Genomic DNA, 56,107 nt, shown 5'->3' on the forward strand with positions numbered 1-56,107 from the left:
GATACATGCAAACGGGTTCGCACCCGACGAACCTGCGAGACGCACCGTGGAGGTCGATGCGTTCTGCTCGTGGTCCGCGTGCAGGATGAGAATGCGGTCGAGCGCGCGCACCAGTACATCGTTGACCTTGTACTCTTCGGCGGGCGTGGAGAACATCATCTGCATGAAATTCGCGCTGTACGAGAGGTCGTTGCGCGGATACACGAACGGCTGGCCGACCGAGTACTTGTACGCCATCGCCACGAGCGTCGGCAGCTTGGCGATCATGCGGATCGCCGACACCTCGCGATGAGTCGGCTCGTTGATGTCGAGCGAATCGTGATAGAACGCGGACAGCGCGCCGACCGCCGCCACCAGAATCGCCATCGGATGTGCGTCACGTCGGAACCCCCGGAAAAAGAAGTGCATCTGCTCGTGGACCATCGTGTGATTCGTGACGGTCGCAACGAATTCGTCCTTCTGCGCCTGGGTGGGCAACTCGCCCTTGAGCAGCAGGTAGCAGGCTTCGAGGAAGTCGGCGTTTTGCGCGAGGTTGTCGATCGGGTAGCCGCGGTAGAGCAGTTCGCCCTTGTCCCCGTCGATATACGTGATCGCCGAGTTGCACGCGGCCGTCGACATGAAGCCGGGGTCGTAGGTGAACATGCCGGTCTGGCCGTACAGCTTGCGGATGTCGATCACGTCCGGGCCTTGCGTGCCCTGGTAGACCGGCAACTCGACACCCTCGGCACGGCCGGGGATCGTGAGCGTAGCGTGTGTCTTCGAATCAATCATGTCTTGTCCTTAATGGCTGTCACATCGCACATGCCACAGCGTGGGGCCCTCGAACAGCGGGCGGCAGCGCCGCGACCACGTGCCGCATTCTACGGCGCACTGCAGCAATGATTGACGTCCTGAATAGCAACAATGCCTCTTCGGTTACGCAACACTCATCGCTTTCAGCCACCTTCCATGTGCTTGATGCAACAATATTTTGCTCTTGCAGCGCAACATATCGCCCCCAGTTCTGCGATACTGCGTCGCATGCAGCGACTTCCCCTGACGTTCTGGTTGCATGTCGCTCTGCCGGGCCGCCACCCATAGGCGGGCCCGTTTTTCTAGCCACACGCGCTCGAAGCAAAATGTAAGGAAAAGCGGATGAATATCTCGATCGACACCCTGTTCGCGGAAGAAGAACTTGCCGAAGGCGCCGTCGTTACGGCGCTGAACCATCAGGACATCGTGGTCGCGCTGTCCGCGGCCCTCGCCAGCGAACGCGTTGCCGTGCTGCACATGCTCTACCCGCGCACCGACGCCCGCACGCACCGCAGCCTCGACCATCTGGTCGACAAGCTGCACGGCCATGGCCTGCACCAGGTCGCGCGCCTCGTTTCGCAGGAAGCCCACTATCTGGTCTTCAAGGACCCCGTGAAGGCATGGAAGGCTTTCCACGAGATCCGCAACGACTCGCTCGCCATCGGCGTGCACCTCTACTACGCCGGTCTCGTGGGCGAAGCCGCCGAGCACAAGCTGGACGCCCACGCGCACGAGCGCGACTAAGCCGGCGCGCGCCCGACGCGCACCGCACGAGGAAGGCAGCCGGCCGGGCTGTCTTCCTGGCCCAGAGTCCCCCGCCGCATTGCCAGCATCGCCATCGCAGCCGTTGCGCGCATGGGTGTAGCATCATGCGATTTATTTCGCACTCCCATGTTTTATCGGCCAAACGAAAACGGCTGCCTGCGGCAGCCGTCGCGGGGCGCAACGGGCATCGGCGTCAGCGTCCGTGCCCGCTCGCGAACTGGTCGATGAGCCCGTTGAATTCAGCCGGCCGCGCGAGGTTCATGCCATGCGAGGCGCCGTTCACGGTGGCCCGCCGTGCGTCCGGCATCCACGTCTCGAGCGCCGCCACGGCGCGCTGGAACACCTGCGGACTCAACTGCCCATCGATCAAGAGCACCGGGCAGCTCACCTCCTGCGCGTCTTCGCGCGTGTAGGCCGCCAGCGGATCGAGAAACTGCGGCCCCAGCGTATGCGCGTTGTCCGTCGCCATGCGGCGGAACGAATGCGTGCTCTTTGCCCAGAAGCCGAGCCGGCTCACCGAATCGACGAACAGCTCCAGCCCCGCATCCACCTCGCCCGCGTCGATCAGCTGCACCGCGCGGGCGCGCAGCGCGTTGACGGTTTCGGGCAACTGGGCCAGCGTCTGTCCCGGCATTTGCACCGGGCCGCCCGGGTCCGCCAGCGTGAGCGACTGCAACAGGTGCGGATAGCGCCGCGCAAAATGAAACGCCACGTTGCCGCCGCGCGAATGCCCGATCACATGCGCCGGGCCGGCGCCGAACGCCTCGATGAACTGGCCGATTTCGTCGGCGTGGCGGCTCCAGCTAAAGGGATGCGCAGCGGCCGCATCCGGCGCGGGCCAGTAATGCGTGAGGCTCACGGAAACGCAGCGATAGTGCGGCGAGAGGCCCGCAATCTGCGGCTGCCAATAGCGGTAGTCGCACAGCGAACCGTGCACGAACAGCAGCAGATCGCCTTCGCCACGTTCGACAAAGGGCATGCGCGCACCGCCGGGCAGTTCGACGAACGGCCCCGGTGCGGGAAAAACGGCTTGATTCACGGCGAAAAGACAATGAAAACGACGACGCGCCGGCAAAGCCGCGCGCAAGACGTGCTGGAAAAAGGCGCCATTGTCCCACGATCGCCCGAAGCGCGCCCAACGCTTCTTTTAATCGGACGAAAAGCACTTACTCGAACGCGTGCGCGTCCCGATACGCAGCCGCGGCGCCGGCGCCGCGCACCGCGCAGGTGAGCGGCTCGTCGGCCACGCGCACCGCCACGCCCAGCTCCGCGGCGAGGCACTGGTCGAGGCGGCCGAGTAGCGCGCCGCCGCCCGTCAGCACGATGCCGGTGTTGGCGATGTCGGTCACGAGTTCGGGCGGCGCGGTTTCGAACACGTGGCGCACCACGTCGATCACCTGGCGCAGCGGCGCGGCCAGCGCGTCCGCAATGTCCTCGCTCGACAGTTCGATGGTGCGCGGCAGACCGTCTTCCACGCTGCGTCCGGTCGCGCGCATGATTTCGACCGGCTCGCCGTGCAAGGCGCTGCCGATGGTCTTCTTGACGTGCTCGGCGGTCTGGTCGCCCAGCACGACGCCGTAGAGCGCGCGCACATGATTGACGATGGCGCGGTCGAATTCGTCGCCGCCCACGCGCACGGAGCCGCTGCACGTCACGCCGCCGAGCGCGATCACGCCCACTTCGGTCGTGCCGCCGCCGATATCGACCACCATCGACCCCGTCGCCGAGGAAACCGGCAGCCCCGCGCCCACCGCCGACGCAAACGACTCGTCGATCAGGCTCACGCGCGCCGCCCCTGCCGCCAGCGCGGTTTCACGAATCGCGCGGCGCTCGACGTGATTGGCCAGCGCCGGCACGCACACCGTGAACGACGCGCGCCGGCCGAAGCGAGGCTGCGTGCGCGCCATCGCCACGAAGCGGCGCATCATGTGCTCCGCGGCGGGGAAATCGGCGATCACGCCGTGGCTCAAGGGTCGGATGGTTTCGAGATTCGTGGGCGTGCGGCCAAGCAGTGCCCTGGCCTCGCGGCCGACCGCGGCCACCGTGGCCTCGCCGGGCTTCGTGCTGCGCTCGAAGCACACCACCGAAGGCTGGTTCAGGACGATGCCTTCGTCCGCGGTGAAAATAAGCGTATTGGCAGTGCCGAGATCGACCGCCACGTCGTGGCGGGACAGCCTCTTTAAAAAGGAGGAATGCGGCTTGGCTCGGGCCATGTCTGTGTTTTTCTGCGGTAAGGGACGGCCCTGCCGTCGGCGCGCCCCGTAAGGACCCGGCAGTGCGTCGCGCTAGCCGCACCCCGGGCGGATCGGGCCGGCTCGGCCCATTGGCCGTGCCTCTACCCTGCTTCAGCCATGTTAACGGCCGAAACCGCCGCAGACTTTAGCCGCGCCAAAAATAACCGTGCAGCTTAAACGCCGCATATTCAAGAAATAAGTCGGACGCGGGTCCCGCAGGCGCAATGGATCGGCAGTTCAGGGGCAAAGGGCGCGAACAAGCGCGTCGCGGCCCAGCAACACGCCTTGCGGCGTGATCGTGTGCCCCACGCCGGGCAGCACATAGGCACCGACGGCATAGCCCGCATCGCTGAAGGCAATGGCCGCGCGCTCCAGTTCCTGCACCGGAATCACTTCGTCGTCCTCGCCATGCACCAGCGTGAGCGCCGTGCGGCTCTTCGCGACCACGGGGGTCACGAGCCGCCCCGCGTAGGCGACCACCGCCGCCGCGCCTTCGGGCCGCGTCGCGACGTGATACAGCGACATGATCGAACCTTGCGAAAAGCCAACAAGCGCCAGCGCGTCGTAACCGAGACCCCAGTGCGCGAGCTCGGCGTCGAGACGCCGGCGCAGCACGGCCGCCGCGGGCGCCACGCGCGCCTCGCGATTGCTCTCGCTGATATCGCGCAAGCTGAACCACTGGCGGCCGCCGAATCCGCCGTCGAACGGCTCGCTGCCGTCGAGCGACGCAAAGGCGACACCGGGCAACGCGTCGCGCCACGTGTCGCCGAGCGGCAGCAAGTCGCGCGCGTTGCTGCCCACGCCGTGCAGCAGAACGACCACGGCACGCGCGGCGCCGCTTGCCGGCGCGAGCCGCCAGCCCCCTTCGAACGATTCCCAGCTCATCCGTTTGCCTCCCCGTGTGGTCCCGCTCGTGGACCCGCTTGCAGCTCCACGCGCCGATCCGTCCAGCCCCGCGGTCGCGGGCGCGCCGGCCCGCTTCCATGAAAGCGCAAGCATACGCCGAGCCAGCCGGTTTCGTGCAGCGCGAAAAACCTCCGGCTGCTGCCTGCGTGGGCTCGGCGGGTCGTGCGGAGCGCAAATCCCTTCGCCGTTCGGGGATGCTGGGCGCCCCCGGGCAGACCCGGACAGATTGCGGTTATGCTTGCCGCAATCCCGGCTATGCCGCGCGCCAAGAACCAGGCTGCAGCCAAACGGCAGCCAGAAAACAGCCAGGCAGCACGACCCGAACTCGCGGAGAACCAGCTTGAACCAGCCCGCCCCACCGCCCCCGCTCGAAGGCGGAAAGTTGATCCTCGCCACCATCGCCGTCGCGCTGGCGACCTTCATGAACGTGTTGGACACCTCGATCGCCAACGTGGCGATCCCGACCATTTCCGGCGACCTCGGCACCTCGGTCGATCAGGGCACCTGGGTCATCACCGTGTTCGCGGCGGCGAATGCCGTGTCGATCCCGCTCACTGGCTGGCTCACGCAGCGCTTCGGCCAGATCCGGCTCTTCGTCGCCTCGATTTTCTCGTTCGTGCTGGCCTCCTGGCTGTGTGGCATCGCACCGAACCTGCCCTTCCTGCTTGCCGCGCGCGTGCTGCAAGGCGCAGTCGCGGGCCCCCTCATTCCGCTCTCGCAGGCCATCCTGCTCGGCTCCTGGCCGAGAGACAAATCGGCCACCGCGCTCGCGTTCTGGGCCATGACGACGACGGTCGGCCCCATCGCCGGCCCGGCGCTGGGCGGCTGGATCACCGACAGCTACAGCTGGGCGTGGATCTTCTACATCAACATCCCCGTCGGTATTTTCGCGGGCAGCGTGACCTGGATGATCTACCGCAACCGCGAATCGCCCACGCGCAAGCCGCCCATCGACGTCGTGGGCCTCGGGCTCCTGATCGCGTGGGTCGCATCGCTGCAGATCCTGCTCGACAAGGGCAAAGACCTCGACTGGTTCAATTCGCCCGTAATCGTCGCGCTCGGCATCACCGCGCTCGTCAGCTTCTCGTTCTTCCTCGTCTGGGAACTGACCGAAGAGCACCCCATCGTCGATCTGCGGCTATTCGCGCAGCGCAACTTCCTCGGCGGCACGGTGGCCATTTCGGTCGCCTACGGCGTGTTTTTCGGCAATCTCGTGCTGCTGCCGCAGTGGATGCAGGAGTACCTGAATTACCGCTCCGTCGATGCGGGTCTCGTCACCGCGCCGCTCGGCGTGTTCGCCGTGATCCTCGCGCCCGTGGTGGGCCGCATCCTGCCGCGCTCGGACGCGCGCGTCATCGCGACCATTGCGTTCGTGCTCTTCGCGGGTGTCTTCTTCATGCGCTCGCGCTACGTGATCGAGATCGACACCTTCCACCTCGTGCTGCCGACGCTGCTGCAGGGCATCCCGATGGCGCTCTTCTTCGTGCCGCTCACGGCCATCATTCTGGCCGGGCAGCCGCCCGCCCGCATACCGGCGGCGGCGGGCCTCTCGAACTTCGTGCGGGTGTTCTGCGGCGCGGTGGGCACCTCGATCGCGACGAACGCCTGGAACAACCGCACGATCCTGCATCACGCGCGGCTCACCGAGCAGGCCTCCGTCGACAACCCGGTGTTCCGGCAGTCGATCGAGAACACGCAGACGCTCCTGCACCTGAGCGAGCCGTCCGCCCACGCGCTGTTCGATTTCCAGCTCACCACCCAGGCCGCCATGATGGGGCTGAACGACATCTTCTATATCTCGGCGATCATCTTCCTCGCGATCATTCCGCTCATCTGGATCACGAAATCGACCCAGGGCGGGGGCGGCGGTGGCGCAGCGGGGGCGCACTGATGGCGCAGTGACTGAACGCGAGCGGTGGGTGAGCTAAAGGAAAACTGCAGGGGCGCCGTGGCACCGGTGCCGTTTCAGTGCAAACAGAATGGCCCTGAATCGCTACAATCGCCGGGTCCGGCGGCCCATACGGGCCGCCCATCGCTTCTTCGCCTTGCCCCGCCCATGGATTACACGCCGATTCTCGACGCCATCGCCCACGACCTGAAGCCGTACATCGGCACGGGCCGCGTAGCCGACTACATTCCCGAACTCGCCAAAGTCCGCGCCGACCACTTCGGCATGGCCATCGTCACGGTGGATGGCCGCGTGTACCGCACCGGCGACGCCGACCTGCGCTTCTCGATCCAAAGCATCTCCAAGCTCTTCGCCTGCACGCTCGCGTTCCAGTTGCTCGGCGACGCGCTCTGGGAACGCGTGGGCCGCGAACCCTCCGGCACCCCGTTCAATTCGCTCGTGCAACTGGAGTTCGAGGAAGGCAAGCCGCGCAATCCGTTCATCAACGCGGGCGCGCTGGTGGTCACCGACGTGCTGTGCCGCCGCTTCGTGCGCGCGGAAACGGCGCTCGTCGATTTTCTGCGGCGCATCTCGGGCGTGCGCGAGATCGACTACGACCTGCGCGTGGCGCAATCGGAGCTCGGCCACGCCGAGCGCAACCGGGCCATGGCGCATTTCATCGCGAGCTTCGGCAATCTGGAAATGCCCGCCGATGTCGTCATCGACGCGTATTGCCGCCAGTGCGCGATTTCGATGAGTTGCGTGGAGCTGGCGCGCGCCGCGCTCTTTCTTGCCAATGGAGGCGTTTCGGGTGCGACCGGAGAGCACGTGCTCGACGCGAGCTCGGCCAAGCGCCTTTCGGCGCTCATGCTGACCTGCGGCACCTACGACGCCGCGGGGGACTTCGTCTATCGCGTGGGGCTGCCCGCCAAGAGCGGCGTGGGCGGCGGCATCGTGGCGGTGCTGCCCGGCGAGTTCGCGGTGTGCGTGTGGTCGCCCGGACTCGATGCGAACGGCAACTCGCTGGTGGGCACGCTGGCACTGGAGTGGCTCACGACACGCACGGAGCGGTCGATTTTTTGATGCCGCCGATGCGGGTACCTATGCCCGATGCGGAGTTTTTTTGCTTGCCTGACTCCGCTGACCGATCCCGCCCAGACTGACTTCGAAGCTCACTTCGAAAGCGCCTCACTCCTCCCACGCAGTCCCTCGACGCCCCGGCCGAAATGAGATTCGGCCGCTGGCGTATATCCAGCCTTTCTTGCGGCAAAGCCCGCCGAACCGCGCGGCCGCCCCCTCAAAGCGGCCGCGCAGCCCTCCCCAGAACGCAGCGGGCTCCGGCCCCCTGTCGCGCAAACGCACCCACTCCCCTTTCCGCCCCCAAAAATTCCCTTTGACAAACGCTCTTACGATATATATCTTACGACATGTTTTATGACACTAAAGAAGGAGGCGAAATGCGCCACCACCATCATCATCACCGCCATTCCGGCGGCCGCCATGGCTACGACCACGGCCACGATTTCCCGCAGCGCGTCTCCCCGCTGCACGCTCTCTGGCGCGCCATGGGCCGCCATCGCCAGCACGGCGAAGGCCCCGGCGGCTGGGGCGACCGCGCGGGCGGGCCCTTCGGCGGAGGTTTCGGCGGCTTTGGCGACGGCGACGGTTTCGGCCGCGGCCGCAAGTTCACATCCGAAGACCTGCAGCTCATGCTGCTCGTGCTGCTGGCCGAGCGTCCGAGCCACGGCTACGAGCTCATCAAGGCGCTCGACGCGCGCTCGAACGGCTTCTACAGCCCGAGCCCCGGCATGGTCTATCCGGCCCTGACCTATCTGGAAGAGCTCGGCTACGTGAACGTCACGCTCGAAGGAAATCGCAAGCAATACGAACTATCGCAAGAAGGCCGCACCTATCTCGACGCGAATCGCGAACGCGCCGATCTCATCCTCGCGAAGCTCACGCATTTCGGACGCAAGATGGATGTGATGCGCCGCGCCTTTGCAGGCCAGGAACCCGCCGACGAGACCGAAGGCGGCTGGGTGCGCGAGCTGCTCGAAGCACGCCGCGCGCTCAAGCATGCACTCGTTCGCCGCGCGGATGCCTCGCCCGAGGAGCAGCGCCGTATCGCCGCCATCCTCGTGCGCGCAACGCAAGAAATCGAACAGGGCGGCAACAACCCGCCGGCCGGCGCCTGATCCGGCGCGCCGCCAGCCCAACCCGCCCGTCTTCATCGGAGAGTCATTCATGCAGAACCCGTCAACCCTCGAAGTCGTCCGCGTGCGCCATCCGCTGAAGTTCCGGCTGTTGCGCGTCGCCCGCGTCGTCCCGCTTTCGCCCGCGCTCGTGCGCATCACGCTCGCGGGCGACCTGAGCGATTTCGTTTCGGCGTCGTTCGACGATCACATCAAAGTGTTCTTCCCGCGCGACGGCGCAGACCACCCCGTCATGCCCACGCCCGGCCCCGATGGCCCTGTGTTGCCGGAAGGCGCGACGCGCGCCGAGATGCGCGATTACACGCCGTGCCGTTTCGACACCGATGCGGGCGAGCTCGATCTCGAGTTCGCGCTGCACGAAGCCGGTCCCGCCACCGCCTGGGCGGCCAACGCAAAGCCGGGGGATTATCTCGGCATCGGCGGCCCGCGCGGGTCGCTGATGATCCCCTCCGGCTTCGACTGGCACCTGCTGATCGGCGACGAAACCGCGCTGCCGGCCATCCAGCGGCGCCTGACCGAGTTGCCGCCCGGTACGCGCGTGGCCGTGGTCGTGGAAGTCGCGAATCGTGCCGCCCGTATCGCACTGCCAACCGAAACCGATCTTTACGCCATCTGGTGCTATCGCGACGAAGCGCAGTCGGAGAACCCGCTGCTCGAAGCCGTGGACGAGGTCTGGCTGCCGCCCGGCAACGGCTACGTGTGGGCCGCCGGCGAAGCCTCCGCGATCCGCGCGGTGCGCACGCACCTCGTGAACGATCGCGGCGTGGACAAGAAGCGCATTCGCGCCTCCGCCTACTGGCGGCGCGGCGCGCAGGCCGCCCACGAAACGATCGACGATTGATTCATACTTGATCCGCGGATGATTCTCGCTTGATCCGCTCATTGCATCACGATGAATCCATTCGCATTTAACCCATGCAACGCGCGGCCTTCAGGCCGCGCCTGCTTTCATGGAGCGAAACCGTTCCAATGACAACCACGCTCAATCCCTTGCGCGAACGCACCCTGCTCTGGCTGCTCGCGCTCACCCAGTTCACCGTCATCATGGATTTCATGGTGATGATGCCGCTCGGCCCGCAGATCATGCACGCGTTCAGCATCACGCCCGCGCAGTTCGCCACGGCCGTTTCAGCCTATTCGCTGTGCTCGGGGCTCTCGGGTCTCTTCGCGGCCACCTATATCGACCGTTTCGACCGGCGCCGCCTGCTGCAGTTCGCGTATGCGCTCTTCGCGTTGTCCAACCTCGCGTGCGCACTGGCCGGCAACTTTCATATGCTGCTTGCGGCGCGCGCGTTCGCGGGCCTCACGGGCGGCGTGCTCGGCTCGATCGTGATGGCGATTGTCAGCGACGTGATTCCCGTCACGCGCCGCGGCGCGGCAACGGGCGTCATCATGACGGCGTTCTCGATGGCCGCGATCGCCGGCGTGCCGGCGGGTGTCCTGCTCGGCGCGCACTTCGGCTGGAGCGCACCGTTCATGCTGCTGGTGGCGCTTTCTGCTGCCATCTGGTGTGCCGGCACGCGCGTCGTGCCGTCGCTCACGGAGCATGTTGGCGACCGTACGCCGCTTGCGCAGATCCTGCCGCGGCTCTGGCGTCTGCTGACACTGCCGCGTCACCTCAAGGCATTCGCGCTCACGTTCACGATGATGGCGGGGCACATGTTCGTGATCCCGTTCATCTCGCCCGTGCTCGTGGCGAATCACGGCGTCGCGCCTCGCCAGCTCTCGTGGCTCTACATGGCAGGCGGCGCCGCCACCTTCCTGACTTCGCGCGTAGTGGGACGGCTCTCGGACCGCTACGGCAAGCGCCAGATGTTCCGCGTCATCGCCATCCTCTCGCTCGTGCCGGTGCTCTTCGTCACGCACCTGCCGGCGTTCCCGTTCGCGGGTCTCGTCGCGTTCTTCGCGTTCTTCATGGTCGTGATGTCCGGACGCATGGTGCCCATGCAGGCGCTCCTCACCACGATTCCCGAACCCGAGCGGCGCGGCGCGTTCCTGAGCGCCAATAGCGCGGTGCAGGCGCTCGGCATGGGGATAGGCGCCTGGGCCGGCGGCCTGCTGCTCGCGAACGGCCCCAACGGCACGATCACGGGTTACGGCGATAACGGCTGGGTGGCTGCCGCCTTCACGCTCGTCACCGTGGCCTGGGTCGCGCACGTGAAGGGAACCGGCCACGACACGCCGGCGCGGCCCGCAGCTGCGCCGGCCGTCGCCCAGCCCCGCTAGCAGCGCTTCATCCTGAGGACGCGCGACACCTGGGCCGCCGTGAAGCCGCTGTTGCGCGCATACGGCGCGCACGCGAGCGGCGCGACGAGCGACTCTTCCACGGTAAAGAGGCCGACGAAGCGAAACGCGTCGGTCTCCATCTTGATGAAAACCGGGATCGCGTCGTGCTGCCCTGAAAGCGTCCGGCCTGCCGCTCTCGCCGAAGCGCTGCCGTCGCAGATGATGATGTCCGGCGCCTGAGGATTGAGGTCGCCTCTCAGGCAGGCCGCCACGACTTTCCCGTTCTTCGTGGGCAGAAAGGCCTGTTTGCTGCCGCCGCAGGCCGTGTGAATGAATTCGCGGGTGTAATTCTTGTTGAGTTCAAACATGGTGTTGCTCCGGGTGAAGATCATTTTTAGTCTGCATGACTAATCAATTGAATTTCGAATCCGGGAATGCACGAGATTCGAAGGAAGAATGCGGACAGACCGCACGCGGGCGCACACGCTACCCGGGTGGCTGCGCAATGCAGCATCCCTGCAGGGTGATGGGTGCACGGGAAGAAGAATGACGCGCGCCGCCCGCCTGCTGGCAAGACGGTGGCTCGAATGAAGCGAGACGCAGGCGTCCTGCCGCTCAGGCAGCGAAACGACTTGGAGGACGGGGACTTCGGATGGTCATGATGGCAGCGCTAGTTTCGGCTACCCCAATATTCTATTGGGGCGCCGCACGTTAGCAAGTAAAAAGGTCGTAAAGCCTGGCCTTATGCCGGTGCGGCGAGTCCGCCCTGCAGTTCCACGTGCAATACGACGAGCCAGCGCCGTGGGCAATCGCGACGCACGCGCACCAGCGCACCACGGCGAATCGCGCCTGGGCTCACGAAGCCCCACTCGCGGGCGTCCTGCCAGGCGTGTTTCGCATCGGAACGGACCCAGACGCTCAGGACTGCGCACAACCCAAAGCTGAACAACGTCGTGATACCCAGCGCGACATCCGGGTGATTCTGATGGGCGAGAAAGGCAAAGGCGCATGTGAAAATCGGGTTCACGAATACGAGCAAAAGCGCAATGCGGACTAGCGCCCGTCGTCGCGGAGTGCCTTGAACAGCGCGAAACATAGGTTTCCTATCGTCTTCCACGCACACGGTGGGTCGCGCGCGAAGTGGCAAAACATGGCCAGCCCGCCAGCGTGGGCCGGCTGAAGACGGCGCTATCGCAATCGCAGCCCGCACAGCGGACGGTATCGATCAGGCTGAAGCCCTGCGCGTGGTAGAAGTCGAACAGAGACCGCTCCGTAACGGGCGTTGCGAGCGCCAGTTGCAGATAGCCATGCGCCGCGGCCCAGCGATTGCCGAACGACAGCAGCGCGCGCCCTATGCCGCGCCGCTGCAGCGACGGTTCCACGCCATACCGGCACAACGTCGCGACGTCCGGGCGCCTGAAGTGCGGGCAAGCCGAAGCCGGGTCCGGTCCCTGCAAGGCAATCGTTCCGGCAAGCCGGCCGCCGCACACGGCGACAAAGCACGTCTCCTCCACCGCATAGTGATGCCGCGCGTAAGCGTTGCCTGCACGGTCCTCCGCACATTCACGCTGCGTCTCATGCGAAGCGGCCGCCCGCCGCAGCAGTTTCGTGACGAGCGCCATGGAGTCGCATTCGTGGTCGAACGGCCGGATCACAAGCCGGCCAGTCTCCGGCTGTTCCCGCACGATCCATTCATTGCTTTCTGTCGCTACACGGGCATAGGGCATGGGGTCTCCCGATTCAACCGGTTTACCACGACAAAACAATCAGCGGCGCGAGCGACGCCACATAGGCAGCCAGCGCCACCACGGCCCACCCGGAAGCAATTCCAATACCGGCAACGAGCGTTGCCGCAACGACGAGTACCTGCATACGCAGCATGCGATGGCGCCTGCGATCGACTTTCGACCCGATGTCATGCGGCTTGCGCAGATCGGATCGACGGGTAAAGCACGCAAAAGTAGACATGACACGACCTCGATACGACGTTTGAGCGACAGCGTCCCAACGGTTCATCGATCATATCGGGGGCCGTCCAAAAATTTCGTAAAGAACGCGCAGCGAGCCATAAACGGCCGCGCAATGAGAAAGGCTATATCGCCGCGGGCCGTTTTTTTGCACCGCATTTACGCCGTTCGGAATACGCTAGTCTCACCTCGACTCATTTCGAAAAAAAATGCGTAGCATGAACACAGCACAAATCGTCGCCCTTCGCGACGTTATTCCGGATCCCGGCAGTCCGCTGCGTGCGGATGCGTTTGCGAAACGCCCCTCCCCCGGCTCCCGCGCCACCCTCGATATCGCCCTCACCGGGCTCACGCCCGAAATCCCCCGCGCCCATCTCGCCACGCTTCTGCGCTCGCCGCTCGGCGTCTATGTCGTCCATACCGAAGTCTTGCGCGAAAGCGTGCATGTGCGTTTGAACATTGCCCCCGAAGACCTCGCCTTCACGCTGCACATGCTGCTCTCGATCGTGCCCGAAGCCACCATCGGCGCCGTTCATACTCACGAATGCGAAGAGGCACACTGAATGGTTTCAGGCATCTGGCTTCCCATCGTCACGCCGTTCCGTTCGGGCAAAGTCGATGTGACGGCGCTGCAGGCGCTCACGGAACACTATATGGAAAGCGGCATCGCGGGCATCGTGGCGCTCGGCACCACCGGCGAAGCCGCGCTGCTTTCCGATGTCGAACGCGCGAGCGTGCTGCAGGCGATTACCGATGTCGTCGCGGGACGCCTCCCCGTGCTCGCCGGCGTGGGTGGCATGAATACGCGCGAGTTCGTGCACGAGATGCAACGGCTCGAACATTGGGATGTGGCGGGCTTTCTCGTCTCGGTGCCGGCGTATCTGTGCCCGAACCAGGAAGGTGTCGAATGGCATTTCAGGCAGATCGCCAGGGCCACGCGGCGCCCCGTCGTGCTCTACGACGTGCCGCACCGAACCGGCGTGCCGATCGAAACCGACACGGTGCGCCGGCTGGCCGAACTCGATAACGTAGTGGCCATCAAGGCCTGCGTGAGCCAGCGCTTCGACGCGCTCGGCAACATCGCCATCGATCTGCTGTGCGGCACCGACGAGGCGTTTCTCGATTGCCTCGCCGCGGGCGGTCACGGCGGCATTCTGGCAAGCGCGCATGTCTGCGCGGATCTGCTGGTCGAAGTGCAGACGCTCATGCAGGCGGGCAAGGCCGCCACCGCCTGCTGCATCTTCGCGGAACTGCGCCCGGTGCTGAAGCTGCTCTTCGCGGCGCCAAACCCATCTGTCATCAAGGCAATGCTCGCGCTTGACGGCCATATGACGGAAGAAGCGCGCATGCCGATCACGCCGATTCGCGGCGAACTGCGCAATCAGCTGGCGCAGGCGCGCGAAGTGCTGGAGGCGTTGCGTTCGGCCATGCCGATGGCCGTAAGCTGAGAAACTAGCGCGACGGCACCCGCTTTTCGAGCATGGCGTGAAATGCCCGCTTGATGCGCTCCACCGCTTCCGTCTTGTACGGAAACTGCTCGTTGTTGCCGTGGACCAGCATGCTCGCGTTGACCTCGAACACGACGAGGGTGCCGTCGTCGCCCAGCGCGCAGTCGATGCCGAAATAGTCGAGCCCGATCGTGTCGCGTACCGCCCGCAGCGCCTCGCGCTGCGCGGTGCCGAACACGCGCCAGGGGTCGTCGAGAAACGCCTGCTCTTCGGCCTGCATCCAGGGATGATCGGCCATGCCCGTCGTGGTGTGATGCACCTTCCATCGATGATCGACGGCGAGGTGGTACGGCAGGATTTCGTCGTCCACATAGAAGAAACGGTACTTGCGGAAGTAGCCGTCGTTCGAGCGATAGTCCACGTAGGGCGTGAGGTAGTAGTGCCGGGCCACATGCTTCGCGAGGAACGCCTGGAGTTGCGGCAGATCGTCGATCTTCTCGAACGCTTCGCCGCCGTGCGTACCGGCCGGTCTCACGAGCACCGGGAATGGCGGCGGCGGGGCCGCCTGCGCGGTCATCGCGTGCAGGTCGCAGGCCGGATGAAGCCGTGTCTGCGGCACGCGGCAGCCCGGCACGCCGGCGAGGCGCCGCGCCACGGCCTCGCGGCTCGTGTGCGCGATCCGCTCCGGCGGATTGACGGCCACGCGCCCCAACGCCCCGATGAACGACGCCGCGAACCCGAGCGAGGCCTGCCCGCGATCGACGTCGGAAACGAGATTGACCACCACGTCGGCATAGCCGCGCAACCGCTCGAAATCGTAGTCCATGTCCGGCAGCACGGTCACTACGTTGCTCTCGAAGGGCGCGTTCGCCACCAGGTATTCGATGGGCGTATTACCCGCGCCGGGCGCGAATACGAACAGCACGCGAAAATCGGGCGGCGTCACAGCGGCGGGAATCAGGATGAGCGGCTTGAGCGCCAGCGCGCGGCGGTAGCTCGCATCCGCGGCCTGGTCGAGACCGAGCGCCTGCTGAAGATTGGCGACGAGGTGAACGATGGCGGCATCGTCCGGTTCGTGTTCGAGCACGCGCTCGAAATGCGCGAGCGCGCGCACCGGGCGGCCCGCACACGCTTCGGCGAGGCCCAGTTGCCGATATACCGCGGCGGCATCGCCTTCGCCGTTTTCCCGTTTGAGCAGCGGCGTGAGCCATGAAATGGCTTCGTCGAAGCGATCGCGGCGGATCAGCACCTGCGCGAGCCCGAAGCGCGCGGTCCAGTGCGTGGGATCGTTCCCGATGACTTCGCGGTAGTGGCTCTCGGCAAGATCGAGACGTCCTTCGCGATGGTGCGAAGAGGCCAGGTCAAACAAACGATCGACAGACATGATGGCAGGGCCCTGCAGCAGTACGGATGCGCGTGAACCATAGCAGAGCCAGCCGCCGTCCAGATCGCGACCTTAATCCGGCTGCTTACGGGGTATTACCAGAAGGCCCCGACGTAATACCGCGTAACAGGAACGCCAGCCAGAAGCCCCCGCGCGAAGCAAACGCGCACCATTCGCCAAAGCCGGGCGCGAGTTCACGCGCCCGACACAACGCCGGTTCTTCATACGTGTTCGAGCGCGACATTCGCGCTCGCCTCTTTCGCGTTGCGGAGAGATGCAACGCGCACATTCTTCATATTTAATTTGGTCTACGAATGAATTTGCGTGCACCACGGGCGCGGCGCATGCGCCAGCCAACATCTTGCCCCCAGCCCTTCAGAATCCCTGCGCCGCCCCGTTATGCTGAATCGATAAGTCGTTCGCCATTCCCCTCCTCAGTATCTACCCCCATGAGGCTTGGTCGCAAGATTCCTCTCGCCTTCGGCGCCGCACGCACGTTAATGTCCGCGGGGGCTTTCTACGACATTCATATGCTGAATCACGCCGTCGATACGTATTGCACCTCCGTGCAGGACGCCGCCGCGAACGAGCGCATGGCATCGGCCACGCTCGCTGCGTTCAAGCCGCAGGTACAGGAGTGGAAAGACACCCTGCTGCGCGGCAAGGATCCGCAAAAGCTCGATCGCTACTAGAGTGCGTTCCAGACGCGCGAGCATACGGTCGATGAACTGACCGCCTCGCTCGAACAAATGCGGCGCGAAACGCGGGGGAATTCCCGCCGCGTGGGGTCGCCACGGAAAGCCCCCCAAAAAAATCGGATTTTCGAAAAAAAGTTGGGAGTCGAACAATATGGTCAACTTCAACTGCAACCGCAACGAACCCTTGACGAAGGCATTCAGCGCAAAGGGGTTGATGGTGCAATTGCCTTTCACGTATGCGCTGCCACTTGCGCCCACGGGTCCGGGGTGTAGGTCGCGGGTAGGGCTAGACGTGGGGGTGTCTGCCAGGTAAGGGGTGGGTCATGCGCCCCACGGTCAGCACCAAAAGTAAAAGCCTCGATGCGCTCTCGCAGTCGGGCTTTCTTCACACGCACTTCTTCAACGTATTGAAACGCCAAGTCATATGTCCCATGAAGTCAAGGAATCCGTAGGTTTCGACTCTTCAGACTCCTGACTTCGTTCAATGGCTTCAGTATCCCAACGACCAACGCGAATCGCTTCGTGCAGCATTCCGAGCGTCAACGCGGGTTCGTCAGGATTCGGCTTTACAGGGGGTAGCCTGAACACGAAGCGAACTAACATGATGACAAGTATGGGAACGGCGAGCAGAACAGCGATCGCATTACCTTCGTCGTAAAAATATCGCGGCATTGGGAAATCCTCTGCGTTCGCGACTTCGAACCGGTCGAAGAAGTTTTCCATGAATTCAAACGCGTCGTCTCCATCAATGCCCAAGTCGTCAAGGACGCGGGTTGATCGTGTCAAGGCTGGTTCCTTGCCGAACCACGGCAAACCAATTTCTTCACGGGTAAATGCAACGAGCGCATCCCATTGTGAATCATTTTCCAAACAAGCCCTCCGGTTTAATCCTTGCGTTATAACGGTTCATCGTTCGATGCGTGAGCAATATGAGGTAGATAAAGCTGGTCATGGTAAAGCACACTGCATATTGAAATCAATACGTGCAGATATTCTGCTATTCAAATTGACTATCTCGATAATTTTTGCGGATAGAAACATTGTGGTAACGACGAAAGTTTTACATTCTGGTCAATTCCGTGCCGAATCGTGTGTGACCGACAGCAACGGAGACGTTGATTTTTTCGTCGGAAGACTATACGACGCACATACCGGCGAAGTTCTTGCACGGGTGGATTTCGATTCAGTGGACGGAGGGATGCCGTGGTTCATGCCTGACGATAGCGCAGTTGATTTCGAAGGCGCACAAATTGGCAAGACTGGTGGGTTGAGCATTCCACCGTCGATGATTGACCGGTTGCGCGCAAAGATTCCATGAATCCGGTCATATTCAGACGGAGAAAATTACCATGTTTGAGCGAGTGCGCCGCGCGGTGTTCATTGTCGCCATCATCGTCGCGGCCTTCATTGTCATTCGATACGTCTTCGATGCACGGGCATGCTCAAAAGCTAATAACTGCTATTCCGTGACTTCGCATAGCGGGCGATATCGCCCCGAAGTGTGCGAAACGGATGCTGACGGGAACCTTGTTTCGTTTGTTGGAAGACTGTATGACGCGCATAGCGGCAAGCTATTAGCCCGGACCGATTTTGATTCGATGGATAGCAGTTTGCCGGAGTTCATGCCCAACGAAAGCGCCGTTATTTTCCGAAGCGGCGGCGATGATGACTCAGGTGTGGTTGACATTCCGCCGAACTGGCGCGACCGCTCGCGCGCAGAAATTCCTTGAAACATTGCTTCACATTTATTCAAGGGCCGTCTAGTTTCAGTTCGTGGCAAGTCGGGGGGCGGCTGGTGTCGCGCTAACCAGTGCGGAACGTGCGAGTCTCGCTATCTCCGCAAGGGTTTCTTCGGACGTGAACGGTGAGGTGTCCCATGTGTCGGAGAGCGAATGAATAAGCGCCAGCACGTCAGCCATGCGTTCAGCGTCTGCTTCGAGCCGGTGAACCTTTGCGGTGTTGTGAATGGCGAACTGGGTTTGGGTTAAGGGATTCATAGGTGCGCATAAAGTGGAATGACCTTGACGATGATAGGTCAGGTTTTGCATTCGTTCACACACGCCACCCTGATTCTGTGTTGACATAACTTTTCCCCGATTCAAGAGAGGACGACAGTCTTCTGGCAGTTCCCACTTATATGTCACCGAAGGATGATCGCGGTGCAGATATCGTTTTTTATGAATGTACTTAGAAGAAGGTGAGGCAATGGCATATACAGGAAAATTTTTTGTAGACAACGAACCCCTGGCGCCCCTAACAATTCTTGGTATTGGTACATTTAATGCATATTCAGGAAACAATCAATATCGAAATCGGGGTGGTTGTACCGCGGTTCCCAATAACGGGCCAATTGCCGCCGGTAAATACTGGATTGTTGATCGACCAACAGGCGGTATCGGGTCCAAAGCGACAGCATGGGCGAAAGATGAGTGGAATACAGCTTTCGGTCATCCGTCAAATCATGGCGAGTGGTTTTCCCTATATCGGGATGACGGGGTAATTGATGATGTGACGTGGATTAATGGTGTTAAGCGCGGACAGTTCCGCTTGCATCCTGCGGGCGGGCACGGTCTTTCCCTAGGTTGCATTACTTTGCCGAGCTATACCGATTTCAAGAAAATCCGCAGCGCGCTGCTCCATACCATGAAAATCCCTGTCAGAAGTTCGGGGCTTTTTGCCTACGGAACAATTGAGGTCGTTACTTATGGCAGCACTTGCCCGTAGGGTGTTCAAGGTCGTGCTGTTCTGCGGCCTGTTCCGTCTTTTGCTTCCATACGTCTATCCCTATCCCGTGGAATGGACAGATAGCCAGTCGCTTGCATGGTTGCGCGCCGCTAACTGGTTAGGCATCCGTGACCCCGATGATTTATTTTTTTGGATCACGGTAGGCATGAACCTCATAGCAACTACGTTGATCTATGTGGCAATCATGAAGCTATGGCGGTGGTATCAGGGCAGAAAGGCCACGCGGAGAGATACCCTGTGAGAAAGGTCAATACTTATGGCAACACTTGTCCGTAAAGGGTCTAAGGTTGTGCTGTTTTTGTGCCTGCTTTGTCTCTCGCTTCGCTATGTCCATTCATATCCCTATGCCTGGACAGAAAGTGAGGCTATCGCATGGTCTCGTGTTTCGGAGTGGCTCGGTGTACACGACCCCGAAGATTTGTACTTCGTAGTATGGGTAGCGATTGAACTGATTGTGGCGGTTCTTGCGTATTCTCTGATTATGTATCTGTGGCGTCGCTATCGCGGTGTGTTTAAAAACAGATGCGCGAACCGTTAAATTATCCATCTTCAAAAAGGTGCAACCATACCGATATCAGGAACCGACATGACAGCATATGGCCGGGTGGACGTTCGATGAGACGCGTTGCTCTCATTGGTTGGTGTATTGCGACGTTCGCTGTCTGCATCGCCGTGGCATTACTCATCGGTCGCCTTACCGTCCCTCACTATTTCGAGGCGCCAGAATGGTTCAAGGTGTCGCTTAGGTGGGTAGCCTACCGCACCCTCGCGTCAGAAACCTACAACCGCGATTCAATGGATATAGAGGATGCATGCGATGTATTGCTCATCTTCTTTTCCCTTCTTGTCGCAACAGTCATTGTTGTTCCTGCAAGCGTCTTCGCATGGCGGCGTTTTGTGCGCCCCAAGATTATTGACGTGAAAGGAAACGTTTCAAGGTAGCGAAAAAGACGCTCCAAAAGCCGTGCGAATTCGCACGGCTTTTTTACGTCTGCATTGCCATTGCGCCGCACACGCCATGCGGCATAGCCGTTTCTTCAAGGCGTCGAAGCCCGCGAAGTTCAACGCCTTCGGCTTCGGCGTCAAGCCATTGGGCGGCGCGCTGAAGTGTCGAGCGTGACGACCCGCAACGCTTCGCGATGGACCGGAACGAATAGCCGTCACGGTATTCCTTCGGCACATATCGACGCCACACAAGCGCGGTCAGCGCGGCACGGTTGCCGATGGGTGCGTTCGGCCCGAGCCATGGCACAAGGGCGCCAACGCCAACCGATTTCGCTTCTTCGGATACGGCGAAGCGCGCGAGCGTCACGCATAGTTCGGGCAGCGGCAGGCGTTGCTGGCGCGAGCAGACGGCGGGCATCGAGCAGGTCGGCATTGCCGTCACGCAGATGGACGAAGTCACGCAGCAAAACGCGGCATTGGTGGAGGAAGCCTCAGCGGCCGCCCATGCGCTCGCCGAACCGGCCGGTGCCTTGCGCGAAGCCGTCGCGGCCTTCCGCCTGCGCGATCACGCAGCGCGGGAACTGCGCGATAACCGGGCGATAACCGCGCGGCTAATAGTAAGCCCCCCGGGGTAGGACCCCGGGCGTGTGTCGCGCACGCCACGAACTGCCGCCGGGCTTTCTGCCGGCGAGCGATTTCGTCATATTATTGGCTGCAAGACGTATCCGCTCCACCCCCGATCTACCGAATTTTCGCCATGCCCGCCGTCAAGACGCACTTTCAGGATTTGCCGGTCGCCCTCGACGGGATCCCGCGCCTCGAAATCGCGCACCAGCGCTTCGACGTCTGCACCCTGCCCGTCAACCGCCAACTGCACGCCTGGCTCGACCGCATGGTGGGCGTGGTCGATCTCCTGCCCACGCGCGACGAATTCGGCCGGCCGTTTCGCGGCTGGATCGATCGCTATGCGGTGGGCGAATTCCTGTTCGCGGACTGCTACACCGACCGCATCACGCAAGACCGCACGATCGCGCGGATTTCGCAGGACAACGCGCGCAGCATCGTTTTTCATGTGTTTTTCGAAGCCGCGCCCGGCAGCGAACTCGAGTTTCCCGGCAAACGCACCGATACGGCGCTCGAAGGCGGCATTTTTGCGGTCGATCTGGATCAGCCCGTGCGTTTCAGGCGCAAGCCCTGCCGGCACGTCACGATCTTCCTGCCGCGCGACATGCTGCGCGAGGTGTTTCCGGATGCTTCGGCCCTGCATGGCCGCAAGCTCTCGCCTTACCTGCCGGCGGTGCGCTATCTGGTGGGCCGCGTGATGTCGTTCTCGGCGCAGATTCCCTATATGACGCCGGAAAACGCGCACCGGACGCTGCGCGAAATCGTGCTGCTGATTACCGACGCGTTTGCCGAGGATGCGGGTTTGAAGGGCAGCCGGCGCGCGCTGGCGCGAGCGATGGCGTTCGACGCGGCGCGCCGCTACGTGCACGCGAATCTGCACGACAGCGATCTGTCGCCGGAACGCGTGGTGGACACGCTCGGCCTCTCGCGGCCGACGATCTATCGCCTCTTCCAGCACGAAGGGGGCCTCGCCGCCTATATCCGCCACCTGCGCCTGCGCAGCGCCGCGGACGAACTCGTCGCGTGGCCCGGCCTTGCGGTTCAGGACATTGGCTATGCGCTCGGCTTCAAGAGCGCCTCGGACTTTACGCGCGCGTTTCGGCGCGCCTATGGCATGGCGCCCCAGGAGATCCGTCAGCCGGGCAACGACCTGCGCGCGGCCGCCACAACCATCGCCACCGCCACCGCGATCGAATAGCCCCCACCCGCCGCGAATCGCGGATCGGCTGCCGCTCAGCCGCGCCGTGCCCGACGCGCGCGTACGGCCTGGGCCAGCGTCTCCAGCACCGGTTCGGTCTGCGCCCAGCTGATGCAGGCGTCGGTAATCGACACGCCGCGCTTGAGCGGCACGCCCGGCTTCAAATCCTGGCGCCCCTCGTCGAGGTGGCTTTCGATCATCACGCCCACGATGCGCTGCTCGCCGTCGGCCAGTTGCGAGGCGATATCCTGCGCGACGTCGATCTGGCGCTGGTGCGCCTTGTTCGAATTCGCATGCGAGCAGTCGATCATCACCTGCTCGCGCAAGCCGGCCTTCGCGAGCGCCTCGCAGCACGCGGCCACCGCGGCGCGGTCGTAGTTCGGCCCCGTCTTGCCGCCGCGCAGGATCACGTGGCAGTCGTCGTTGCCGCGCGTTTCGAAGATCGCGGCCAGGCCCATCTTCGTCATGCCCATGAAGGCGTGGCTCGCGCGCGCGGCAACGATGGCGTCGGCGGCCACCTGCACGCCGCCGTCCGTGCCGTTCTTGAAGCCGATCGGGCACGAGAGCCCGGAAGCGAGTTGACGGTGGCTCTGGCTCTCGGTCGTGCGCGCGCCGATGGCGCCCCACGCCACGAGATCCGCGATGTACTGCGGGCTCAGCAGGTCGAGAAATTCGGTGGCCGTGGGCAGCCCGAGCGCGTTGATGTCCAGCAGCAGTTGCCGCGCGGCGCGCAGGCCCTCGTTGATGCGGAAGCTGCCGTCGAGCCGCGGATCGTTGATGTAGCCCTTCCAGCCCACGGTGGTGCGCGGCTTTTCGAAGTACACGCGCATCACCACGAGCAGATCGTCTTTCAGCGCGTCGGCGCTCGCCTTGAGCAGCCTTGCGTATTCGAGCGCCTGGTCGTGGTCGTGGATCGAGCACGGCCCGACGACGATCACGAGACGGTCGTCGCGCTCCTTGAGGACCTCGGCAATCTGCACGCGGCTCGTTTCCACGAGCGTCCGGGTCCGCGAAGGCACCGGCAGTTCGTCGAGCAGGAGCGCCGGCGAGATGAGCGGACGCACGGCGCCGATGCGCACGTCGTCGATGCGGGTGGAATCCTCGGTGGCGTCGGCGTAGCCGACTTCCTGATCGTGCTGGGGATTGTCGATGCGGCTCAAGGTGTTCTCCTGTCGATGGAACCCGGCGCCTCGATGCCCGGGTTTCATCCCATGCAAGGCTCTGGGCCGGAGCAGCCCCGCACGGGGCGCGGGCCCGGCGCGTCTATACGGGGACGGGCAGGATTATCGCATCCGCCGGCCCGGCGCGGCGGGCGGCGCAAAGCGGCGGGGGATGCCGCTCATGGAGTTACTGCAGAAATGACCGCAAAAACCGCCGGAGAAATGGCCGCAGAAGCCGCTCAGGAAGCCGTGCCCATCGGATAGCGCTTGCCGCGCAGCCGCTGCACGATGCGCACGAGCCCGTACCACTGCTGGGCCCACACGCCGCCACCGTACTCGATCCCCTGGCCTTGCGGCACGGGCAGTTGATCGCGGATGCCGGTCGGCTCGACTTGCTTGTTCCACGAAGCCGTGCGGAAGATCACGTCCCACCAGGGGAACACCACGCCGAAGTTGCAGCCGTAGCGCGTGCCTTCGTGGCCGTAGCCCACCGCGTGATGGCGGCGATGGAAAGCCGGGCTCACGACAATGCGCTCGAGCACCGGGCCGAACGGCAGCCGCGCGTTCACGTGCTGCACGCTCTGCATGAAGTTGCCGAGCGCCACGAGCACGACATACTGCACGGGCTGCACGCCGATGAAGAGCGAGATGGCCGCGAAGAACGCCGCGTTGATGATGTCGTCGAGGAAATGGTTGCGGTCGTCGCACCACAGCGACATCTGCCGCTGGCTGTGATGGACCGCGTGCAGCTCCCACCACACGCCGAAGCGATGCTGCCAGCGGTGATACCAGTAGCCCGCGAAATCGAGCACGACGAAGTAGATCAGGAACGAGACGATGGGCTTGTCCGTCACGCCGGGCCAGATGCTGTCCACGTCGATATTCGGAATGTCGTAGATCGCCATCAGGCTCTGCCAGTGATTGAACAGTGGCTGAAACATGAAGAAGAACGCGAGATTCAGAATGCCGAGCTTGGCGATCCACGTGTACCAGACGTCGGCGCGCAGCGCCTTGCGGTCCTGCCACTGCTCGATGGGCCGCAGCGCTTCGAGCGGGCGCAGGAGCGCATAGGTGACGAGAATTTCGAGCACGCCCACGATCACCCAGTAGAGGGCGTCGTAGGTGTCCTCGTCGTAGCCCATCAGGCCGACCTTGTAGAAGATCGGCTGGACCACGTCCACATAGACCAGTGTCTGCAGCCAGGAAACGGCGTTGTCGAGCTGCGAGATCAGGGTGTCAATCATCGGGTCTCTCGGGTGAATCTTTTAAAGCCAGCGGCAATTAGCCGGCCCGGTTAGTCCGGATTGGGCGCATACACCGGCGCGCTGTTCGCGAAGTAGATGCCGTGCGGCGAGCGGCCCACGGCAATCGTGTCGATCAGCTTGCGCGTGGTGAGGTCGATGATCCCCACGTGCTTCGCGAAGCGGAACGTCACCCACAGATACCGTTTGTCGGCGGAAAGTTCCATGTCGTCGGGGCCGGGGCGCAGGCCCGTGATGTCGGCCACCTTCGTGAGCGTCGTGTAATCGAGAATGCTGATCGTGCTTTCCACGCGGTTCGTCACGGCCACGTGCTTGCCGTCGTCGAGGTTGCGGAAGTTGTGCGCGCCGCGCCCGGTCTGGATCTTCTTCACGAGCGTGCGGTTGTGCCAGTCCACCACGGCCACGTCGTCCTCGCCCGTCATGCCGACGAGCAGGTACTTGTCGCCGGGCGTCATCCACAGGCCCGCGGGCGTGTCGCCGATATGCAGCTTCCAGAGCACGGTCTGCGTGGGCAGGTCGATCGCCGCCACTTCGCCCGTGTCCTGCAGGGTGACGAACACCGTCTTGTTGTCCGAGGCGAAGGTGATGTGGCTCGGCGTTTTCGCCAGCGGAATGCGCTTGACGAGCGTGACGTCCTGGCCGTTGTAGCTGTAGATGTCCACGCGGTCGAGGCGCAGGCCCGCCGTCACGAACCACTTGTGGTCGGGGGAGAAGCCGAGCTGGTACGGATCCTCGATGCCCTCCACGCGGCGCTGCACCTTGCCCGTGTGGGGGTCGAGGAACATCAGGTCGTTCGACACCGAATCGGCCACGATCAGCGATTTGCCGTCGGGCGTGATCATCAGGTGGTGCGGCTCCTTGCCGGTGGGCTCGGTGCCCACCACGGTGCGGCTCGCCTCGTCGATGAGCGAGAGCTGCGCTTCGCCGGAATCGAGCACGATGACGCGGTTGTCGTCGGCGGCATGGGCGAGCGTGCCCCACGCGAGACCGCCCATCAGCAATGCGGTGGCGCAGTGGGACCTGAAATGGGCCTTCGTCGAGGCAATAAACGGGAATTCAGGCATTTCGTAAGCGATAGGGGCTGATGAAAGCGCGCCGGACCGGTTTGTGCTGAGATAGACACAGGCGCCGGCGGTTTGCGCGCGAGAGATTGTCTGCTTAACGCGTGAATACCGCAATCCGATGACGCGCGCGCGGCGCCCTGCGGCAATATATGCGGCGCGCGCCATACCCGCCGGCCGGGTCTGCCCGACTGGGTCTGCCCGACCGGGTCTATCCAGCCTGTTCCGCCCCTAACGTCAAGGCATGCGCATGGATCACCGCACCCGCGAAGAAAACCTCCCCGACGGCCTCACGAAGAGCACGGCCGCTGCGGTGCGCGAAGCGCTCGAAGGGCGCCGGCGCGGCGCCGCCCTCCTGCTGCCGCTTGCGGGGCCGGCCGTGGTCGTCTCCGTGGCGTACATGGACCCCGGCAACTTCGCGACCAACATCCAGGCGGGCGCGCGCTACGGCTACGCGCTCCTCTGGGTGGTGGTGCTCGCGAACGTCGTGGCCATGCTGTTCCAGGGGCTTTCCGCGAAGCTCGGCATCGTCACCGGGCGCAACCTCGCCGAGCTGTGCCGCGAGCGCCTGCCCGCCCCGCTCGTCTGGGCCATGTGGGGCGTGAGCGAAATCGCCGCGATGGCCACCGATCTGGCCGAATTTCTCGGCGGCGCAATCGGGCTCTCCCTGCTGTTTCATCTGCCGCTGATCGTGGGCATGGCCGTGACGGCGGTGCTCACCTACGTGCTGCTGCTGTTCGAGCGCGCCGGCTTCAGGCCGCTCGAACTCGTGATCGGGGGGCTCGTCGGCATCATCGGGCTGTGCTATCTGCTCGAACTCTTCATTACGCCCGTCGAGTGGAGCGGCGTCTTGCGCCACATCGCCACGCCCCGCCTGCCCGACGCCCAGGCCGTGACGATCGCCGTAGGCATCATCGGCGCGACGGTCATGCCGCATGCCCTCTTCCTGCACTCGGGCCTCACCCAGGCGCGCGTGGCGCCGCGCAACGAGACCGAGCGCACGCGCCTCGTGCGCTTTTCGAACATCGAGGTCGTGATCGCGCTCTCCATCGCGGGGCTCATCAACATGGCCATGGTCATCATGGCTTCGGGCGCCTTTCACCAGGGCTACCCGGACGTGGCCGAGATCGAGAGCGCCTACCATACGCTCGCGCCGCTGCTCGGCATCGGGGCCGCGGGGATCTTCCTGCTTTCGCTGATCGCCTCGGGCATTTCCAGTTCGGTGGTGGGCACGCTAGCAGGCCAGATGATCATGCAGGGCTTCGTCGGTTTCCAGATTCCGCTGTGGCTGCGCCGGGTCGTGACGATGGTGCCGAGCTTCGTCGTGGTGGGGCTGGGCGTGAACGCCACGCAGGCGCTCGTGGTGAGCCAGGTGGTGCTGAGCCTCGCGCTGCCCGTGCCGATGATCGCGCTCGTAGCATTCACGAGCCGCGCCGACGTGATGGGGCCGCATCGAAACCGGTCGTGGACGGTCGCGCTGGCGCTGGCCGGCGCCGCCGCGGTGCTGGCGCTGAACGCGATCCTGCTGCTGCAGACCTTCGGCGTGACCATACCGGGACTCGGGTAAGGCCGCGGCCGGCCGGTTGCGTGCCGGCGACAAGCGCCCGATACCCGACCCGCACGCAGGACCCAATCAGGACTCAATCAGGCCCCAGCCGATCGACGGCGTGCAAAATCGCGCGAAACCATGCACCATTAGCTTTTTTCGCCCCGCCCGGCCAGAAGGCCGGCGTGGCTTTCACCAACCGGCGCGCCCATCGCACTGCGCGCGCCACCCAGTGCCGCTTTGCGCCCTGTCCAACCTGCGATCCACCGACCTGCGACCTGCCATGACGAACCAGCCCGCCCAAGCCGCGCCCGAACCGCCCGTCGATATGATCATCTTCGGCGGCGGAGGCGATCTGGCCGCGCGCAAACTGCTGCCCGCGCTCTATATGGCGCACCTGCACCGCAACCTGCCGCCCGAAACGCGCATCATCGCGGTGGGCCGCAAGAACTGGACGATCGACGACTACCGCGCGTTCATGAACGAGCAGTCGCGTCCGTTCATCGACCAGAAAGCATTCGACGCCGCCGCCTGGGACCGCTTCCTCGGCCTCTTCCAGTACGTGCTCATCGACGTGAACGCCGCCGCGGACTACGCCCGTCTCAAGGAAGCCTCGCGCGCGGACGCGGTGCGCGTGTTCTATCTCTCGACTTCGCCGGAACTCTTCACGACCATCTGCGACAACCTTTCGTCCGCGGGCCTCGTGGACGAACGTTCGCGCGTCGTGCTAGAAAAGCCGCTCGGCCACGATCTGGCCTCGGCGCAGGAGATCAACGAGTCGGTGGGCCGGCACTTCGACGAGCCGCAGATCTACCGCATCGACCATTACCTCGGCAAGGAAACGGTGCAGAACCTGATGGTGCTGCGCTTCGGCAATCCGATCTTCGGGCCGCTGTGGCAGGCGCCGTATATCCGCAGCGTGCAGATCACGGTGGCGGAGACGGTGGGCGTGGGCAGCCGCGCCGGTTTCTACGACCACACGGGCGCGCTGCGCGACATGGTGCAGAACCACCTGCTGCAACTGCTGTGCATCGTGGCCATGGAGCCGCCCGTCTCGCTCGACGCCGACGCGGTGCGCGACGAAAAGCTCAAGGTGCTGCGCTCGCTGCGGCCCATGACGCTGGCCGACATCGCGCGCGACACGGTGCGCGGCCAGTACGCGGCGGGCGCCGTGGACGGCAAGCCGGTGAAGGGCTACCTCGAAGAAGACAACGTGCCGGCCGACAGCCGCGCCGAAACCTTCGTGGCGCTGCGCGCGCACATCAACAACTGGCGCTGGGCCAACGTGCCGTTCTTCCTGCGCACGGGCAAGCGCATGCAGAAGCGCCAGTCGGAGATCGTGATCGAATTCGCCGACCTGCCGTTCTCGATCTTCCCGAGCGGCCCGCGCAACTACGGCAACCGCCTCGTGATCCAGCTCCAGCCGGAAGAGTCGATCCAGTTGCAAATGCTCGCGAAGGAGCCGGGCAGCGGCATGAACATGCTGCCGGTGAACCTCAACCTGGACTTGCAGCAGGCCATTCCCGAGCGCCGCGCGGAAGCCTACGAGCGGCTCCTGATCGACGTGATCCGCGGCCGCCTCACGCACTTCATGCGCCGCGACGAGCTGGAAGCCGCCTGGCAGTGGGTCGAGCCGATCCTCTCGGGCTGGCAGGAACTGAACGACCGGCCGCGCCCTTACACGGCGGGCACCTACGGCCCGGCGGCGTCCTCGGCGCTGCTTGCGCGCGAAGGCATGTCGTGGGCCGAAGAGGCCTGAGCCTCTGAAACGCCGCCCCCGCGCGAGGCGGGGGCGGCGCAGACTGTGCGCGATGCGCGCTTCAGGCTTCAGGTTTCAGGCTTCAGAAGCGGCTCAGGCCGCGGCGGTGCGCGCGCGCATCATCGCCTCGAACGCATCGCCAATGCGCTGCACGTGCGCGTTCTTGTGCGCGAGTTCGCCGTCGGGCCGCTCGCGATGCACGAGCATCGTCGCGTTCGCTTCGAAGACGAAAATGCTGCCGTCCGGCAGCACCGTGAAATCCACCCCCGCGTAGTCCAGATCGAGCCGCCGCCCGATGGCCGCAATCGCGGCCGCGCCGCGCGCGCCGAGCGCCGCGGCGGGATCGGCGAGAAAGCGCGCTTCTTCGTCGAGCTTCCAGCGCACGCCCTCCATGCCCGCCGAGAAGTAATGCACCATCCAGTGCGGCGATATCGCGAGATGGTAGGGATACGGCACGCGGTCCACGAAGGCCATGCGGTACTTGCGGCAGGCGCCGTCGGCGTCGCGCGTGTCGTGAAAAGCGCTCACGTAGTACGGGCCGGATTGCGCGGCGAGCGCGGCGTCGAACTGCGCGCGCGTATCGCAGCGCACGAGCCCTTCGCCGCCATGGGTCGCCACGGGACGCACCAGCAGCGGCAGCGCCATGTGCGCCGCGTGGGCGCGCTCCCACACCTGCGCGGCGGCTTCATTCGCATCCTCGATACGGATGCACGGCGCGCACCGCACGTCCGCGAGGCCGCTCAGAAGCGCCGGCAGCCGGTCGCGCCGCGTGGCGGCCACGCGGGCGGGCGCGTTGAGCAAGGGACGCGGGCAGGCCTGCGCGAACCGCGCGAGACGCTCGGCCAGCGGCCCGGCGATGTCGGGGTCGCCCACGGCGTTGAAGACGAGATCGAAAGGCGGCAGGCTTGCGTCCTCTTCGGGCGCGGCGTAGTCGATCGCGTATTTGATGCGGCCGTTCTGCGGCACGGGCACGAGCAGGTCGAACGGCACATTGCCGGCCGAGCGGCCGGCGCACAGCAGCAGCACCCGGCGCGCCGGCTGCCCCGCCACTTCCACATAGACGCGTTGCAGCGCATACGCGCGCTCGCGGCAACCCTCCGCGAGATCGTGGCGCTCCGCCTTCGCATGGATCGCGGCGAGATTTTGCCAGGCGGGCGCCTGAGCGGCGTCGAGGTGGAGCGCGAGTTCGTACCAGCGCTGCGCGCGCGCATGGTCGCCCTTCATGAAGTAGCCCGTGGCGACGGTGCCGATGCGCGCGGCGCCCTCGCGCGCCTCATGCGCCTCATGCATCTCATGCGCCCGAGCCGTCTGAAGCGCCTCGGCTGCGATCAGATGCGCGAGTGCGCCCAGTTCGTCGCCGGCCTCGCGTGCGCGCTGGGCCGCCTCGCGATGCTGCGCGGGCGTGTCGGTCATCACGGGAAGCAAGGCGTCGGTCATCGGCGTGGCCGCCTCTCTGGCGGCCCGGCAGTAGGCGAAGCGTGAAGTCTAACGGGACCGCCGCCGCGCATGCAAAAACGGCGATGGCCAGGTCCCGCCTTGCAAAGCGTGCGTTACGGCCGAAAGAGGTCGAACCCCGCGAGCGCGACCACGCCGCTCAAGGCGATCATCGGCACCGAATGGCGGCCGAGAAAAAGAATGGCTGCTGCGAGCCAGCTCGAAATGAAGAAAGCGCCGATGCGCCGCATGATGCCGCTCCGTACTGTTGATGCGCTGTTGCGCGAAGGACCGCAGGCACCGTGCGTGCCATGTCCTTCGAAAAAATGCGACCGCCATGCCCGGCCGTGCGACTCAGCCCAACCTCAGCCTAACGTATCGCGCGCGGTGCGCAGACGCGCAACGGTGTCCACGAACGCCTCGCCGCCCAGGCTGCGCTTGAGGCGCCCCGTGACAGCCGCGCTCGCGCTGTTAAGCGCGTCGCGTATCGCAAGCGCCGCCGCGGTGGGGACGATCGCCACTTCGCGGCCGTCGCCCTCGGTGCGGCGGCGCTCCACGTAGCCGCGCGCCTCGAGTCCGTCGAGCACGCGCGTGGCCGTGGGCCGCGCGATCGAAAGCACGTCGGCCAGCTCGCGCTGGAGCAGGCCCGGACGCTCCATCACCGCGCGCAGCATGAAGCCCTGGGGCGGCGTGAGATCGAACGGCGCGAAGGCGTCGGTCCATTCGCGCTCCAGCCGCCGCGCGAGCGCCGATGTGTTGAAGTAAAGGCACTGATCGAACATGGCCGCAGCATAACCCGGAATCGTTAGCTATGCAACGATCTGCGCGCAAAGCGGAAACAGGGATCGTTCGGGGCGCGCTCGGCGTTTCACCGGGTAGCGTCGCGGCCACAAAAAATGGTACTCAATGAAGACCGCCATGGAGGATACGCGCGGCATCGGCCTCATGCCGCCGCGCCCTCTGCCTCAAGGACAACCGCCACTGTGAATCCGCCTCTCGAAGCCACCGACCAGCCCGCGTGGGTCCCCTCGCCCGAGACCGTCGCCCGCGCACGCATCACCGAATTCATGCAATGGCTCGCGCGCGAGCGCGGCCTCGCGTTCGACAGCTACGCCGCGCTCTGGCAATGGTCCGTCGATGACCTCGACGCCTTCTGGACCGCGCTCTGGGACTGGGCCGACCTGCGCTCGGCCACGCCGCGCGGCAAGGCGCTGGAGAGCGACGCCATGCCGGGCGCGCGCTGGTTCCCGGGCGCCACCGTCAACTACGTTTCGCAGGTCTTTCGCCACGCCACGCCCGCGTACCCCGCCATCGTCTGGCGCAACGAAGCCGGCGCGCAGGGCGAGATGAGCTGGGCCGAACTCGAGCGCCAGGTGGGCGCGCTCGCGGCCACGCTGCGCGGCATGGGCGTGAAGCGCGGCGACCGCGTCGCGGCCTTCATGCCCAATATCCCGCAGACCCTGGTGGCGTTTCTCGCGGCGGCCAGCCTCGGCGCCATCTGGTCGGTCTGCTCGCCCGACATGGGCCGGCTCGCCGTGCTCGACCGCTTCCGGCAGATCGAGCCCGCCGTGATGATCGCCGTGGACGGCTATCGGTACGGCGGCAAAGCGCACGACCGCCGCGAACTGCTGCGGGAGCTGCTCGGCGAATTGCCGAGCGTGCGGCATCTCGTGCTGGTCCCCTATCTCGATGCGCAGGCCGAGGCGTCCGCCGTGGTGCCGGGCGGCACGCAGGGCACCGCGTGGCGCGACGCCATCGCGGGCACGGCACCGCTCGATGCCGAGGCCGTGCCGTTCGACCATCCGCTATGGATCGTCTATTCGTCGGGCACGACCGGCCTGCCCAAGCCCATCGTGCATGCGCACGGCGGCGTCGTTCTCGAACACGTCAAGCTCGCCTCGCTGCATCTCGACCTGCGGCCCGGCGACCGCTTCAACTGGTTCTCCAGCACGGGCTGGATCATGTGGAACTGCCAGGCGGCCGGCCTGCTGGCGGGCGCCACGCTGTGCCTCTACGACGGCAACCCCGGCTACCCCGACATGGGCGCGCTGTGGCGCTTCGTCGGCGACGCGCAGGTGAACTTCTTCGGCGCGGGCGCGGCCTTCTTCCAGGCGTGCCTGAAGGCGGGCGTGGAACCTAATCAGGTCTCCGAACTATCGGCGCTGCGGGCCGTCGGCTCGACCGGCTCGCCGCTGCCGCCCGAAGGCTATCGCTGGATTCTCGATCACGTCGGCGACGTGTGGATCGACGTGATTTCCGGCGGCACCGACTTCGCCGGCTGCTTCGTGGCGGGCGTGCCCACGCTGCCCGTCTGGCTCGGCGAGATGCAGTGCCGGTGCCTCGGCGCGCGCGTCGAAGCGTTCAATGACGAGGGCCAGCCCATCATCGACGAGGTGGGCGAGCTGGTCTGCACGGCGCCCCTCCCCTCCATGCCGCTCTACTTCTGGAACGACGCCGGCAACACGCGCTACCGCGACAGCTATTTCGACGTCTGGCCCGGCATCTGGCGGCACGGCGACTGGGTACGCATCACGGAGCGCGGGGGCGCCATCATCTACGGCCGCTCCGACGCGACGATCAACCGCCACGGCATCCGCATGGGCACGAGCGAGCTGTACCGCGCGGTGGAGGACCTGCCCGAGATCCTGGACAGCCTCGTGACCGACCTCGAATACCTGGGCCGCGAATCGTATATGCCGCTCTTCGTGGTGCTGCGCGACGGCGCCGTGCTCACGCCCGAACTCAAGGCGACGATACGCGAGCGCATCAAGGTCGCGCTCTCCGCACGCCACGTCCCCGACGACGTGTTCCAGGTCGACGCCGTGCCGCGCACACTCTCGGGCAAGAAGATGGAGCTGCCCATCAAGAAGCTGCTGCTGGGCCAGCCGCTCGCGAAGGTGGCGAATCCGGGGACCATGGCCAACCCCGAATCGCTCGCCTGGTTCAGCGACTTCGCGCACGAACTGGCGGCGCGCGGCAAGCCGCGTTGACGTTACTTGATGGCGTGTGACGGGCGCCGGTTCGATATCGATCGAGGGCCGGCTCGAAGCCCGCGGGAGGCCCGCCGAAGGTGCGAGCGAGGGCCGTCCGGTCACGGAGAGGCGGCGCGAGGCTCGCCAGCGTGTAAACTGCTGCCTTTTTGTCTTCCGCAGGTATGGTGCAAGCCCCCCCGCAAGCGGCGCTGAGCGGTCCGACCCTCGTTCGCCTGCTGGCTCGTCTGGCCGAAGCCGACGTTTCCGGACCGCAACAGCCGCTCGCCGACCGACTGAGCCAGTGGCTGGGCTGGACCGACGCGATCGGGCTTTCCACGGCGCTCAACGCCCCGCTGAACGCGCAGCCGCGCGCGGGCGCGGTGCGCGCGGCCGAGGCGCCTCCGCTCGACCGCGAGGACGCCGTCCAGGTCGCGAGTGCGCGCAGCGCGCTCACGAAGGCGATCACGCGCGCGTGCGCCCCGCCCGACCCGCGGCGCGGCGCGCGCGCGAACGCCCATCCGAACCCGGCTGCGGACCCGGATGAGCCCATCGACTACGCGGAGTTTCGCCAGGACTACCTGTCGATCCAGCAGATGATGGAAACCGAGGTGAGCCAGTTGCGCGGGCGCCTGCGCGCCCTGCTCGCGGCACGGACGCCCGCGCTCGCGCGCCTTGCGGCCATGGACGCCATCATGGAGCGCTCGCTCGGCGCGCGCGAGCAACGCGTGCTCGCCACGATTCCCGCGCTGCTGGGGACGTACTTCGAGCGCCTGCGCCGCGCCGGGCAGCAGACCCTGGCCGAAGCCGAAGCTGCGGGAGGCGGCGCGGAAACGCTCGTGGAAACGCCCGTGGAAACCGCCGCGGCAAATAACATGGCCAATAACATGGCAAACAGCGCGGCCAGTCGCGCAGTGCATGCCGCGATCCTGCCGGGCGCATGGCTCACCGCATTCCGCAAGGACATGCAGAGCGTGCTGCTCGCCGAACTCGACATCCGGTTCCAACCGGTGCAAGGGCTGCTCGCCGCCCTGCGCGCCCGCTAACCCAGACACCCCATGTCCCGATTTCGCATCGACTTTCTCGTCTTTCTCGCCGGTCTCGCCGCCGTTCTCTGGACCGGCATCGGCTATATCGCCTCGAACCCGCTCGCACTCGCCGTCACGCTGCTGATCGGCGCGTGCTACGTGATCGGCGCGCTCGAACTGTGGCGCTTCAGCCAGGACACGGCCGCGCTCGATACCGCCGTGAGCGAACTGGCCGCCCCGCCCGCCACGCTCAACGCGTGGCTCGAACGCGTGCCCGCCGGCCTGCGCGGCGCCGTGCGCCTGCGCGTGGAAAGCGAGCGCGCCGCGCTGCCGGGCCCCGCGCTCACCCCCTATCTGGTCGGCCTGCTCGTGCTGCTCGGCATGTTCGGCACGCTGCTCGGCATGGCCGCGACGCTCAAGGGCACCGGCGCCGCGCTGGAGGGCTCGACCGACCTGCTCGCGATCCGCGCCTCGCTCGCCGCGCCCGTCAAGGGACTGGCGTTCGCGTTCGGCACCTCGATTGCGGGCGTGGCCACGTCGGCCATGCTCGGCCTGCTTTCGGCGCTGTGCCGGCGCGCGCGCGCCGAGGCCGCCCAACGGCTCGACGCGAAGATCGCGACCACCCTGCGGGGCTTTTCGCAGGCGCACCAGCGCGAGGCAGGCTTCGCCGTGATGCGCCGCCAGGCCGAAGCAATGCCGGCAATCGTCGAGCGCTTGCAGACGGTGATCGCAGCCATCGAGCAGCAAAGCGTTGCCATGAACGAGCGGCAGATCGCGAGTCAGACCGCCTTCCTCGGCAAGGCCGAAGCCACGTGGACGGCACTCGCCGCGTCGGTGGCGCGCTCGCTCCAGGACAATGCGGCGAGCAGCGCGCGCGCCGCCAGCGCGGCGGTGCTGCCGGCCGTGGAAGCGACGCTCGCGAAGCTCAAGGAAGAAGCCGCGACGCTGCACGGCACGGTGACGCAGGCCGTCGAGCGGCAACTGAACGGCGTGAGCGAAGGGCTCGAAGCGACGACGGCAAGCGTGAGGCACGAAACAACGCGCCTGCACGACGCCGTGGCGCAAGCGGTCGAGCGCCAGTTGAGCGCCGTGGCGGAGAAGCTCGATGCTTCCACTGCGACGCTCAGGAGCGAGACCGCCTCGCTGCACGAAACGGTGACCCAGGCTGTGGAGCGTCAATTGGGCGCCATCGCAACCGGCTTCGACTCAACAGCCGCGCGTTTCTCACAGGAAACGGCCACCCTGCAAGGCACCGTTACGCAAGCTGTGGAGCGCCAGCTAGGCGCCATCACGACTGGCTTCGACTCAACGGTCTCACGTTTCTCACAGGAAACCGCCGCCCTGCAAGGCACCGTCACGCAAGCTGTGGAGCGTCAGCTTGGCGCCATCACCACCAACCTCGACTCAACAGCCGCGCGTTTCTCACAGGAAACGGCCGCTCTCCAGGGCGCAGTCACGCAAGCCGTGGAGCGCCAGCTAAGCGCCATCACGACTGGCTTCGACTCCACAGCCGCGCGTTTCTCACAGGAAACCGCCGCTCTCCAGAGCACCGTCACGCAGGCCGTGGAGCGCCAGCTAAGCGACATCACGACAGGACTCGCAGCCACCTCGGCCGGCCTCTCGGAGCAATGGCGCGATGCACTCGCGCAGCAGCGCGAGCAAAACGATACGCTCGCCGCCGACCTGCGCGCCTCGCTCGACCGCTACGCCGAAACCTTCGCGCAACGTTCGGCCGAACTGCTGTCCGGCGTTGCCGCGCGGCTCGACACGACGGCGGACACGGTTTCGCAAACCTGGACCGCCGCGCACGCGCAACACGCGCAGGTGAGCGAGCAACTGGCCCTGGCCCACCAGCAAGCCCTGACCGCCGCGGCCGGAAAATTCGACGAACATACGGCCGCCCTGCTGCGCGCAGCGGACGAATCGCATGCCGCCCTGCAAGCCGAACTCACGGCACGCGAGCAGCAGAGGCTCGACGCATGGCGCGAAACCGTCGCCACCATGACGACGGCGCTGCATGCCCAATGGAACGAGGCGCTCGCGCAAGCCGCAAGCCGCCAGCAGACCATCTGCGAAACGCTGGAACGCACTGCCGGCGAGGTCGCGGCCACCACCTCGGCGCATTCGCGCGAGACCATCGCCGAAATTGCGCGCCTCGTGCAGGCCGCATCGCAAGCGCCGCTCGCCGCGGCCGAAGTCGTCGCCGAACTGCGCCAGAAGCTCTCGGAAAGCATGGTCCGCGACACGGCGATGCTCGAAGAGCGCAGCCGCCTGCTGGCCACGCTCGAAACGCTGCTGGACGCGGTCAACCACGCCTCCACCGAGCAGCGCAGCGCCGTCGATGCGCTCGTTTCCACCTCGGCGGACCTGCTCGATCGCGTGGGCACGCGCTTCACGGAGCGCGTCGAGACGCAAGCGCACAAGCTCGACGGCATTGCCGCGCAGGTGGCGAGCGGCGGCGCCGAAGTGGCGAGCCTTGCCGATGCGTTCGGTGCCGCCGTGCAGTCGTTCGGCACCTCTAACGAAACGCTCGTCGCACAGCTCCAGCGCATCGAAGGTTCGCTCGACAAGTCGCTCGCGCGCAGCGACGAACAGCTCGCCTACTACGTCGCCCAGGCGCGCGAAGTGATCGATCTGAGCCTGCTTTCGCAGAAGCAGATCATGGAAGAACTGCAGCAGCTTGCCAGCCAGCGCGCCGAAGCAGGAGCCGAAGCAGGAGCCGACGCCGCATGAGCGAAGAGATCGACGGCGGCGCGGAGCCGACCACGCCCGTCTGGGCGGCCTTCAGCGATCTGATGTCGGTGCTGCTGGGCGCGTTCGTGCTGATCCTCGTGAGCGTGATCGGCGTGCAGCTCGAACTCTCGACGAAGCTCGACCAGGCCGTGAAGGAGCGCCAGGCGGAAGCGCAGCGCCGCAAGACGCTCGAAGAGGCGCTGGCCGGCCCGCTCGCGGCGGGGCGCATCACGCTCGTGAACGGGCGCATCGGCATTAGCGGCAACGTGCTCTTCGCGCTCAACTCCGATCAGTTGCAGCCCGAGGGGCGCCAATTGCTGCAGAGCCTGGCCGGGCCGCTCGCGGCCTACCTCAAGGCGCACGACGAAATCCTGATGGTGAGCGGCTTCGCCGACGACCAGCAGGTGCGGGCGAGCAACCGGCGCTTCGCCGACAACTGGGAGCTTTCCGCGCAGCGCGCGCTGACCGTCACGCGCGCGTTCATCGAGGAAGGGGTGCCCGCTTCGTCGGTATTCGCGGCGGCCTTCGGCTCGGAGCAACCCGTGAGTTCGAACGCCGACGCCGCGGGGCGCGCCAAAAACCGGCGCGTCGAAATCGCGCCGGTGCCGCGTTCGAGCGCCGCGGGCGGAGACCGCGGTGAGTGAGCACGCGCTGCCCGTGCGGGCGCAACTCGACGCCTGGCGCGAGCGCGGCGCGGACCGGCTCGATCCCCTGCGCTTTCGCCTGATCGAAGCGCTGGCGCAGCGGGCGGACGGCCGCAGCGGCGAAGCGCGCCGCCTGCTCGATGCCAGGCTCTCCGAATTGATTGCGCAGTACACGGCGCTGACCGGGGGTTTCGCTCAAGCCACGCAAGACGCACACGAAGCGTACGAAGCATACGATGCGCCCGATGCGCCGGCACAGACGAGCAACGCACTGGGCGCCCTGGTGGACCGCCTCGCCCACCACGCGAACACCGAAAACGGCGCCAAGGTGCGCAACAGTGACGGCAGCACCTGGACCGTTTCGCCCGAATTGATCGATTACTTTCGCGCGACCTGGGCTCGCGTGCGCGCCGGGCAGCAGTTGCGCGAGGCGCAATTCCAGGTGCCGCAGAACGCCGGCCCGCTCAATTCGATGAGCCTCGTGCACCGCTCGCTTTCGCTCATGCGCGAGCTTTCGCCCGGTTATCTGCAGAATTTTCTGGCCTATGCCGATGCGCTCTCGTGGCTGGAGCAACTGAACGCCGTCGATGCGCCCGCCAGCAAGGAAGCGCCGCGCGCGGCCAGCACGAAGAAGAGCACGCGCAGCAAGGCGCGTTAATCAAAGGGTGCCGCGGGCACCCCTGCGCCGGACGAAACGGGAAGCCCTGCGGCTTTCGTCGGCATACACGCCAGCACGCCGCCATGCCCCACAAGCCGAACGACCGTACGAAAACAGGGCATATCCGCTATCATGCAGAGCAAACGCCTACGTCCAGCAGTGCCCAACCCGATAACGGAGACATCGATGCAGATGCGTTGTTATTGCGTGACCAGCCACGGTCAGCCGCTCGAACTGAAGCACCAGGAAGTTCCGCAACCGCAAGGCACCGAAGTGCTGGTGCGCGTGAAGGCCGCCGGCCTGTGCCACTCCGACCTGCACATCTGGGAGGGCTACTACGATCTGGGCGGCGGCAAGAAGCTCTCGCTCGCCGACCGCGGCATCAAGCTGCCGCTCACCCTCTCCCATGAAATCTGCGGCGAAGTCGTCGCGGCCGGCCCCGATGCCGGTCCGGTGCAAACGGGCATGGCCGCCATCGTGCATCCGTGGATCGGCTGCGGCGCATGCCCCGCCTGCGTGCGCGGCGAGGAAAACCTGTGCATCAAGCCCCAGTCGCTCGGCGTGATGCGCAACGGCGGTTTCGCCGACTACGTGATCGTGCCGCATCCGCGCTATCTGGTCGATCTTGGCGGGCTCGATCCCGTCAAGGCCGCGCCGCTCGCCTGTGCCGGCGTGACCACATATTCGGCCATCCGCAAGTTCGGCGAGCGCATTCATGAAGCGCCGGTGGTGGTGATCGGCGCGGGCGGGCTCGGGCTCATGGCCATCGAAGTGCTCAAGGCGCTGGGCGGCAAAGGCGCGATCGTCGTCGATATCGATGCGGCCAAGCGCGAAGCCGCGCTCAAGGAAGGCGCGCTGGCCGCCATCGATGCGCGCGCACCCGACGCCGCCACGCAGATCGCCGAGGCCGCAGGCGGCGGCGCGCGCGCCGTGCTCGATCTGGTCGGCGCCACCTCCACGGTGACGCTCGCGCTCGATTCGTGCGCGCGCGGCGGCCACGTGGTGATCGTCGGCCTGATGGGCGGCGACATCACGCTCGCGCTGCCGATCATTCCGATGCGGCCGCTGCGCATCGAAGGCAGCTATGTCGGCACGCTGCCCGAACTGCGCGAGCTCGTCTCGCTCATGCGCGACGGCAAGATCCGCCCCGCCCCCGTATCGCCGCGGCCGCTGGACGAGGTCAACGAGGCACTGCAAGCCCTGCATCACGGCAAGGTCGTGGGACGGCAGGTGCTCGTTCCATAAGCGCGGCCGCGCGCTTATCGTTCGCAATCCGTATCAATCGGCCATCAACCCGCGATCAACCCGCGACGGCCGCCGCAGCGCGTTCTGCGCGGCCGCCGCGCAAGCCCGGCCGCTTCAGCCCCAGGTGATCGCGCAGCGTGCGCCCTTCGTACTCGCTGCGAAACAGGCCCCGGCGCCGCAGTTCGGGCAGCACCAGCGCGATGAAGTCGTCGAGCCCGTCGGGCAGCAGCGCGGGCATCACGTTGAAGCCGTCCGCGCCATAGTTCACGAAGCGCTCTTCCAGCGCATCCACGATCTGCTCCGGCGTGCCCACCAGTTGCCAGTGGCCGCGCGCGCCCGCCACCCGCAACGAGAGTTCGCGGATCGTCAGGTTCTCGCGCCGCGCGAGCGCAAGCGTGAGCGACTGGCGGCTCTTGCTCGCGTTGGTTTCGGGCAGTTCGGGAATGGGGCCGTCGAGCGGATAGCCCGAAAGATCGATGCCGCCCGTCAAGGACGAGACCATCGCGAGCCCCACCACGGGATCGATCAGCGCCTGCAGCGTCTCGAACTTCTCGCGCGCCTCGCCCTCGGTGCGCCCCACGATCGGCATGACGCCCGGCATGATCTTGAGGTTGTCGGGATCGCGGCCGTGCGCGGCAAGCCGCCCTTTCACGTCGGCGTAGAACGCCACGGCGTCTTCCAGCCGCTGCTGCGCCGTGAAGATCACCTCGGCCGTACGCGCCGCGAGCGCCTTGCCCGCCTCCGACGACCCCGCCTGCACCACCACCGGATGCCCCTGCGGCGCGCGCGCCACGTTCAGCGGCCCGCGCACGTTGAAAAACTCGCCGCGATGGTCGAGCACGTGGCGCTTCGCCGGATCGAAGAAACGGCCTGCGGCCTTGTCGTGCACGAAGGCGTCTTCGTCCCAGCTATCCCACAGGCCCGTCACGACTTCGGCGAATTCTTCGGCGCGCTCGTAGCGGCGCGCATGCGCGAGATGCTGGTCGAAGCCGAAGTTCTTCGCCTCATGCTCGTTCGACGAGGTCACGAGATTCCAGCCCGCGCGCCCGCCGCTGATATGGTCGAGCGAGGCGAACTTGCGCGCGATGTGATACGGCTCGTTGAACGTGGTCGAAGCCGTGCCCACGAGGCCGATGCGCTCCGTCACGGCCGCCAGCGCCGAAAGCAGCGTAAGCGGCTCGAACTGCGCGACGTAGCTGTGCGCGGTGCGGCTCAGGTATTCCACGTTGTCGCCGCGCGTGCCGGAGCCGTCCGCGAGAAAGATCAAATCGAACTTCGCGGCTTCGGCGGCGCGCGCCAGTTCGACGTAATGGCGAAAGCGGCTGCCCGCATCGGCAAGCGCATGCGGGTGGCGCCATGCGGCAATGTGATGGCCGGTGGGGTAGAGAAAGGCGCCAAGGCGCAGGTGTCCGGAACGTTGGCTCATGGGAGAGGCGGAACGCGCAGCGTGGAGAGGAATGAAGCGAACCATTCTGGGCCGGCGCCTCGTGGGCCGCCACGAAGAAATCCGCACATCGATATGCGCGGGGCCGCAAACGGCGCCCGGCGGCATGCCCGGCGACCTTGATGACCCCGGCGACCCCGGCGGCCAGCGCAGGCGCAACGCCATGGCCCGAATTGAGGCGCGCCATGCGCTCTATTCCGGCCGCCGCGGCTGCCCCGCCTGCCGTAGAGTACGAACCTGCCCTTGTTTTCTCCGCCCCGACACATCCGCAAACCGCCCACCGTGACCGCCACGACGCCCCCCGCAGCCGCCCCCACCGCCGACGACATCGTGCGCGAAGCCGCCACGCTCGCCGCGAACCAGCGCTTCGTCGAAGCGCTCGCGCTGCTCGTGCCGCTCGCCGGCAACGGGGCCGCGCCGGAAGACGCAAACCGCATCGACGTGCTCAATCTCGCCGCGGCCTGCGCCGCGAGCGTGGGCCAGCCCGACGCCGCGCAGTCGCTGTGGGTGCGCTGCATCCAGGCACGGCCGGCCTTCACCGAGCCCTACCTGGGCCTCGGCGCGCTGCTCGCCGCGCGCGGGCAACTCGCCGAAGCGCAGGCGATCTACGCGCACCTCGCACGCCTGAGCCCCGAGCGCGCCGAGGTGCATAGCCAGCACGGCGCGGTACTGCACCGGCTCGGCCGCCTCGACGAAGCCGAGGCCGCGTGCCGCCGCGCCCTCGCGCGCGAGCCGGGCCATGTGGAAGCGCTCTGCAATCTCGGCACGGTGCTCCACGACGCAAAGCGCAGCGAAGAAGCCGAAGCGGCCTGGCGCGCGGCACTCGCGGTGCAGCCGCACCATGCGCGCACGCACAACGGCCTCGGCAACCTGCTGCGCGAAAGCGGGCGGCTCGTGGAGGCCGAACTGGCCTATAGCGAGGCCGTGCGCGCGCAGCCGCGCTACCCCGAGGCGCTCAACAACCTCGGCGCGCTGCAAAGAGCGCTCGGCCGCTCCACCGAAGCCGAACTCGCCTGCCGTCTCGCGCTTGCCGTGCAGCCGGACTACCTCGAAGCGCACAACAACCTCGGCTGCGTGCTCTCCGATCTCGGGCGGCTCGTGGAAGCCGAAGCGGCCTACCGCCAGGCCCTCGCGCTGCGCCCCGACTACGCCGACGCGCATTACAACCTCGGCTGCGTGCTGCATGCGCGCGGCCATCTGGCCGATTCCGAAGCGGCCTTCCGCACGGCGCTCCAGCTTGCGCCGACGCGCATCGAAGCGCTCAACAACCTCGGCTGCGTGCTGCTCGACCAGTTGCGCCTGCCCGAAGCCCTGGCGGCGTTTCGCGCCGCGCTCGCCGTGCGGCCCGATCTCGCCGAGGCTTACTACAGCATCGGCAGCATCATGAGGGAGCTGGGCAATCTGGACGAAGCGGAAGCCTGCTACCGGCGCGCGCTCGAACTGCGCCCCGGCTACGGCGACGCGCAGTTCCGCCTCGCCACGCTGCTCCTGACGATGGGGCGGTTCGAAGAAGGCTGGGCGCGCTACGAATGCCGCTACGAAATGCCGGGCTTCGTGCATCACGCCACGCAGGCGCTGCTCAAGTGCCCGAAGTGGCAGGGCGAACCGCTGGAGGGCCGGCGCCTGCTCGTGTGGCAGGAAGACGGCCTCGGCGACATGCTGCAGTTCGGCCGCTTCCTGGCTCTTTTGAAGGCGCAGGGCGCCGCGCGTATCGTGCTGGCCTGCGGCGCGCCGCTCGTGCCGCTTTTCGCGGGCGTGGAAGGCGCGGATGCCGTGCTCACCCACTTCGAAGCAGCGGCCGAGGCGCAAAACTTCGACGCGTGGATCAGCGCGATCAGCGCGCCGCTGCATCTCGGCACGACGCTCGATACGATTCCGCCGCCCGTGCGCTTCGCGCCCGACGCCGCGCGCCTCGCGCGCTGGCGCGACCGCCTCGCCGACCTCGGCGCCGGCCCGCGCGTGGGCCTCGTCTGGAAGGGCAACCCCAGGCATAAAAACGACCTGCACCGCTCGCTGCCCTCGCTGCGCACGCTCGCGCCGCTCTGGCGCGTGCCGGGTGCCCGGTTCGTGAGCCTGCAAAAAGGCGCGGGCGAAGAGGAAGCGCTCGACGCCATCGCCGGCCTGCCCCCCCTGCCCATCGTGCCGCTCGGCCCCGAACTCGACGACTTCGCCGATACGGCCGCGGTGGTCTCGCAGCTCGACCTCGTGATTTGCGTCGATACCTCGACGGCGCATCTGGCCGCTTCGCTCGGCAAGCCCTGCTGGGTGCTGCTGCCGGCCTACGACGTGGACTGGCGCTGGCTGCATGGCCGCGACGACTCGCCGTGGTATCCCGGCACGGTGCGGCTTTTCAGGCGACGCCTCGACGAAGCCTGGCCAGAGGTGGTCGAACGGGTGCGGCAGGCGTGCGAGACGCATTTCGCCGCGTGAGGCGCAACGCTCGCGCGGTCAGTCCCAGAGATTGCGGAACGCCACGGCGGCGATCACGGGCACGCAGAGAATGAGGGGGATGGCGAAGTACGGAATCTCCAGATCGACCACCCAGCTATAAACGAGCCAGCCGATACCGGCGCCCAGCGTAGCCACGCCCACCAGCGCGGTGAGGGTATTCAACACCCAGGTGGGCGGGCGCTTGCGCTTGCGTTCTTCGGTGGGGGCGGGTTTCATCGGATCGTGCGCGGCGGGCGGTGAGTGGGCAGGCAGTCGATCGGGAAGTCAATCGGCAAGCCGATCGGGACTGCGATTCCGGGCATTTTACTCCGCACGCCTCGCGCATTGCGTGCTCCCGAGGGCTGCCGGCTTTACCTCCGAGGTAATCGATCCGCCGCGCGCACCGCCCTATCCTCGTTGCTGCCTGCACACCGTTACGTGTGCCGTAGTACCCCAACGAGGACCGAAACCATGACCGCTTATGCCGTCGCCCATCTGCGCGAAGTCGAAATGTGCCCCGCCATCGTCGAGTATCTGGAGAAGATCGACGCCACGCTCGCGCCCTACGGCGGCCGCTTCGTGATTCATGGCGGCCCTGTCGAGCAGATCGAAGGTGCCTTCCGGGGCGACCTGATCGTGATCGCGTTCGACGACCGCGAACGCGCGCGGCAGTGGTATCGCTCGGCCGCCTATCAGGCCATCCTGCCGCTGCGCACGCAGCACGCCACGGGCGAAGCGTTCCTGATCGACGAGGTGCCGCAGCCGCATCGCGCGACCGACGTGCTCGCCAGCGCGCACGACCCGCGCTGACACTTCGTGCGGGCCGCTCGCGCCGCCCGCGCCCCTCACGCGCGCGGTTCGTCCGCTGCCAGCAGCACGCCCTTCTTGAAGACGAAGCAGCCATAGCCGCGCGGCTCGCCCGTGGCGATCACGCAATACGCCTGCTTTGCACGCTCGTAGAACGCAAAACGTTCGAGCGGCGCGAACGGCACTTCGCGGCCCTCGCCCGCGTTGACCTCGTGCTGGGCCTCGCGCTGCACGGCGGGCAGCGCGTGCGGGTCGCCCACCACTTCCATGCGCAGCGCCGGATCGTCGACGAAGCTGTCGAGCGGCATGACCGAGAGCACCGCGCGGACCGCCCGCGGCGCATCCACGCCGTCCAGACGCAGCACGCGGCCAATCACGGTTGCACGCGCAACCGAATCGGCGGGGAAATTGGCGTCGCAGACCACGACTTCGTCGCCGTGCCCCATCGATGCCAGTGCATGCAGCACGTCGGCGTTGAGCAGCGGATCGAGATTTTTCAGCACGGTGTCTCCTCTTGATAGTGCACAGGAACGGCGCAGCGCGCGCGTTGCGGCGACATCGTACCGTGCGCGGCGGACGCGCCACAAGTGCGCGTGAATGCGCATTGCATCGGCAGAACCTTGTTTCACCGACCTGCCGCCCACCCCGCCCAGGCCGCATTGGCCGCATTGGCCGCCGTCAAACATGTTTGCAAAGCAATCTCCGTCCGTCGCAAACGTTTTCGTGCGTTTCATAATTCTTTCTTCATCGGCGCGGAAACTGTGCGCGACCCATCCATCAGAATGGACGCACCCATGAGAATACGCCCCCGCGACGCCTCGCAGGCGAGCGCGTTCGCCCTCGCGTTTGCCGTTGTTCTCGCAACGATTTCGCTTGCCGCGTGCGGCCCCGATGCCGGACCCGACGCGGGCGGCTCGACCGCCTCCGTCCCGACACCCGCACAGGCCAACGCCGCGCCGACGAGCGCCGCGCCGCTGCTTCCGCAAACGGCCTACGCGGCGGCGCCATCGGCCGGCAACGGCGCGAACGGTATCGCAAGCGGCACGTCCAGCTCCGGCGACACAGCGCCGCCCGCCGCCGCCGTGCAAAGCGCGCAAGCGAGCCTCGCCGCGGACAGCCAGCAGGTCGCGCCGGTCCTCAGCTACGCCCCCGGCGACGCCGACGATCCCGGCAACCCGGCCAACGATTCCCGCCGTACCGCAACGACAAGCCAGTAGAAACCCGCCGTACCATGGTGTGTACATGCACATGCCTTCATCCCACAAGCAAGCACAAGCAGAAAGGTGATCAACAATGACGTCAACCAGCCGTCGCCGTTTCCTGCAGACTGTCGCCTCGTCGGGCGCTGCCGCCGCCGCGATGACCGTGTTTCCCGAGTCGATCCGCAACGCGCTCGCCATTCCGGCGTTCTCGCGCACCGGCTCGATCCGCGACGTGGAGCATATCGTCGTGTTCATGCAGGAGAACCGCTCCTTCGACCACTACTTCGGACACCTGCGCGGCGTGCGCGGCTATAACGACCGCCTGCCGATCCCGCTGCCCGGCGGCCAGCCGGTCTGGTATCAGCCTTCGAAGGAAAACGCGGCGCAGCCCGTGCTGCCGTTCCACCTCAACACGCAGACCACGAGCGCGCAATGCGTGGGCGACCTCGACCATAGCTGGTACCCCACGCACTACGCGATCAACAACGGCATCTACAACCAGTGGCCGCAGTACAAGACCGACATGACGATGGGCTACTACCTGCGCGCGGACATTCCGTTCCACTACGCGCTGGCCGATGCGTTCACGGTCTGCGACCAGTACTTCTGCTCGCTGCCCGGCCCCACCCACCCGAACCGCGCCTACCTGATGACGGGCATGGTCGATCCGGGCGGCACCATGGGCGGCCCGCTCCTCGACAACAACGACTACGTGGACGGCGACGTGCCGCCCGCCTACCAGTTGCTCTCGTGGACGACCTACCCCGAACGCCTGCAGGCCGCCGGCATTTCGTGGCAGATCTACCAGCAGGGCACGAACGGCAGCGACCCGCTGAACGGCAACTACGGCACGAACATCCTGCAGAACTTCGTGAACTTCATCGACGCGCAGCCGGGCTCGGCGCTCTATCAGCGCGCCCAGACCGTGCGCACGATCGCCGACCTGAAGAACGACGTGCTCGCGAACAACCTGCCGCAGGTCTCGTGGCTGCTGCCGCCCGCCGCGTACTCGGAGCATCCGAAGTACACGCCGGCCTACGGCGCCGAGTACACCTCGCAGATTCTCGACGCGCTCACGTCGAATCCCGAGGTGTGGAGCAAGACCGTGCTCTTCATCATGTACGACGAGAACGACGGCTTCTTCGACCACATCGTGCCGCCGCAGCCGCCCACCACGCCCGCACAGGGCAAATCGACGGTGAGCGTGGAAGGCGAAATCCACGACGTCGTGAACCCGTACCGCGGCGGCAGCTACACGGCCGACGGCCTGCCCTACGGCCTCGGCCCGCGCGTGCCGATGACCATCGTCTCGCCGTGGACCAAGGGCGGCTTCGTGTGCTCGCAGGTGTTCGACCATACCTCGGTGATCCGCTTCATCGAAGCGCGCTTCGGCGTGCACGAGCCGAACATCACGGCATGGCGCCGCGCCGTGTCGGGCGACCTCGTTTCGGCATTCGACTTCCGCACGCCGGACGCCACCATGCCCGCGCTGCCCGACACGAGCAACTACATCGCGACGGCCAATAACCAGTGCTCGGCCAACCCCGCGCCGACCGTGCCCGCCACGCCGGGCCCGATCGACGCGCAGGAGCCGGGCGTGCGCTTCGCCCGCGCGCTGCCCTACGAGCTGCACGTGAACGGCAAGGTGAACGCCGAGCAGAATACGCTCGACATCACCTTCGCCAACACGGGCCGCCAGGGCGCGCACTTCTACGTGTACGCCGCGAACCGCAGCGACGGCCCGTGGCGCTATACGGTGGAAGCGGGCAAGTCGCTCTCCGACACGTGGGACCTCGCCGTGACGAACGGCGCGTATGCGTTCGAAGTGCACGGGCCGAACGGCTTCGTGCGCCGCTTCACGGGCACGGTGGCCGCGGCTTCGTCGCAGTCGTCGCAGTCGTCGCAACCATCGCAACAAGCAGCGGCTTTCGGCCACCACGGCGGCACGCCGGCGCCCGAGGTCACGGCGCACTACGACGTCGCGAACGGCAACCTGTTCCTGCGCTTTGCCAACACGGGCGGGGGCGTGGCGCGCCTGAACGTGATCGACAACGCCTACGGCGCGCGCGAGCGAGCGGTGCTGGTGCCGGCGGGCGCACGGATCGAGGAAGCGTGGATTCTCGCATCGAGCCATCACTGGTACGACCTGAGCGTGACCAGCAACGACGACTCGACCTTCCAGCGCCGCCTGGCCGGCCATATCGAGAACGGCCGCCCGAGCATCAGCGACCCGGCCGCCGTGGCGCCCGTCACGACGCTGAGCTAAGGCACGCGGGGCGCTCGCCCCGCTGCCAGCCCGCCCGGCGGTGCGCGCGGCTTCGGCTGCGAGTGCCGCCGGGCGGCGAGCCGGAGGGCGCGGTCCCGCCCGCTCCGTTCCGGCTTCCTTGATGCACGCCGCGCTCGCCCATCCTGCGCCCCAACGCTTTCCGCCTTCCGCCCCCCCGCCTTCCCGCCCTGTGTCATTCCCCCAACTCGCGCAGTTGATTTGTTGCGCATGAGAATCGTTTGCATTATCATTCGCGCCGATTACGCCGTTATTACATCACCTTACGACCCGGCCACCGGCCGCGCACGCGCCGTCAGCCGCCGCACCATTCGAAGAACATGCTCAATCTCGCCGCCGCCCGCGCTCCGGCCGGCCCGCTCGCCGCCGTCCGCTTCGCACCGTCCACCCGGTTTCCGCTCACCGCCGCCCTGCTGATTAGCGCGGGCCTCACGCTCTCCACCGTGGCCACGCCGGGCTGGGCCGACGAAACCACCGCCAGCCCCGACAGCACGGGCGCGCTGCCCACGGTCAAGGTCAGCGCGGCGCGCGACGCCGAAACCGCCTCGCCCGAGCGCGTGAGCGCCGGTGCGCTCGGCAACCGCAAGCAGGTCGATACGCCGTTCTCCACCACCGTGGTCACGACCGAGCAGGGCAAGGATCTGAACGCCTCCACGATCAACGACCTGTTCAAGTACGATCCCGCCGTCACGGACGCCGGCAACAACGTGACGGGCGAAAACGCGTTCTTCAGCATCCGCGGCCTGCAGATCGACATGCTCAACGGCGTGAAGGTGGACGGCCAGAATTTCCCGTCGTGGGACACGGAACTGTCGCTCGAACCGTTCGAGCAGGTCGAAATGCTCAAGGGCCTGTCGGGCTTCATGTACGGCTTCAGCAATCCGGGCGGCATCGTCAACTACGTACTCAAGCGCCCGACCGACGACCCGTACCGCAGCTTCTCGATCGGCTACGAGTCGGCGGGCGTATTCAGCGAGAAGGTCGATCTGGGCGGCCGCTTCGGCAACGACAACCGCTTCGGCTACCGCCTGAACCTCGTGAACGAAGACGGCAACACCGCTGAGGCGAACGGCCACGTGCGCCGCCAGGTCGCTTCGCTCGCGCTCGACTTCCGCATCACGCCGGACCTCACCTGGACGGCCGACGCCTTCTACCAGAAGCGCAAGACCAACGGCACGCTGTTCGGCCTCATGTTCGGCCCGGGGCTCGGCATTCCCGATCCGGACTCGGTCACGCGCGAACTCACCCAGCCGCAGAACTTCTATCAGACCGAGATCGCCTCGTTCGGCACGGGGCTCGACTACCGCCTCTCGGACAACTGGCACGCGAGCCTGAAGTACCGCTTCGCGAAAGAGAACCGCACGAATTCGGACAGCCTGCTGTACGTGGAAAACGCAGCCGGCGACTACCAGAACACGCTGTACGCGGCCATGACGCGCTACTTCTACCAGAACGTGGACGCGATGGCGCAGGGCAAGTTCGAAACGGGCACCTTCAAGCACGATGTCGTGATCGGCGCGAGCTATCAGACCCAGCAGAGCGAGTACGACAACAGCGAAGGCTGGAACTCGGGCTACAGCCTCGGCACCGGCAACCTCTACTCGAGCACGCTGCTCACCAACGACGAAGTCCATATCGGCGAGAACCTGTACCGCCAGGAAGCGACCTCGCAGACTTCGCTCTACGCGAGCGACACCGTGCAGCTCACCTCGCGCCTCTCGGCGCTGCTGGGCCTGCGCTACACGCAGTATCGCGACAAGGTCTATCAGCCCGACCAGTCGGTGATGTCGAACTACAGCGCCAACCCGGTCTCGCCCACCGTCGCGCTGATGTTCAAGCTCGACCCGTACTCCACGGTCTATGCGAGCTACGTGGAAGGGCTCCAGCAAGGCGGGGCCGCGAGCAACACCAACCTCAACTACCCGCAAACCTACGGCCCGCTCAAAAGCAAGCAGTACGAAGTAGGCTACAAGTCCGATCATCGCAACTGGGGCGCCAATCTCGCCCTCTTCCGCGTCGATCAGGGCTACGACTACACCAATACGGCCAACGTCTACGTGCAGGACGGCACGAAGCGCTACGACGGCGTGGACGCGAGCGGCTGGCTCCAGCTCGCCACCGACTGGCGCATCATGGGCGGCATGATGTGGCTCGACGCCAAGGCCGTGGACGTGGACGACCCGACGGTGGACGGCAAGCGCGTCTATGCAGCGCCGCGCTTCACGCTCACGGGCCGCGTGGAGTACAACCCGTCGTACCTGCGCGCCCTGACTCTGGCGTTCGGCGGCAAGTACGTGGGCAACATGGCCGTGGACGCGGCCAACACGCAGTTCGTGCCCGCCTATACCACCTGGGACCTGAGCGCGAAGTACGAAACCCAGGTGGCCGGCAAGGACGTCACGCTGCGCGCGGGCGTCAACAATCTCTTCAACCGCCGCTACTGGACCACCTCGTGGGGCGCGTACGTAATGCCCTCCGCCACGCGCACGTTCGTGGCGAACGCCACGCTGGAGTTCTGAGGCACAGGGCGCTTTGCGCCCGCTCTACGTCCGCTCATGTCCGCTCTACGTCCGCTTTACGCCTTCACGGCCCTGCCCGCCGCCAGCAGCGCGCGGCGAGCAGTGGCACAATGGACGGTCCAGTCTTCCGGCTCCGCGTGCAAACAGGGCGAACCGCCCCTCCCGCACGCGGCTGCTTTCCCCCAAGTTGAAGAGGATCGCCCCATGACGTCCAGCGTGAAGCCCTATCCGGATACCCAGATCTATGTCGATGGCGCCTGGCGCGCCGGTGCCAGAACGATTCCCGTGATCGATCCGGCCACCGAAGCCGAAATCGGGCGCCTCGCCGTGGCCAGCGAGCAGGACTTGTCGGACGCCGCCGAAGCCGCGGCGCGCGCCTTCCGCGAATGGCGCAAGGTGTCGCCCTACGAGCGCAGCAAGCTCATGCGCCGCGCGGCGCAACTGCTGCGCGAACGCGCCGACGACATCGCCGCGATCATGACGCGCGAGCAGGGCAAGCCGCTCGCCGAAGCAAAGGTGGAAACGCTCGCAGGCGCCGACATCATCGACTGGTTCGCCGAAGAAGGCCGCCGCACCTATGGCCGCGTGATTCCCTCGCGCGCCGAAGCAGTGCGCCAGGTCGTCACGCGCGAGCCCGTGGGCCCGGTGGCCGCCTTCACGCCGTGGAACTTTCCGCTCAATCAGGCCGTGCGCAAGGTCTCGGCGGCGCTCGCCTCGGGCTGTACCGTCGTGCTCAAGGGACCGGAGGAAACGCCCGCGAGCTGCGCGGCGCTCGTGCAGGTGTTCGTCGATGCCGGCCTGCCCGCCGGCGCGCTGAGCCTCGTGTTCGGCGTGCCTGCCGACGTGTCGTCGTACCTGATCGCGCATCCGGCCATCCGCAAAATTTCGTTCACGGGCTCGACGCCGGTGGGCAAGCTGCTGGCCGCGAAGGCCGGCGAGCACATGAAGCGCGTCACCATGGAACTGGGCGGCCACGCCCCGGCCATCGTGTTCGCCGATGCCGACGTGCCGCGCGCGGCAAAGCTGCTGGCCCTCGCGAAGATCCGCAACGCGGGCCAGGTCTGCATTGCGCCCACGCGTTTCATGGTGGAAGACGCCGCCTACGACGAATTCGTCGAGCATTTCGTCGCGACCCTGCGCGGCGTGAAGGTGGGCAACGGCCTCGAAGAAGGCGTGCAGATGGGACCGCTCGCGAACGACCGCCGCCTGGCCGCCATGGAACGGCTCGTGGCCGACGCGCGCGAACAGGGCGCGAAGGTGCTGACGGGCGGCGAACGCGTGGGCCGCGAAGGCTACTTCTTCGCGCCGACCGTGCTGACCGACGTGCCGCTTTCCGCGCGCATCCTGAACGAGGAGCCGTTCGGCCCGCTCGCGCCGGTCTCGCGTTTCTCGAGCTACGAAGAAGCGATCCACGAAGCCAACCGCCTGCCGTGGGGCCTCGCCTCGTATGCGTACACGCGCTCGAGCGCCACGTCCGCCGCGCTGTCCGACGACATCGAAACGGGCATGCTGTCGATCAACCACCACGGCCTCGCGCTGCCCGAAACGCCGTTCGGCGGCGTGAAGGACTCGGGCTACGGCTCCGAAGGCGGCACCGAAGCGATGGAAGCGTATCTGGTCACGAAGTTCGTCACCGAACATCGTTGATACGCGGGCCGGGGGCGCCGCGCAGGCGCTTCCGGCCCCGGCGCCGCCTGGCGGCCTGGCGCCACTTAACGCACCCCCGCGCACCCTCGCGCACCCTGGCGCGTCAAACCTCCGGCCATGCGCGCGGATGCTGCGGCAGTCCATCTGCGAGTTGCACCCAGCCGAGTTTCTGCGAAGTCCACGTGTGATGGGCGGGCGGCACCGCTTCGGGGTCGTCGAGACTGCCCGCCGTTACGTCCACCTCGTTCTCGAACGACGCATGCCGCCAGGTTAGCGGCGTGCCGCACACCCCGCAAAACGACCGCTCGACACCGGGGCTCGACGCCACCACACGCGGCACGCCGACGATGAACCGGAAGTCGCTGAGCCGCACGCTCAGCCACGCCGTACACGGCGCACCCGACGCATGGCGGCAATCGGCGCAATGGCACACCGTGCAGTCCCCGGGTTCGCCTTCGATCTCGTAGCGGATCTGTCCGCATAAGCAACCGCCCTTGAGCATAAGGTTCTCCCTGGCCGGATGAAGCGCGCGCACGCCTCGCCGGCGAAAGCCGTTGAAAGTTACGGGGCGGCTGATGCGGTGAATTCGGGTTAAGCGCGGCGCCCCGCCCTTCGATCGCAAGCGCCATGCCGCGCACCGCGGGTACGTCGCGGAGACTTCATGGGCACCTCATGGAATAGATCGCCGGGACACGCTGTTGACGCCAGTATCGGCCACCGCCGCCTTTGACTGGACCAACAGCAGCACCCAACCCGGACCCGCCATGCCTATTCTCGCCCACCCCGAACCGGCTATCCCCGCTTTACCGGCCGCCGCGCCCCCGCGCGTGCGGCGGCATGGAGCCCGGCCATGAACCGCGCGCCGATCTGCGTGCCCTGCCGCCTCGCGGCCATTGCCGCCATCGTGGCCGGCGCGGCGGCCGCCTTCGCCTGGACCGCGGGCTGGCTCACGCCGCACCGCGTGACCGCGCCCCACATCATCAATACCTTCGAAACGAACTACGGCGTGCACCCGGGCTTCCGGCGCAATCACGCCAAGGGCCTGTGCGTGGAGGGCTGGTTCGAGAGCAACGGCAACGGCGCGAGCGTCTCGCGCGCGGCCGTGTTCGCACCCGGCCGCACGCCCGTGATCGGACGCTTCGCGATTCCCGGCAGCAATCCCTCGGCGCCCGACGCCAGCGTGCCCGTACGCAGCATGGCGCTGGTGTTCCAGTTGCAGGACGGCGAACAGTGGCGCACGGGCATGAATTCGACGCCCGTCTTCGCGGTGCAGACGCCGCTGCAGTTCTTCAGGCAACTCGTCGCGTCGCGCCCCGACCCCGCCACCGGCAAGCCGGACCCGGCGAAACTCGACGCGTTCTATCGCGCGAATCCGGAAACCCTGCCGTTTCGCCAGTGGGTGAAGGCGCACCCGCCTTCGTCGAGCTTCGCGAATACCGGCTTCTACAGCATCAACGCCTTCATTGCGACCGACGCGAACGGGCGCCGCCAGGCCATCCGCTGGCAGACGGTGCCGGAAACGCCCTATGCCCCGCAAACGCCGGAGCAGAAGACACAGCCCGACTTCCTCTCGAACGATCTCGATGCGCGCCTCGCCCAAGGGCCGCTGCGCTGGCATCTCGTGATTACCGTCGCGCAACCGGGCGACCCCACCGACGACGCCACCGCGGCCTGGCCCGCCGACCGCACGCAGATCGATGCGGGCACACTCGTCCTGCAAAGCGCCTCGCCGCAAAGCGAAGGCGTATGCCGCGACGTCAACTTCGACCCGACCATCCTCCCGGCCGGCCTCGCGCCCTCCGACGACCCGCTGCTCGCCGCGCGCTCGGCCGCCTACGCCGTTTCCTTCAACCGCCGCACGCGAGAAGTCGCGAAGCTCGCACAATCGCAGGGAGAGACCCAGCCATGAACGCGCCCCGACGCCATTTCAGCGCGCCCTCGCGCCTCGTGCACTGGACGATGGCAGTCCTGATTATCGCCATGCTGTTCGTGGGCGTGGGCATGGTCTCCACGGTCTCGCGCCTGCACCTCGCGCTGCTGGCGCTGCATCGCCCGCTCGGCATCGCGATCCTCGTGCTCGTGATCGTGCGCGCGGCGCTGCGCCTCGTATATGGTGCGCCGCCGCTGCCCGGCGACATGCCGGGCTGGCAGCGCGCCGGCGCCCACGCCTCGCATCTCGCGCTCTATGCGCTGATGGCAGCAATGCCGCTGATCGGCTGGGCCATGCTTTCGGCCGGCGGCTATCCCGTGATGATGTTCGGCAGCGTGCACCTGCCGCCGATCGCGCCGCACAACGTGGCGCTCTATGCCGCGCTGCGCGCAGCGCATTCGTGGCTCGCGTTCGCGCTCTTCGCCGTGGTGCTGATGCACCTGGGCGCCGCGCTCTTTCACGCGTGGATCCGGCGCGACGGCGTGTTCGCGAGCATGGCGCGCGGGGAGGCGCGCAGCTAGACGCTGGCCGCGCCGCGCGCTGCATGCCCGCTGGCCCTGGCGCACGATCGCTCGCTCACCCGCCGCGCCGCGCTATACGTGCGCGTCGCGGCCCGCCACGGGCGGCACCGGCGGTCCCGCGAACTCCTGGAGCAACGCGTCGCGCGCCTCGCGGCGGCGCACCCAGAGGGCCGTGAGCATGGGCACGAGAATGGCCGTGACGAGGCACGAGGTCGCCACCATCGCGGTGGCGGCCGGCACGAGCGGCTTGAAGCGCGGAATCATCTCGCCGATGATCGCGGGGTTCGCCACCGCCGCGCCCGCCGTGGACGACGCGGCGAGCCCCGCCGCGCCGTTGCCGCCCGCAATGAGCCGATCGGCGAGGATGAGCGGAATGCCCGTCACGACGATCACGGCCAAGCCCAGCATGACGCCGCTCAGGCCGCTCTTCACGATCACGTTGAGGTCGATGCCGTTGCCGAGCGCGAAGCCGAAGAAGGGAATGAGCGGATGCACGCAGCGGCCGAACAGGTCGCGCAGATCGCGGTCGAGATTACCGAGCACGAAGCCCGCGAGAAACGGCAGCACCGCGCCCGCGAAGAGCCGCGGCTCGAAGAACGCCACGCCGGTCGCACCGAGGATGATCATGCTCACGAGCGGTCCCGACTCGATCGACATCAGCACGAAGGCGCCCGCTTCCTCTCTGGTGCCGTACTGCTGCATGACCGCGGCGTAGAGACCGCCGTTGGTCATGTCCATCGAGGTCGTGATGGCAAGCACGGAGAGGCCCGCGAACAACCCGGCCTTCACGCCATCGACAGGGATGAAGCGCGCCGCGACCAGCGTCGCGATCCACGCCACCGCCATCTTCGTGAGGAGCAGCGTGCCCGACTTGCGCAGGACCGTGCCGGTCGCGCGCAGGTCGATGGTCGCGCCCATGCAGAAGAACCACACCGCGAGTATCGGCACGGTGCCGGCGATCAATCCATTGGTGAACGAACCGAAGTACTTGCCTGCGCCCGGCGCGAACGTATGCACGCAGGCGCCCAGCAGCAACGGCACCAGCATCAGGCCGCCGGGTATGCGGTCTATCGCCTTCTTCAGCTTCATGCCTCCTCCGTGGACGCGATGTCCTGTGGCCGGATCGGCGCTTCGCGGTGTCCGGCTTTATGTCGGGATGCTCCCTGCCGAAAAATATGGCATCGTGCAGGGAACGCCGCTCGCGCGGATCCGGCGGCGCCGCGATGGAGGAGGCGGTTTTACGCCGGCGCTTTTACGCCGGCGGCTTCAGGCGAGGCTCAACCGGCGGGCTGCCAGCCTAGCCCGAGACTCTTCTGCAGCGAAACGAAATCCTTGAGCAGTTCCGCCTGGCCCGAGATCACGTCCTGTTGCGAGAGGAACTCGGCGCGCTGCGTGTCGAGCAGATCGACGAGGCTCGACGCGCCCGCGCGATACCGCTGGCGCATCAACGTGGCCGAGCGCTCCGCCGATTCCTGCACCTTCTGCAGCGTCACCAGATGCTCGCGCTGATAGCCGTAGCGCGAGAGCGACGCGTTGGCATCCTGCAGTGCAGCAAGCACGGCCTTCTCATAGCGCGCCTCGGCTTCGTCGCGCGAGGCTTCGGCGCCGTGCACCGCACCGAGCGTGCGGCCGAAATCGAACACGTTCCATTGCAGATACGGCGCGCCCACCCAGCTGAAGTTGCTCTTGCGCAGGAGGTGGCCCGGGTCGGCCGCCGTGAAGCCCAGATCGCCGAAGAGCGTGAGCTTGGGCAGGAAGTCGGCAATATGCTCGCCGATCTGCGCATTGCTC

Annotated in this window: 53 protein-coding genes and 2 pseudogenes (1 of these 55 cut by a window edge); 33 read left to right on the plus strand and 22 right to left on the minus strand. The window is 66.2% G+C overall.

Translation table 11 applies throughout. The features are described from left to right. Positions 1-771: citrate/2-methylcitrate synthase (locus tag BFE01S_RS08810; protein WP_042337380.1), on the minus strand; the 771-nt coding region annotated here is incomplete at its 3' end. Positions 772-1,134: 363 nt separating this feature from the next. Between BFE01S_RS08810 and BFE01S_RS08815 the strand changes: the two genes are divergently transcribed. Continuing rightward, positions 1,135-1,536: a hypothetical protein gene (locus tag BFE01S_RS08815; RefSeq protein WP_028225167.1), complete on the plus strand. Its 402-nt coding sequence runs from the start codon at positions 1,135-1,137 to the stop codon at positions 1,534-1,536. A gap of 214 nt (positions 1,537-1,750) precedes the next feature. Here the strand turns inward: BFE01S_RS08815 and BFE01S_RS08820 are convergent, their stop codons facing one another. The 3 genes from BFE01S_RS08820 to BFE01S_RS08830 form a co-directional block, all read right to left on the minus strand. Next, positions 1,751-2,536, minus strand: coding sequence for an alpha/beta fold hydrolase (locus BFE01S_RS08820; protein ID WP_028225168.1), 786 nt, complete (start codon positions 2,534-2,536; stop codon positions 1,751-1,753). 187 nt (positions 2,537-2,723) lie between these two features. Continuing rightward, positions 2,724-3,770, minus strand: a complete 1,047-nt coding sequence (mreB, locus tag BFE01S_RS08825; RefSeq protein ID WP_028225169.1) for a rod shape-determining protein — start codon at positions 3,768-3,770, stop codon at positions 2,724-2,726. Between the two features lie 258 nt (positions 3,771-4,028). Beyond that, a complete protein-coding gene (locus BFE01S_RS08830) occupies positions 4,029-4,676 on the minus strand; it encodes an alpha/beta hydrolase (protein ID WP_028225170.1) in 648 nt (215 codons plus the stop codon). A 361-nt stretch (positions 4,677-5,037) separates the two neighbouring features. Between BFE01S_RS08830 and BFE01S_RS08835 the strand changes: the two genes are divergently transcribed. The 5 genes from BFE01S_RS08835 to BFE01S_RS08855 all read left to right on the plus strand — a co-directional run bounded on the left by BFE01S_RS08835 (position 5,038) and on the right by BFE01S_RS08855 (position 11,024). Beyond that, on the plus strand, positions 5,038-6,588 hold the full coding sequence (locus BFE01S_RS08835; RefSeq protein WP_042337381.1) for a DHA2 family efflux MFS transporter permease subunit: 1,551 nt from the start codon (positions 5,038-5,040) through the stop codon (positions 6,586-6,588). A gap of 165 nt (positions 6,589-6,753) precedes the next feature. Continuing rightward, positions 6,754-7,668, plus strand: a complete 915-nt coding sequence (locus BFE01S_RS08840) for a glutaminase (protein ID WP_028225172.1) — start codon at positions 6,754-6,756, stop codon at positions 7,666-7,668. A 374-nt stretch (positions 7,669-8,042) separates the two neighbouring features. Further along, complete coding sequence (locus tag BFE01S_RS37970) at positions 8,043-8,780, plus strand: PadR family transcriptional regulator (RefSeq protein WP_042337382.1); 738 nt, start codon at positions 8,043-8,045, stop codon at positions 8,778-8,780. A 49-nt stretch (positions 8,781-8,829) separates the two neighbouring features. Further along, positions 8,830-9,639, plus strand: a complete 810-nt coding sequence (locus tag BFE01S_RS08850; protein WP_028225173.1) for a siderophore-interacting protein — start codon at positions 8,830-8,832, stop codon at positions 9,637-9,639. A 128-nt stretch (positions 9,640-9,767) separates the two neighbouring features. Then, entirely contained in the window at positions 9,768-11,024 is a 1,257-nt protein-coding gene (locus BFE01S_RS08855; protein ID WP_028225174.1) for an MFS transporter, read from the plus strand. On the opposite strand, the gene BFE01S_RS08860 is transcribed toward BFE01S_RS08855, so the two are convergent. Further along, complete coding sequence (locus BFE01S_RS08860; RefSeq protein WP_028225175.1) at positions 11,021-11,392, minus strand: hypothetical protein; 372 nt, start codon at positions 11,390-11,392, stop codon at positions 11,021-11,023. The genes BFE01S_RS08855 and BFE01S_RS08860 overlap by 4 nt on opposite strands. A 410-nt stretch (positions 11,393-11,802) precedes the next feature. Between BFE01S_RS08860 and BFE01S_RS44120 the strand changes: the two genes are divergently transcribed. After that, a complete protein-coding gene (locus BFE01S_RS44120; protein WP_156966956.1) occupies positions 11,803-12,081 on the plus strand; it encodes a hypothetical protein in 279 nt (92 codons plus the stop codon). A 46-nt stretch (positions 12,082-12,127) separates the two neighbouring features. Here the strand turns inward: BFE01S_RS44120 and BFE01S_RS37980 are convergent, their stop codons facing one another. Next, positions 12,128-12,751: a GNAT family N-acetyltransferase gene (locus BFE01S_RS37980; protein WP_084169663.1), complete on the minus strand. Its 624-nt coding sequence runs from the start codon at positions 12,749-12,751 to the stop codon at positions 12,128-12,130. Between the two features lie 22 nt (positions 12,752-12,773). Then, complete coding sequence (locus BFE01S_RS44125) at positions 12,774-12,992, minus strand: hypothetical protein (RefSeq protein ID WP_156966957.1); 219 nt, start codon at positions 12,990-12,992, stop codon at positions 12,774-12,776. 217 nt (positions 12,993-13,209) lie between these two features. On the opposite strand from BFE01S_RS44125, the gene BFE01S_RS08880 reads away from it, so the two are divergent. After that, positions 13,210-13,554: a hypothetical protein gene (locus tag BFE01S_RS08880; protein ID WP_028225176.1), complete on the plus strand. Its 345-nt coding sequence runs from the start codon at positions 13,210-13,212 to the stop codon at positions 13,552-13,554. Beyond that, entirely contained in the window at positions 13,555-14,439 is an 885-nt protein-coding gene (dapA, locus tag BFE01S_RS08885; RefSeq protein WP_028225177.1) for a 4-hydroxy-tetrahydrodipicolinate synthase, read from the plus strand. It abuts the gene before it with no gap. A 4-nt stretch (positions 14,440-14,443) separates the two neighbouring features. Here dapA and BFE01S_RS44970 read toward each other — a convergent pair whose 3' ends face one another. Further along, positions 14,444-15,823: a tetratricopeptide repeat protein gene (locus tag BFE01S_RS44970; RefSeq protein WP_052420831.1), complete on the minus strand. Its 1,380-nt coding sequence runs from the start codon at positions 15,821-15,823 to the stop codon at positions 14,444-14,446. A 449-nt stretch (positions 15,824-16,272) separates the two neighbouring features. Between BFE01S_RS44970 and BFE01S_RS41845 the strand changes: the two are divergent. After that, positions 16,273-16,512, plus strand: a pseudogene (locus BFE01S_RS41845) (methyl-accepting chemotaxis protein); the annotation flags it as partial. Positions 16,513-16,941: 429 nt separating this feature from the next. Here the strand turns inward: BFE01S_RS41845 and BFE01S_RS37995 are convergent. Next, positions 16,942-17,391: a DUF1493 family protein gene (locus BFE01S_RS37995; RefSeq protein WP_042337385.1), complete on the minus strand. Its 450-nt coding sequence runs from the start codon at positions 17,389-17,391 to the stop codon at positions 16,942-16,944. Between the two features lie 46 nt (positions 17,392-17,437). Between BFE01S_RS37995 and BFE01S_RS44135 the strand changes: the two genes are divergently transcribed. The 5 genes from BFE01S_RS44135 to BFE01S_RS44140 all read left to right on the plus strand — a co-directional run bounded on the left by BFE01S_RS44135 (position 17,438) and on the right by BFE01S_RS44140 (position 20,208). Further along, positions 17,438-17,839, plus strand: coding sequence for a hypothetical protein (locus BFE01S_RS44135; RefSeq protein ID WP_156966958.1), 402 nt, complete (start codon positions 17,438-17,440; stop codon positions 17,837-17,839). 31 nt (positions 17,840-17,870) lie between these two features. Continuing rightward, positions 17,871-18,251: a hypothetical protein gene (locus BFE01S_RS08905; RefSeq protein ID WP_028225178.1), complete on the plus strand. Its 381-nt coding sequence runs from the start codon at positions 17,871-17,873 to the stop codon at positions 18,249-18,251. Between the two features lie 475 nt (positions 18,252-18,726). Continuing rightward, positions 18,727-19,245, plus strand: coding sequence for a DUF2778 domain-containing protein (locus BFE01S_RS42895; RefSeq protein WP_084169703.1), 519 nt, complete (start codon positions 18,727-18,729; stop codon positions 19,243-19,245). Further along, a complete protein-coding gene (locus tag BFE01S_RS08910; RefSeq protein WP_028225179.1) occupies positions 19,226-19,507 on the plus strand; it encodes a hypothetical protein in 282 nt (93 codons plus the stop codon). Before BFE01S_RS42895 ends, BFE01S_RS08910 begins: the two co-directional genes overlap by 20 nt. A gap of 374 nt (positions 19,508-19,881) precedes the next feature. Beyond that, positions 19,882-20,208, plus strand: coding sequence for a hypothetical protein (locus BFE01S_RS44140; protein ID WP_156966959.1), 327 nt, complete (start codon positions 19,882-19,884; stop codon positions 20,206-20,208). A gap of 43 nt (positions 20,209-20,251) precedes the next feature. On the opposite strand, the gene BFE01S_RS44975 is transcribed toward BFE01S_RS44140, so the two are convergent. Further along, on the minus strand, positions 20,252-20,578 hold the full coding sequence (locus BFE01S_RS44975) for a helix-turn-helix domain-containing protein (protein WP_169742609.1): 327 nt from the start codon (positions 20,576-20,578) through the stop codon (positions 20,252-20,254). Positions 20,579-20,612: 34 nt separating this feature from the next. On the opposite strand from BFE01S_RS44975, the pseudogene BFE01S_RS08920 reads away from it, so the two are divergent. Together BFE01S_RS08920 and BFE01S_RS38000 are read left to right on the plus strand one after the other, a co-directional pair. After that, positions 20,613-20,846: pseudogene (locus BFE01S_RS08920) on the plus strand (hypothetical protein); the annotation flags it as partial. A 122-nt stretch (positions 20,847-20,968) separates the two neighbouring features. Beyond that, the gene (locus BFE01S_RS38000; protein WP_084169668.1) at positions 20,969-22,033 is read left to right on the plus strand and encodes a helix-turn-helix domain-containing protein; all 1,065 of its coding nucleotides are present in this window, start codon (positions 20,969-20,971) and stop codon (positions 22,031-22,033) included. A 35-nt stretch (positions 22,034-22,068) separates the two neighbouring features. On the opposite strand, the gene BFE01S_RS08930 is transcribed toward BFE01S_RS38000, so the two are convergent. From BFE01S_RS08930 to BFE01S_RS08940, 3 genes are all read right to left on the minus strand, one after another. Beyond that, on the minus strand, positions 22,069-23,193 hold the full coding sequence (locus BFE01S_RS08930; protein WP_028225182.1) for a 3-deoxy-7-phosphoheptulonate synthase: 1,125 nt from the start codon (positions 23,191-23,193) through the stop codon (positions 22,069-22,071). A 239-nt stretch (positions 23,194-23,432) separates the two neighbouring features. Beyond that, a complete protein-coding gene (locus BFE01S_RS08935; RefSeq protein ID WP_028225183.1) occupies positions 23,433-24,437 on the minus strand; it encodes a sterol desaturase family protein in 1,005 nt (334 codons plus the stop codon). Positions 24,438-24,487: 50 nt separating this feature from the next. Next, a complete protein-coding gene (locus tag BFE01S_RS08940) occupies positions 24,488-25,450 on the minus strand; it encodes a YncE family protein (protein ID WP_042337386.1) in 963 nt (320 codons plus the stop codon). 316 nt (positions 25,451-25,766) lie between these two features. Between BFE01S_RS08940 and BFE01S_RS08945 the strand changes: the two genes are divergently transcribed. Together BFE01S_RS08945 and zwf are read left to right on the plus strand one after the other, a co-directional pair. Then, positions 25,767-27,083 carry an Nramp family divalent metal transporter gene (locus BFE01S_RS08945; protein WP_028225185.1) on the plus strand — a complete coding sequence of 439 codons (1,317 nt, stop codon included), beginning with the start codon at positions 25,767-25,769 and terminating at the stop codon, positions 27,081-27,083. A 262-nt stretch (positions 27,084-27,345) separates the two neighbouring features. Continuing rightward, positions 27,346-28,821, plus strand: a complete 1,476-nt coding sequence (zwf, locus tag BFE01S_RS08950) for a glucose-6-phosphate dehydrogenase (protein WP_028225186.1) — start codon at positions 27,346-27,348, stop codon at positions 28,819-28,821. A 93-nt stretch (positions 28,822-28,914) separates the two neighbouring features. Here zwf and BFE01S_RS38005 read toward each other — a convergent pair whose 3' ends face one another. From BFE01S_RS38005 to BFE01S_RS08965, 3 genes are all read right to left on the minus strand, one after another. Beyond that, positions 28,915-30,258: an ATP-grasp domain-containing protein gene (locus BFE01S_RS38005; RefSeq protein ID WP_052420834.1), complete on the minus strand. Its 1,344-nt coding sequence runs from the start codon at positions 30,256-30,258 to the stop codon at positions 28,915-28,917. A gap of 113 nt (positions 30,259-30,371) precedes the next feature. Next, entirely contained in the window at positions 30,372-30,506 is a 135-nt protein-coding gene (locus BFE01S_RS46240) for a hypothetical protein (protein ID WP_028225187.1), read from the minus strand. A 114-nt stretch (positions 30,507-30,620) separates the two neighbouring features. Continuing rightward, a complete protein-coding gene (locus BFE01S_RS08965) occupies positions 30,621-31,037 on the minus strand; it encodes a MarR family winged helix-turn-helix transcriptional regulator (RefSeq protein WP_028225188.1) in 417 nt (138 codons plus the stop codon). Between the two features lie 201 nt (positions 31,038-31,238). Between BFE01S_RS08965 and BFE01S_RS08970 the strand changes: the two genes are divergently transcribed. The 6 genes from BFE01S_RS08970 (at position 31,239) to BFE01S_RS08995 (ending at position 39,532) form a co-directional block, all read left to right on the plus strand. Further along, positions 31,239-33,245 (plus strand): acetoacetate--CoA ligase, encoded by a 2,007-nt coding sequence (locus BFE01S_RS08970; protein WP_028225189.1) that lies wholly within the window; start codon positions 31,239-31,241, stop codon positions 33,243-33,245. Between the two features lie 164 nt (positions 33,246-33,409). Continuing rightward, positions 33,410-34,270, plus strand: coding sequence for a DUF3348 domain-containing protein (locus BFE01S_RS08975; RefSeq protein WP_028225190.1), 861 nt, complete (start codon positions 33,410-33,412; stop codon positions 34,268-34,270). Positions 34,271-34,282: 12 nt separating this feature from the next. Beyond that, complete coding sequence (locus BFE01S_RS08980; RefSeq protein WP_028225191.1) at positions 34,283-36,985, plus strand: DUF802 domain-containing protein; 2,703 nt, start codon at positions 34,283-34,285, stop codon at positions 36,983-36,985. After that, positions 36,982-37,629 (plus strand): OmpA family protein, encoded by a 648-nt coding sequence (locus BFE01S_RS08985; RefSeq protein WP_028225192.1) that lies wholly within the window; start codon positions 36,982-36,984, stop codon positions 37,627-37,629. Before BFE01S_RS08980 ends, BFE01S_RS08985 begins: the two co-directional genes overlap by 4 nt. Continuing rightward, positions 37,622-38,287: a DUF2894 domain-containing protein gene (locus tag BFE01S_RS08990; RefSeq protein ID WP_028225193.1), complete on the plus strand. Its 666-nt coding sequence runs from the start codon at positions 37,622-37,624 to the stop codon at positions 38,285-38,287. The genes BFE01S_RS08985 and BFE01S_RS08990 overlap by 8 nt, the downstream gene beginning before the upstream one ends. Before the next feature lie 192 nt (positions 38,288-38,479). Beyond that, complete coding sequence (locus BFE01S_RS08995; RefSeq protein ID WP_028225194.1) at positions 38,480-39,532, plus strand: alcohol dehydrogenase; 1,053 nt, start codon at positions 38,480-38,482, stop codon at positions 39,530-39,532. 55 nt (positions 39,533-39,587) lie between these two features. On the opposite strand, the gene BFE01S_RS09000 is transcribed toward BFE01S_RS08995, so the two are convergent. Next, entirely contained in the window at positions 39,588-40,958 is a 1,371-nt protein-coding gene (locus BFE01S_RS09000) for an LLM class flavin-dependent oxidoreductase (RefSeq protein ID WP_028225195.1), read from the minus strand. Positions 40,959-41,258: 300 nt separating this feature from the next. Here BFE01S_RS09000 and BFE01S_RS09005 point away from each other — a divergent pair, with 300 nt between their 5' ends. Beyond that, on the plus strand, positions 41,259-43,406 hold the full coding sequence (locus BFE01S_RS09005; protein ID WP_028225196.1) for a tetratricopeptide repeat protein: 2,148 nt from the start codon (positions 41,259-41,261) through the stop codon (positions 43,404-43,406). 18 nt (positions 43,407-43,424) lie between these two features. Here the strand turns inward: BFE01S_RS09005 and BFE01S_RS09010 are convergent, their stop codons facing one another. Then, positions 43,425-43,643 (minus strand): hypothetical protein, encoded by a 219-nt coding sequence (locus tag BFE01S_RS09010; RefSeq protein ID WP_028225197.1) that lies wholly within the window; start codon positions 43,641-43,643, stop codon positions 43,425-43,427. 234 nt (positions 43,644-43,877) lie between these two features. Here BFE01S_RS09010 and BFE01S_RS09015 point away from each other — a divergent pair, with 234 nt between their 5' ends. Further along, complete coding sequence (locus BFE01S_RS09015; RefSeq protein WP_028225198.1) at positions 43,878-44,216, plus strand: DUF1330 domain-containing protein; 339 nt, start codon at positions 43,878-43,880, stop codon at positions 44,214-44,216. A gap of 35 nt (positions 44,217-44,251) precedes the next feature. Here the strand turns inward: BFE01S_RS09015 and BFE01S_RS09020 are convergent, their stop codons facing one another. Continuing rightward, positions 44,252-44,716, minus strand: a complete 465-nt coding sequence (locus BFE01S_RS09020) for an RbsD/FucU family protein (protein ID WP_028225199.1) — start codon at positions 44,714-44,716, stop codon at positions 44,252-44,254. A gap of 291 nt (positions 44,717-45,007) precedes the next feature. Between BFE01S_RS09020 and BFE01S_RS38010 the strand changes: the two genes are divergently transcribed. The 4 genes from BFE01S_RS38010 to BFE01S_RS09040 all read left to right on the plus strand — a co-directional run bounded on the left by BFE01S_RS38010 (position 45,008) and on the right by BFE01S_RS09040 (position 51,865). Then, entirely contained in the window at positions 45,008-45,430 is a 423-nt protein-coding gene (locus BFE01S_RS38010) for a hypothetical protein (protein WP_042337387.1), read from the plus strand. Positions 45,431-45,506: 76 nt separating this feature from the next. Beyond that, positions 45,507-47,681: a phosphocholine-specific phospholipase C gene (locus BFE01S_RS09030; RefSeq protein ID WP_028225200.1), complete on the plus strand. Its 2,175-nt coding sequence runs from the start codon at positions 45,507-45,509 to the stop codon at positions 47,679-47,681. Between the two features lie 338 nt (positions 47,682-48,019). After that, positions 48,020-50,218, plus strand: coding sequence for a TonB-dependent siderophore receptor (locus BFE01S_RS09035; protein WP_042337388.1), 2,199 nt, complete (start codon positions 48,020-48,022; stop codon positions 50,216-50,218). A gap of 204 nt (positions 50,219-50,422) precedes the next feature. After that, complete coding sequence (locus BFE01S_RS09040) at positions 50,423-51,865, plus strand: NAD-dependent succinate-semialdehyde dehydrogenase (RefSeq protein ID WP_028225202.1); 1,443 nt, start codon at positions 50,423-50,425, stop codon at positions 51,863-51,865. A 103-nt stretch (positions 51,866-51,968) separates the two neighbouring features. Here the strand turns inward: BFE01S_RS09040 and BFE01S_RS09045 are convergent, their stop codons facing one another. Next, complete coding sequence (locus BFE01S_RS09045; RefSeq protein WP_028225203.1) at positions 51,969-52,367, minus strand: GFA family protein; 399 nt, start codon at positions 52,365-52,367, stop codon at positions 51,969-51,971. Between the two features lie 348 nt (positions 52,368-52,715). Here BFE01S_RS09045 and BFE01S_RS09050 point away from each other — a divergent pair, with 348 nt between their 5' ends. Continuing rightward, positions 52,716-53,774 carry a catalase family peroxidase gene (locus tag BFE01S_RS09050; RefSeq protein WP_028225204.1) on the plus strand — a complete coding sequence of 353 codons (1,059 nt, stop codon included), beginning with the start codon at positions 52,716-52,718 and terminating at the stop codon, positions 53,772-53,774. Then, the gene (locus tag BFE01S_RS09055) at positions 53,771-54,316 is read left to right on the plus strand and encodes a cytochrome b (protein WP_028225205.1); all 546 of its coding nucleotides are present in this window, start codon (positions 53,771-53,773) and stop codon (positions 54,314-54,316) included. Before BFE01S_RS09050 ends, BFE01S_RS09055 begins: the two co-directional genes overlap by 4 nt. A 72-nt stretch (positions 54,317-54,388) precedes the next feature. Here the strand turns inward: BFE01S_RS09055 and kdgT are convergent, their stop codons facing one another. Beyond that, positions 54,389-55,405: a 2-keto-3-deoxygluconate transporter gene (kdgT, locus tag BFE01S_RS09060; protein WP_028225206.1), complete on the minus strand. Its 1,017-nt coding sequence runs from the start codon at positions 55,403-55,405 to the stop codon at positions 54,389-54,391. A 188-nt stretch (positions 55,406-55,593) separates the two neighbouring features. Next, positions 55,594-56,107, minus strand: partial view of an efflux transporter outer membrane subunit gene (locus tag BFE01S_RS09065; RefSeq protein WP_028225207.1) — the 3' end only. 974 nt of this gene lie beyond the right edge of the window; 514 of the gene's 1,488 nt are visible here — the last part of the coding sequence; the start codon falls outside the window, past its right edge — the gene reads right to left on this strand; the stop codon is at positions 55,594-55,596.

The sequence above is a fragment of the Paraburkholderia ferrariae NBRC 106233 genome (assembly GCF_000685035.1).
GTDB classification, from domain to species: domain Bacteria; phylum Pseudomonadota; class Gammaproteobacteria; order Burkholderiales; family Burkholderiaceae; genus Paraburkholderia; species Paraburkholderia ferrariae.

What these genes read in the sequence shown, in the direction of transcription:
- BFE01S_RS08985 (WP_028225192.1), top strand. Translation starts at nt 36,982, where the DNA reads ATGAGCGAAGAGATCGACGGCGGCGCGGAGCCGACCACGCCCGTCTGG.
- BFE01S_RS09010 (WP_028225197.1), bottom strand. Translation starts at nt 43,643, where the DNA reads ATGAAACCCGCCCCCACCGAAGAACGCAAGCGCAAGCGCCCGCCCACC.
- BFE01S_RS37970 (WP_042337382.1), top strand. Translation starts at nt 8,043, where the DNA reads ATGCGCCACCACCATCATCATCACCGCCATTCCGGCGGCCGCCATGGC.
- BFE01S_RS09015 (WP_028225198.1), top strand. Translation starts at nt 43,878, where the DNA reads ATGACCGCTTATGCCGTCGCCCATCTGCGCGAAGTCGAAATGTGCCCC.
- BFE01S_RS08940 (WP_042337386.1), bottom strand. Translation starts at nt 25,450, where the DNA reads ATGGGCGGTCTCGCGTGGGGCACGCTCGCCCATGCCGCCGACGACAAC.
- mreB (WP_028225169.1), bottom strand. Translation starts at nt 3,770, where the DNA reads ATGGCCCGAGCCAAGCCGCATTCCTCCTTTTTAAAGAGGCTGTCCCGC.
- BFE01S_RS08965 (WP_028225188.1), bottom strand. Translation starts at nt 31,037, where the DNA reads ATGTTCGATCAGTGCCTTTACTTCAACACATCGGCGCTCGCGCGGCGG.
- BFE01S_RS08905 (WP_028225178.1), top strand. Translation starts at nt 17,871, where the DNA reads ATGTTTGAGCGAGTGCGCCGCGCGGTGTTCATTGTCGCCATCATCGTC.
- BFE01S_RS08910 (WP_028225179.1), top strand. Translation starts at nt 19,226, where the DNA reads ATGGCAGCACTTGCCCGTAGGGTGTTCAAGGTCGTGCTGTTCTGCGGC.
- BFE01S_RS09035 (WP_042337388.1), top strand. Translation starts at nt 48,020, where the DNA reads ATGCTCAATCTCGCCGCCGCCCGCGCTCCGGCCGGCCCGCTCGCCGCC.
- BFE01S_RS08945 (WP_028225185.1), top strand. Translation starts at nt 25,767, where the DNA reads ATGGATCACCGCACCCGCGAAGAAAACCTCCCCGACGGCCTCACGAAG.
- BFE01S_RS08815 (WP_028225167.1), top strand. Translation starts at nt 1,135, where the DNA reads ATGAATATCTCGATCGACACCCTGTTCGCGGAAGAAGAACTTGCCGAA.
- BFE01S_RS38010 (WP_042337387.1), top strand. Translation starts at nt 45,008, where the DNA reads ATGAGAATACGCCCCCGCGACGCCTCGCAGGCGAGCGCGTTCGCCCTC.
- BFE01S_RS08850 (WP_028225173.1), top strand. Translation starts at nt 8,830, where the DNA reads ATGCAGAACCCGTCAACCCTCGAAGTCGTCCGCGTGCGCCATCCGCTG.
- BFE01S_RS38005 (WP_052420834.1), bottom strand. Translation starts at nt 30,258, where the DNA reads ATGACCGACGCCTTGCTTCCCGTGATGACCGACACGCCCGCGCAGCAT.
- BFE01S_RS09045 (WP_028225203.1), bottom strand. Translation starts at nt 52,367, where the DNA reads ATGCTCAAGGGCGGTTGCTTATGCGGACAGATCCGCTACGAGATCGAA.
- BFE01S_RS44970 (WP_052420831.1), bottom strand. Translation starts at nt 15,823, where the DNA reads ATGTCTGTCGATCGTTTGTTTGACCTGGCCTCTTCGCACCATCGCGAA.
- BFE01S_RS08855 (WP_028225174.1), top strand. Translation starts at nt 9,768, where the DNA reads ATGACAACCACGCTCAATCCCTTGCGCGAACGCACCCTGCTCTGGCTG.
- BFE01S_RS09030 (WP_028225200.1), top strand. Translation starts at nt 45,507, where the DNA reads ATGACGTCAACCAGCCGTCGCCGTTTCCTGCAGACTGTCGCCTCGTCG.
- kdgT (WP_028225206.1), bottom strand. Translation starts at nt 55,405, where the DNA reads ATGAAGCTGAAGAAGGCGATAGACCGCATACCCGGCGGCCTGATGCTG.
- BFE01S_RS42895 (WP_084169703.1), top strand. Translation starts at nt 18,727, where the DNA reads ATGGCATATACAGGAAAATTTTTTGTAGACAACGAACCCCTGGCGCCC.
- BFE01S_RS08975 (WP_028225190.1), top strand. Translation starts at nt 33,410, where the DNA reads ATGGTGCAAGCCCCCCCGCAAGCGGCGCTGAGCGGTCCGACCCTCGTT.
- BFE01S_RS44140 (WP_156966959.1), top strand. Translation starts at nt 19,882, where the DNA reads ATGAGACGCGTTGCTCTCATTGGTTGGTGTATTGCGACGTTCGCTGTC.
- zwf (WP_028225186.1), top strand. Translation starts at nt 27,346, where the DNA reads ATGACGAACCAGCCCGCCCAAGCCGCGCCCGAACCGCCCGTCGATATG.
- BFE01S_RS08820 (WP_028225168.1), bottom strand. Translation starts at nt 2,536, where the DNA reads ATGCCCTTTGTCGAACGTGGCGAAGGCGATCTGCTGCTGTTCGTGCAC.
- BFE01S_RS08860 (WP_028225175.1), bottom strand. Translation starts at nt 11,392, where the DNA reads ATGTTTGAACTCAACAAGAATTACACCCGCGAATTCATTCACACGGCC.
- BFE01S_RS08935 (WP_028225183.1), bottom strand. Translation starts at nt 24,437, where the DNA reads ATGATTGACACCCTGATCTCGCAGCTCGACAACGCCGTTTCCTGGCTG.
- BFE01S_RS09000 (WP_028225195.1), bottom strand. Translation starts at nt 40,958, where the DNA reads ATGAGCCAACGTTCCGGACACCTGCGCCTTGGCGCCTTTCTCTACCCC.
- BFE01S_RS09040 (WP_028225202.1), top strand. Translation starts at nt 50,423, where the DNA reads ATGACGTCCAGCGTGAAGCCCTATCCGGATACCCAGATCTATGTCGAT.
- BFE01S_RS08830 (WP_028225170.1), bottom strand. Translation starts at nt 4,676, where the DNA reads ATGAGCTGGGAATCGTTCGAAGGGGGCTGGCGGCTCGCGCCGGCAAGC.
- dapA (WP_028225177.1), top strand. Translation starts at nt 13,555, where the DNA reads ATGGTTTCAGGCATCTGGCTTCCCATCGTCACGCCGTTCCGTTCGGGC.
- BFE01S_RS08995 (WP_028225194.1), top strand. Translation starts at nt 38,480, where the DNA reads ATGCGTTGTTATTGCGTGACCAGCCACGGTCAGCCGCTCGAACTGAAG.
- BFE01S_RS08980 (WP_028225191.1), top strand. Translation starts at nt 34,283, where the DNA reads ATGTCCCGATTTCGCATCGACTTTCTCGTCTTTCTCGCCGGTCTCGCC.
- BFE01S_RS38000 (WP_084169668.1), top strand. Translation starts at nt 20,969, where the DNA reads ATGCCCGCCGTCAAGACGCACTTTCAGGATTTGCCGGTCGCCCTCGAC.
- BFE01S_RS08840 (WP_028225172.1), top strand. Translation starts at nt 6,754, where the DNA reads ATGGATTACACGCCGATTCTCGACGCCATCGCCCACGACCTGAAGCCG.
- BFE01S_RS44135 (WP_156966958.1), top strand. Translation starts at nt 17,438, where the DNA reads ATGCGTGAGCAATATGAGGTAGATAAAGCTGGTCATGGTAAAGCACAC.
- BFE01S_RS09055 (WP_028225205.1), top strand. Translation starts at nt 53,771, where the DNA reads ATGAACGCGCCCCGACGCCATTTCAGCGCGCCCTCGCGCCTCGTGCAC.
- BFE01S_RS46240 (WP_028225187.1), bottom strand. Translation starts at nt 30,506, where the DNA reads ATGCGGCGCATCGGCGCTTTCTTCATTTCGAGCTGGCTCGCAGCAGCC.
- BFE01S_RS44125 (WP_156966957.1), bottom strand. Translation starts at nt 12,992, where the DNA reads ATGTCTACTTTTGCGTGCTTTACCCGTCGATCCGATCTGCGCAAGCCG.
- BFE01S_RS08880 (WP_028225176.1), top strand. Translation starts at nt 13,210, where the DNA reads ATGAACACAGCACAAATCGTCGCCCTTCGCGACGTTATTCCGGATCCC.
- BFE01S_RS37980 (WP_084169663.1), bottom strand. Translation starts at nt 12,751, where the DNA reads ATGCCCTATGCCCGTGTAGCGACAGAAAGCAATGAATGGATCGTGCGG.
- BFE01S_RS09050 (WP_028225204.1), top strand. Translation starts at nt 52,716, where the DNA reads ATGAACCGCGCGCCGATCTGCGTGCCCTGCCGCCTCGCGGCCATTGCC.